Below are 57671 nucleotides of genomic sequence, written 5' to 3'. Positions count from 1 at the left end.
AGTGAAGCACAGCTACAATTTGCAGAGATTTTTCTTACTAATGTGAGTGTAGCCCTTGATAACGTTAGGCTGTTTGTAAAGCTTAGAGATGCAGCCTACAAAGATGTACTTACAGGTATTTCTAACCGTACTAATTTTATAGAGCGGGTGGAGCGTTATCAAAAACCATATGTGAATGACTACGTTTTTGTATTAATTGATATAATTGGTTTTGCAGATATCAATAATGGCTTAGGGCAAGAAATTGGCAACTATTTACTCATTGAAATCGTAAAAAGGCTTAAAGACGCTTACCCCGACGCAAAGCTACTATCACGTATTGGTGCGGATGTTTACGGCTTTATTATTCGCCAAACAGAGTTTAATCTCGAACAATTTAACGATGTACTGAATGTACCTTTCAAAGCTGGTGAGCATATTTTGCCCATCGATTTTAGAATTGGTTTATGTCAGCAGCAAGACTTTCAAAGCACAGGTTTAGACACACTCAAAGTTGCTTATATTGCGCTTAATCAAGCTAAAAAGCTGAAATGCAAAGAAGGGGTTTACTACGAAGTTGATATGCAAGATAAAATGGCCTGGCGCTTAGGTATTATTAGGCAGTTACGCCATGACTTTGCCAGAGAAAAGTTACAGGTTTGGTATCAGCCGCAACTTTCCCTCGATAATTTATCGTTAATTGGTTGCGAAGCCTTACTGCGTTGGCCATCAGAAGATGGCTCGTTTATATCGCCAGCTGTGTTTGTACCATTAGCTGAGGACGCCGGTTTAATTGTTGATATTGGCCAATGGGTGTTAGAGCAAGCATGTCAGCAGCAAAAACGTTTAGAAGCGCTGGGTGAAGAAATTTGCATTGCTGTAAACGTATCTGTGCCGCAATTTAAGGTAAAAGGCTACGCGACAACAGTAAAAAACACTTTACAAAAGTATGACGTTAAACCTTGTAATATAGAATTAGAAGTCACTGAAAGTGTGGTGATGGATGAACTAGAAACCGTAATCAATACCTTAAAAGAGTTAAAAGAGTTAGGCGTTGAGGTGGCGATTGATGACTTTGGAACGGGCTTTTCTTCGTTGAGTTACTTACAAAGCTTACCGCTTGATAGACTTAAGATTGACCGCGCTTTTGTAAAAGACTTGCCCGATAACGATACCGGCGCTATTGCTGCTTTGGTGGTGTCGCTTGGCGCTAAATTAGGTCTGAAAACAATTGCTGAAGGTGTAGAAACACAGCAACAGGCAGAGTTTTTAAAAAACTTAGGGTGCGATGAAGTACAAGGCTTTATGTATGCTAAGCCCATGCCCGAGCACGAACTGTTAGAGTTTATAAAAGAGCGAAATAAAAAAGACGAATATAAACAGGACACATACTAACAAGGCGCGATATACGCAGGTAATGTTGTATAAATAAGCAATGTATTAGGATATAATTCGCGCCTTTTGTTATTCAATGGCCAAAATTATGAGCTCTCTTAAAGCTGAACGCGCGCTATTCTCATACCCAAAGTATTGGGCAGAGTGTTATGGCACTGCACCATTTTTACCTACAACTCGCGAAGAAATGGACGCACTCGGCTGGGATAGCTGCGATATTATTATAATCAGCGGTGATGCTTATGTGGATCATCCTAGTTTTGGCATGGCAGTGATTGGCCGTGTACTTGAAGCACAAGGCTTTAGAGTCGGTATTATTGCTCAGCCAGACTGGCAATCAAAAGATGCCTTTATGGCACTTGGCAAGCCGAATCTATTTTTTGGTGTAACCGCCGGTAATATGGATTCAATGATCAACCGTTACACGGCTGAAAAACGCATGCGCCATGACGATGCCTACACGCCAAGTAATGTAGGTGGCAAGCGCCCTGACCGTGCGGTGATGATTTACTCTCAGCGTTTACGCGAAGCATACAAAGGCGTGCCCATTGTGATTGGAGGTATTGAAGCAAGCCTGCGTCGTATTGCTCATTACGACTATTGGCAAGAAAAAGTGCGTCGTAGTATTTTATTTGACTCTAAAGCCGATATCCTTATTTATGGTAATGCAGAGCGCCCGCTTGTAGAAGTGGCCCACCGTATAGCCGCTGGCGAAACTATGGATACAATTCAGGATATTCGTGGCACAGCCGTTATTCGTAAAGAGCCAATACCGGGTTGGCGTGGCAGTGATTCAACTGCGATTGATAAAATAGGCAAAATAGATCCTATCCCTAATCCTTATGGCGCTGATGATGTAGGGTGTAGTAAATCAGAGTTTAAACAAGCCGGTATTGATTTAAAAGCTGAGGCTGCTAAACCTATTACTATTCAGCCAGCGCGCCCTAAACCGTGGGAAAAAACCTACGTTAAACTGCCTGCATTTGAGCAAGTCAGTGTTAATAAACCTTTGTATGCCCACGCATCACGAATTTTGCACCAAGAGACAAACCCAGGCTGTGCCCGGGCATTATTTCAGCGCCATGGCGATCGCTATATTTGGGTAAACCCGCCTGCATTTCCGCTCGAAACCCATGAAATGGATGATGTATTTGGCTTACCTTATCAGCGTATACCGCACCCAAGTTATGGGGATGCAAAAATACCCGCTTACGACATGATTAAAACGTCAGTTAATATTATGCGTGGTTGTTTTGGCGGTTGTTCGTTCTGCTCTATTACCGAGCATGAAGGGCGTATTATTCAAAGTCGTTCGCAAGAGTCGATTATTGATGAAATAGAACAAATTCGAGATAAGGTACCTGGTTTTACCGGGGTTATTTCTGACTTAGGCGGCCCAACAGCAAATATGTATAAGCTGCGCTGTACGAGTAAAAAAGCAGAAAGCACCTGTAGGCGGCTTTCATGTGTTTATCCAGATATTTGTAAACACATGGATACAGACCATACACCTACTATCGATTTGTATAAAAAAGCCCGTGAAGTGAAAGGTATTAAAAAGATTTTAATAGCCTCAGGCGTTCGTTACGATTTAGCCGTACAAGATCCGCGCTACGTCAAAGAGTTGGTGACACATCATGTGGGGGGCTATTTAAAAATTGCGCCAGAACACACGGAAGATGGTCCTTTATCAAAAATGATGAAGCCGGGCATGGGGGCTTACGATCAATTTAAAGAACTATTTGATAAGTACTCAAAAGAGGCTGGTAAAAAGCAGTATTTAATCCCGTATTTTATTTCTGCTCACCCAGGTACAAAAGACGAAGACATGGTTAACATGGCACTGTGGCTTAAATCTAATGACTTTAAGTTAGACCAAGTGCAAAACTTTTATCCATCACCTATGGCTAATGCGACCACTATTTATCATACAGAAATGAACTCACTGCGTAATATTAAAAATAACAAAGAGCAAGTGCCTGTACCAAAGGGAGCTCGTCAGCGTCGCTTACATAAAGCAATACTGCGCTATCACGATCCATCGGGTTGGCCAATGATCCGCGAGGCATTGCGTAGTATGGGGAAAGCCAATTTAATTGGTAAAGGCCCAAATTGCTTGGTGCCAGAAGAAGGCCGCGATGAAAAAGCACACAAAGGCGCAGGTAAAGGTAGGGGAGGGCGCCCAGCCTTAACGCGCCATACTGGCTTTAGCCAATTTAAAAAGGCTAACACTAAACCTAAAGTGGGCGGGAACCGCCAACGTGCTGCTAGGTAAGCGTTAAAATAAACAAATAAAAAACCCGATACTGTTACTCAGTATCGGGTTTTTTATTACTTTGATTTTGGCGTAATACGATTGCTATTACACCTTAAAGTTTTCTACCGAGATTCTTAGTTCTTCAGCGAGTTTGGCCACTTCTGAGCTTGAAATGTTGGTTTGATTTGCGCCTTCAGCAGTTTGCTCTGCAATAGCAACAATTGATTCTAAACGTTCACTAATTTCTTGTGATACTTGTTGCTGCTCTTGTGCTGCAGTCGATATTTCCTCGCTAACGTCATGTGCTTGCGATACGGCAAGTGTAATAGAGTCTAATGCGCTGCTTGCTAAATCGCTCTGCTCAACACAGGATACTGCTTGTTGTTTGCCTTTATCCATTGCTGTTACAGCTGCTTCAGCACCGCTTTGAAGTGACTCAATCATCGATTGTATCTCTTGGGTCGACTCTTGCGTTTTACTAGCCAGTGAGCGTACCTCATCGGCTACTACCGCAAAACCTCGGCCATATTCACCGGCACGTGCCGCTTCAATTGCAGCGTTAAGTGCTAATAGGTTGGTTTGCTCAGCAATACCGCGTATAACATCTAAAATACTGCCTATCGAAGCGCTATCTTGATGTAGTTTGTTAATAACACTGGCGGCATCATCCACTTCGTGAGCAAGTTGCTCAATAGTCGCTTTGTTTTGATGAGAAATACCTTTTACGCGCTCAGCTTCTTTGTCAGCATTTTTAATTTCATCAAGGGCTTGTTGTGCGCTATTACTAACAGTTTGTGACGTGCTGCTCATTTCTGTTGTGGCAGTTGCCGCTTGTTCTACTTGGGCTTGTTGATTTCGGATAGCTTGGCTTGATTCACCGGTAATAGCCGATGTTTGCTCAGAGGCTGCTGCTAATTGAGTTGAGCGTGAAATAATACCCTTAATTAAGCTTCGTAGGCTATCTATTAAGGTGTTGCAGCTTCTTGATAGCTCGCCGAATTCATCTTTAGCAGAGTCATCTAAGCGTTGGGTCATATCGCCGCTGGCCACAATATCTAAAATTCGATTTACCTCAGCCAGTGGCTTGGTAATTCTATTAACGGTAAGAATCGCTATTGCAATTGCAATCAACGTCGCGATGATCATTCCTGCCCACGTCCACAAAGTAGCTGAATCAACATCCTCACGGACGCCTTCTTGTAATTTGTAAGCGACAGCACTTGTCTGCGTGACTAAATCGTCAATTTGCGACAGGGCCATTGTGGTTGCCTGCTCTGACTGCGCAAGTTCTTTTTCGGTTAGTGCAATGGCGTCAATAAGACGTTGCTTGTTAGCTGCTAGGCTATTATTTCCACTTATATTTTCTACTAACGTATCAACGTATTCTTGTAAATCACTATATAAATCGTTGTTGTCTTGCTCTATAGCAGGCTTTATTAAAGCTAAGGTACGAATGACCTCTTCCAGATAGTAAGTCTGTTCATTTTTAACAATATCTAAGGTGTTCGTTGTTTTTACAGTAAGCATATCGGTACTGTTGCTAACTACCGACATAAAGTTGTTTTCTAGGTTATTAGCAGCTTGATAAGCGCGGGGGTGATTTTGCTCAAAGTTATCAATGTCAGTAATATCGAGCACAACTGAATTAGCATCTTCCGCAGCAATCTCTATTGTTTCAAGTTGTGCTATAAGGGTTTTATTTAGTGTTAGTTGCTTGTCTTTATCAGCCAATAAGTTTTCTACTGTACTTAAAAAGCTTAGGTAGGTTTTTTCTACTGCTTGGCTTTTTTGGCTCAGTGATGCATCGTTTTTTACTACGCGTTGCAGTTCAGCATGAAGTGAATCAAATTTGTCTTTTTGCTCAAGTACTTTTTGTTTTATAGGGGTGAGCTGTGCGCTTGAGGTGGTATAAAAACTGGCTTGAGCTGCTTTACTCATTAAAATAAATTCAGCTTGTAGCTCTGAGCTTTTATTTAGTGCAGGAAGTGATAACTGGTTTACCTGCTGAGTAGAGCGGTCAATGCTCGCAATTTTTATTAAAGAGTTACCACCAATGATTATGAGTAATAAGGTGATAAATATAAAACCACACCAAATACGTTGGCTTACTGTCAGATTCATACGGATTTCCAATTAAAGTACTTCAATCACATCTTATCGGCTTTTTAACCAATAAGTTAAGCAATTAATTTCTATTAATTTAAATTTAACATATGTAGTGGGTTTTTACAGTTTATTTAGATGAATGCGCAGGTTTTTCTACTATTTTTTGCTTAGTTTGTAAGTCCATCATTGTTAAAGCCCCGCCCCATACGCATCCAGTATCAAGCGCGTGCACATGACTCAGCTGAGTAACCCCTTCAAGAGCGGCCCAATGGCCAAAAACCAAGTTTTTTTCTAATGCTTTTATATTAGGATGTTCAAACCAAGCTGTTAACGATTTATTGTCGTTAATTGCACCTTTCGCATTAAGCTCTAACGTGTTGTTACTGGTTAAAAAGCGCATACGGGTAAAATAGTTAACTATGTACCTAAACTTATCAAAGTCGTTTAAATCGTCATCCCACAGAGCAGGGTGTGGCTGATACATTTTTTTAAAAAAGTGGGCTGCATTAGCTGATTGATAACAACGCTTAGCAAACTGTGCATGTTTAAGTGCGGTTTTTATAGACCAGTTAGGGTTTAATCCTGCATGCGATATAAAGCTGCGGTGCTGCGCTAAATAAAGTGCAAGCGGTTGGGTTTGCAAATAGGCGATATAGTGAGGAAGCTTTTTACTATTAAAAATAGCATCGAGTTTGTCTTTTGGGTTTATCGGCTTATTAAGGTAATGGCAGGCAATCATGTGTAAATCATGATTGCCTAACGTTACACTTATACTGTCTTGATGGCGGTAAATGTAATCTAGGCAAGCCAGCGAGTCAGGGCCACGTGCGACTATGTCGCCAACTAAATAAAGGTGATCTTTACTTGGGTTAAAATCAACCCGTTTTAGTAAGCGACTAAACTCTTCAAAGCAGCCTTGTAAATCACCAATTGCGTAATCAGCCATGGCGCTTTTTACTAATGTAAAATATTAGGACACGCTAAACGGAATACGTTTATAGGTGCTTCAAACTCAGAGCCAAACTCATTGCGTAATGTGTAGTGCCCCTGCATTGTACCTACAGGGGTGTCTAATATTGCGCCACTGGTGTATTTATAAGTTTCGCCAGGACCTATCACAGGGGTTTCGCCCACAACGCCTTCGCCCTCCACTTCAACTTCTTTGCCGTTGGCATCGGTAATTAACCAATAGCGGCTTAAAAGCGTGGCACTGCAAAGGCTGTGGTTTTTAATTGTCACTGAGTAGGCAAAAACATATTTATCTAGCTCAGGCTGAGATTGCCCTTCAACATAAAAAGTCTCTACAGAGACCTTTACAGGAGAGCCTATATTACTGCTTGTTGTCATAAATCCAATTAGCTATATCAATAAATTGTTGTAATGTTAGGCTTTCAGCGCGCAAGGTAATATCTATACCAATGCTAGTAAGCTCATCAGCGGTGAGTAAATTGCCTAAGCTGTTACGCAGTGTTTTACGGCGCTGATTAAACGCTTCTAAACACACGGTGTTTAAAATTTTCACACTTTTAGCGGTTCGTTGTTCGGCTTTTTTGGGAATAAGACGAATAACTGCTGAGTCTACTTTAGGAGCTGGTTTAAAACATTCTGGCGGAACTTCAACCACAGGCATTGCGTGGCAGTAATATTGTGTCATCACACTTAAGCGGCCAAATGTTTTGCTGCCTGGACCTGCAACCATACGTTTTACAACTTCTTTTTGCAGCATAAAGTGCATGTGCTCAATATGATCAGCAAACTCAAAAAGATGAAACAGTAATGGCGTAGAAATATTGTAAGGCAGGTTACCAAACACTTTTAATTTTTTGTCATCGCGTACAAGGCTTGCAAAGTCAAACTTCATTGCATCGCCTTGGTTTACGTTTAATTTAGGCCCTAAAAATGGGTGCTCAATTAAACGCTGGGCTAAGTCTTTATCTAGCTCTACAACGGTAAGTTGGCCGCTTAAATCGGCAACAGGCTCTGTAATTGCGCCTAAACCTGGGCCAATCTCTACTAGGTTGTCTTGTGGCTTAGGATCGATTGCAGTGACTATTTTATCAATGATAGATTCATCAAATAAAAAGTTTTGCCCAAAACGTTTACGGGCGCGGTGTCCTAAATGTACTTTATCGGTCATTGATTTTGTGCTTTTTCATGGGCGAGCTTAATTGCTTCGCGGATCGCTAATTCAAAACTGCCAACCTCAGCGTCACCAGTGCCTGCTAAATCAAGCGCAGTACCGTGATCAACCGAAGTGCGGATAAATGGTAAACCTAGGGTTATATTTACCGAGTTACCAAATCCCTTGTATTTTAGCACAGGTAAACCCTGATCGTGATACATAGCAAGCACGGCATCGGCTTGAGTAAGGTATTTATCTTGAAATAGGGTATCGGCAGGAAGCGGTCCAATTAAGTTCATACCTTGGCTGTTTAAAAGCGCAAGCGTAGGTGAAATCGTTTCTATTTCTTCTGTACCTAAATGACCGTCTTCGCCAGCATGGGGGTTTAATCCACAGACCAAAATTTTTGGTTGTTCAATACCAAATTTCGTTTGTAAGTCATGATTTAAAATACTAATCACTTTGGTTAGGCGCTCTTGGGTAATCGCACGCGATACATAAGCCAGCGGTATATGTGTTGTTACAAGGGCAACACGTAAACCTTCAGTCGCTAGCATCATGACAACATCTGAGGTGCCAGATTGCTGAGCAAAGTACTCAGTGTGACCACTAAACGAAATACCGGCTTTATTAATAATCCCTTTGTGAACAGGGCCGGTGACAACGGCATCAAAGGTACCGTCCATGTTTTTTTCGCTAGCAATACGTAAGGTATCAAGTACGTATTGGCCGTTTAAGTCGTCTAGTTCACCTAGCTTAACCTCAGTGCCTAAATCAACTTGGTGAATATAAATGCTACCTGCAGGCGCAATGGCTGCAGGGGCATTTTCATCAAAATCAATTAGTTCAATATTAAGGCCTAAGTGTTGAGCGCGTTCTTTTAATAACTGTTTATCGGCGATAGCGACCAGTTGAGCTTGCCATGGTTGCTGCGCTAATCGCAGCAGTAAGTCAGGGCCAATCCCCGCAGGTTCCCCCGGGGTAATTGCAATTCGTAATGTCATAATTACTCGTCTATAGGGAAAATTTCAACATGGGCTTGTTCGCGCATTTCTTGCTGCCAGTTAAAACTTTCTTCTTTAAATTTACGATTAAACAACATGCCGTGCGCACGGTTACGTTTAGCTAGCTCAGTTTTATCTGCTACACGTTTATCTAAAAGTTGTACTATGTGCCAACCAAATTGTGTTCTAAATGGTTCACTAATTTGATTTTTATCAAGTGATAACAAAGTATCTTTAAACGCGGGTACATACGTTGTAGGGTCAGTCCAATCATACTCACCGCCTTTAAGGGCAGAGCCTGGATCTTCTGAGTATTCTTTGGCAAGTTCTGCAAAGTCAGCTTTTCCTGCGCGTAAATCTTTGGCAAACCCTGCAAGCATGCTGCGCGCTTTTTCTTCACTTAAAATAATTGAAGGTTTGATAAGAATATGACGAGAGCGAACTTCAGTGGTTTCTACCAGTTGGCGACCACGTACATCTTGCACTTTAATTATATGAAAGCCAGCACCAGAGCGAAGAGGGCCAACAATCGCGCCTTTCTTTTGGCCTTTTACAGCCTCAGCAAATAATGAAGGCATTTCGTTGATACCCATGTACCCTAGTTGTCCGCCTTCGAGTGCTTTTGAACCGCCAGATGAAGAAATTGCAATGCGTTTAAACTCTTGGCCATCGTTTAATAGCTCAATAACTTTGTCTGCACGGGTTTTTGCGCTGGTGATTTCATCGGGCGTTGCATCGTTTGGAATATCAATAAGGATATGACCAATATCGTACTCTTCAGCATTTTGACCTTGGCTTTCCATTATTTTTAACAGGTTATCTACTTCTTGTTGGCTAATATAGATACGACGGTCTACATTGGCGCGAGTCACTTGCTGTGTGGTGATCTCTTTACGAATTTCTTCTCGGTAAGCCTGAAAACTCTCGCCTGCGGCTTCAATTGTACGACGAAGATCGGCAATCGTGCCGCCTTGATCTTTTGCCATATTAGCTAAAGTTTGGTCTAACTGGCTGTCTGAAATTTCAAGGCCCATACGCTCAGCCATTTGCATCATAAGCGTTTGGTTAACTAAACGTTCTACTGCTTGTATGCGAAGCGTTTCGTCTTTAGGAAGTTGCTGGCCTTGTTCTGCGGCTTGCTTTTTAACACGGTTGATTATGGTGTCTACTTCACTTTTTAAAATAACGCCTTGGTTTACAACGCCAATTACTCTGTCAATTTCCTGTGGGGCGGCAAATGCGCCATGGCATAAGCTTAAGCTTAAAATAGCTGTTGATAATAGTTTTTTTAAATTCATATTCTTTTTACTACTCTTCTAATAGTACTGCTTTAAAACAGGGCGTACTGCATTTTAGGGCTTTAAAGTATCACCTTAATTGCTCGTTTGCCTTAATTATTAAGAAAATACGGTCTACGGTAGCCAAAAATACCTTGTTGCAATAATTTTTGTGCATCGTAACGGCTCTTACTGCCCAGCCCTTTTAATACAAAGTTTAGACTAATACCTGAATCAAAAGTGGCTTGTTGCTGCCCAATAGATTGATTTAAATCGGTTTCAATCTGACGGTGGCCAGTAATTTGGATTGCCCAACAGCACGACTCATACTGTAATCCGCTTAAAAATTCGATGCTTCGATTATTTTCAAGGTCCCGATGATAGCTTGCAATAAATTGCCACTGTTCACTAATTGGGATACTTGTAAATACACCCGTTTGCTCGATTGTATTTCCTGAGACATCATTTGCATAGCGATGGTTCAACTGAACTAGCTCATTATTGTCACCTTTGTAATCAAGAGTGACATTTGACTGAATCATTTGCTTGCCATCCGTGTCGTATTGCATACCCGCAGATAAATACCAACGGCGATGCCAATGTAACATTGTTTGTGCGGCAAACAGCGCGTTGTAGTTGGTTTGCGAGTCTAAACCTTGCTCAGTAGGTTTAGCCGAATCATTTAGGTAAAAGATTTGACCCGCGCTAAAGTTAAATACTTCTTCTTGTTTGCTATCAAATAATCGGGTTGTTGCACCTAGTGTAAATTGGTTAGCTGCAGCTATACGATCCACGCCTGAAAATCGTGTATCCCTAAATAGGCCAAAAAAGTCATCTTGTAAGCGAGTCGTATCAAACAGACCAATTTCTGATTGATCCTTATTCGGTGTGTATAAATATTGTATTTGTGGCTCAAGGGTTTGAATGCCATCTTCAAAAAAATATGAGGTGTCGCGTTCAAAGTTAAGCTGCGAATACAAGCGTACTTTTGGTAAAGTACGCGAAACGCTATCACTGTATTGCGTACCCGTTAAATCACCGCTTTGTTTGTAGTTTGTTTGTAATAAACTCACTTCTGAGAGAAACGACCACGCATGCGTTGCGTAATTAAATCGCGCTTTTGGCTCTACATGTACGCGGGTAGCACTGTCTATGGCAATTTCTGAAGAGTCGTTAGTAAAGTGGCTTACTTCACCAGACAAACTAAAGTCAAAGTGATCAAAGCGCCAAGGTGCGGTCTGCGTAAAGCTAATTTGTGGAACTGCGGCATACGACTCTAAGTGATCACCCAGTACTTCAAAGTTTTGAAACTTAATATCGGTACGCCATGTGTCACCCAGGTGAGTCACCGACCCGGTACGATAAAGTTGGGTATCGGTTTTATTGGCGTAGTTAGAGCTTAAATCGGTGATGTAGTTATCATCACTGACGTTGGTGACGTCCACATTGGCTCGCCAGTCTTCACTTAAGTAGCTTTGTTGTTGCCAATGAAACATGTAGCGCTCATCAAGGTTTGGCTCTGAATCATCACTATCTAAATATTCAATACCGACTAACCCTTCATGCTGCTCGCTCAGGTATCTAAACTCAGTTTGCAACTGTAAGCCTTTGCGCGACATATAACGTGGCGTAATGGTGGCGTCAAAATTAGGCGCAATGTTCCAATAATAGGGGGTAACAGTTTCAAGGCCATAACGGTCGGAGCTTGAAATACTCGGTGTTAATAAGCCCGACTTGCGCCGCTCATCCAGCGGAAATGTGAAATAAGGCAAATATAAAACAGGGGTATCAAGGATACGTAACACAGCGTTATAGGTTTCGCCCCAGCCTTCTTCGCGAGAGAGGTTAATTTCATCGGCTTCTATTTCCCAAACCGGTTTATCACTAGGGCAGGTAGTAAAGCTTGCATTCATTAACAATAAGCCAGACTCATCAACAGTGATTTTTTCAGCGCCACCTTTGCCTTGTTGCGCGGTTAAACTGTAATCGGCACCGAGTAGACTTATTTGAGAATTATTTAAATCGGCATTTAAACCTGAGCTGTTTACTTGGCTTACGCGGTCTTGGTATGTAATTGGGCCTGTTGCATTGAGTAAACCGCGCTGTTTGTCTATAAGCGCAGTTTGTGCGGACAAACTCATATCAAGGGTGTTAATATCAACATTGCCGGTAAATTCAGCGCTTTGTGTGCCTAGGAGCTCTACATCGTCAGCTTGTATATCAACCGATCCTACCGCTAAATTTGGTAGAGGTTGCCAAGCTCTGGTTTGCATTGAAATGCCACATAAGCTGTGTGCCAGTTCAGTTTCGGCAAGCGATGGTGCGCTAATTACGCCTAGCATCAATATGCCCCAGGTTTTGCTCATTTATCGACCTTAATGCTCTTTGGTTTATTATAAGCTAGACATAATAAAGGAAAACAATGGCAAATACAGTAATTGACCTATAAAAATAGACATCTTATATAATGACACGCTTTGATAATTTACAACTATTTATAAATACGCACTTTGATGCTAAACCACACTCCTTAGTAGCCATTACTGGGGATGCCAGCTTTCGCCGTTATTATCGTTTAAGCTGTGCTGGAAAAGCGTTTATTGTGATGGACTCCGACCCACAAAAAGTAAATAACGCGCCGTATATCTCTTTAAATAAAGTATTCACCGACAACGGCTTTTTACTACCCGAAATAATAGCAAGCGATGAAGAGCAAGGTTTTTTTGTGTTAAGTGACTTAGGAAATACCCACTTAGCCGATAAGCTCGATGACCCAAATAGAGATGAATATTACAAGCAATTAATTTGTTTAGCGGCAAGCTGGGCCCAAACGCCTGAATCAGCAGCTATGCAAAATTATAATAAAGAATTTATTCATCTTGAGCTGAATATTTTTAGCCAATGGTTGGTGACAGACTTTATTGGCTTAACACTCAGTACAGAGCAGCAAGCAATTTGGCAGCAAAGCTGTGAGCTATTAACGAACGCTATGCTAGCACAGCCTACGGTCACGGTTCATCGCGATTACCATAGCCGTAATATTATGTATAGCAATGAGCAGTGGGCAATTATAGATTACCAAGATGCCGTGCGCGGTCCGTTGTGTTATGACTTAGTGTCGCTGTTACGCGATTGCTATTTTAAGTTGCCACAAGCACAGCTTAATCAGCTGCTTGAGTACGGGTATGAAGAATTTACAGCGCAAAAATTAATAACAGATACTTCTTTTGAGCAGTTTAAACAGTGGTTTGATTTAACGGGTATTCAGCGTCATTTAAAGGCGGCGGGAATATTTTGCCGCCTCTATTTACGCGATGGAAAAACCGGTTACCTTGATAATATTTTACCGACGTTGGATTACATTGTTGACGTTGCCAAGTGCTACCTTGAGCTTGCAGCATTAAGTGAATGGGTAAGTAGCACTGTAATACCAAAGGTGACATTAAAACTTGCAAAGGAGCGCACATGAAAGCCATGATTTTAGCAGCCGGGCGCGGCCAGCGAATGATGCCGCTTACACAAACTATACCTAAACCTATGCTAAAAGTGGCGGGTAAACCGCTGATTGAGCACCATATTAATAACCTCAAAGCCGCTGGCATTACAGATATTGTTATAAACCTAGCTTGGCAAGGGGATAAAATAAAAAGCTACTTTAGAAATGGCGCTGAGTTTGGTGTAAGCATTGAATATAGCCAAGAGACTGAGGGCGGACTTGAAACCGCAGGAGGGATCATTCAGGCGCTGCCCCTACTTGGCGATCAATTTATTGTAATTAATGGTGATGTATACACAGATTACGATGTGAATGCGCTTACACAATTGCACCTGCAAGACGGCGAGGCCCACATCGTGTTAGTCGAAAACCCTCCTCATAACGAAAAAGGGGATTTTGCGTTAAGCCACTTATCGGCTGAAAGTCAAAAGTATACATTTTCGGGAATTAGCCGTTACCACGCTAATTTTTTTAAAGGTTTAGAGCCTGGCATACGCCCGCTTGGGCCAATACTGCGAGAAAAACTCGCGCAACATGTTATCTCAACTGAGCTTTATATAGGTCAATGGGACGATATCGGCACACCACAGCGACTCGCGCAGCTCAACGAGCGCATACAAAGCACACTTTAATAGAGGTAGTTAATTAGATGTGGGGAAAAATACTCGGTTTTTGTTTTGGCTTTATGTTTGGCAAAATTTTTGGCGCTATTTTAGGTTTATACCTCGGCCATTTATTTGATAAAAGCTTAAAAAACGATTTTGATAAAGCCGGGGGCTTTTCAGGTTTGTTTAAGGGTGATGATGTGAATGAGCGTCAGGCGTTGTTTTTTTCGAGCTGTTTTGCAGTTATGGGGCATATAGCAAAGTCGAACGGTCGCGTATGCGAAGTACATATAAAAGCGGCAAGTATGTTTATGGACGAAATGGGGCTAAAAGGCGACGAACGTCGCGAAGCTCAACATGCATTTCAATCTGGTAAAGACAGCGACTTTTCGATTAAAGAAACGGTACATGACTTTAAAGAACGTTTTGCAAAACGTTACGACTTACTGCAATTGTTCTTAGAAATTCAAATTCAAATGGCATTTTCAGATGGCGTGCTCGCAGAGCAAGAAAAACAGCTGTTACAAGAGGTAAGTAAACAATTGGGTATTTCTAAAACCCATTTTGCTTTTATTCTTAAGCGCTACCAAGCTGAATTTAGTTTTAGACAGCAACAACAACAGTATAGGCAACAGCAGCAAGGTCAAAGTAGCGGTTACCGTGAAGGCTCTGGCCATCATGTGCCCCCTAATAACAGCATGAACCGCTCCCAGGCCTTGGCTTTATTAGGGTTAAGTAGCGACGCGACGCAACGAGATATTAAAGTCGCGTATCGTAAATTAATGGCGCAGCATCATCCTGATAAATTAGTCTCTCAAGGGCTGCCTAAGCACATGATGGAGGTAGCCGTTAAAAAAAGCCAAGATATTCAAGCGGCTTACGAGTATTTAAAAAAGGCGGCGTAAAAAACCGTCTATTATTTTGCTTAAGCGAGCATGCTGCTCTGGCGCATCGCGTAGGCCAAACAGTTGGCGCTGGCGGTAATCAAATTTAGCATTTCGATTTACCCAGCGCTGACGATTTTTTAGGCTCATAAGTATATCGGTATTATCATTTGCATAGTAAATATCAAGCAAAGCGGGGGGCACTAGGGATGACGTTTGCGCTAAACCCTTATTGCGCTGTGTATTGGGTAAATAACTACTTAAACTTATAAACGCATCTATTCGCGAGTCAGGAAAGTTTGCATAGTATTCTAGCAATACTCCCGCACTGGTACCTTGTGCTATAACGACAATATTATTTGGCTCGCTCATCGCGTTTTGATAGAGCGCCTCATAACGCATTATTAAATTCGTTTTGTAGTTACTTAGTACCTCATCACTCACCAAATCAATGGCATTAACAAAATGTGGCTCTTGGGCTGCTGTGGCTGCATCGTCGCTGTTATTTTGCGCCGTTTCTGTAGGGGCTTCATTTTGCGCGGGCTTAGTTGATTGGGCCGCTGCTTGTGCAGGCACAGCCATGTTACTTGCTTGCCAATCTATATCAGGTACTGTCATGGCGTAGGTTGTGTAACCTAAATTAGTAAGCGCTTTTCGCAGGTAACTCATGCCAGCATTGCTGGTGGGGGTCGAGTTCCAATCAGGAATGAGTAATACAATGCCTCTAAACTCGCGGCTCATGTATTCGCTATACAAGCTTAAAAACTCTGTATCACCAGCAAGTATGGGTTTAATTTCATCATTGGGTAGTAGGCGTTTTATATCGCTATTTTCGATACTTGATAAAGCAGGCGGTGCTATATGCTCTGCAGCACTGGCATATGCGCTTAAGCATAACGCCGAGCAACAACATACACTTTGTAGTGTTTTTTTGATTAGCCGCGCAAATATCATAGTAAGCCCAAAACATAAGTAATAACTAAGTATCGGCGCGCTAAGGTAAAAGTTTAGTACTAACTTTGTGAGCTTTACCTATTAAAAATCGGGCTCTACCTCAAAGGTCATTACTTGCTCGGTCGCGGGGTGTTTTAGTTGCAACATTTGTGCATGCAGTTGTAAACGTGGCGCCGCGGCTAGGGCCTCTTTATGGGCATAAAGTCTATCGCCCAGTATTGGGTGGCCAAGGCTTAGCATGTGCACGCGTAATTGGTGTGAGCGCCCTGTAATTGGCGTGAGCTCTACACGTGTTGCGTGCGCTTCTTTTGCCAGTATTTTAAAGTGAGTGAGCGAGGGCTTACCGTTTTCATGATCAACCATTTGCTTAGGGCGATTAGGCCAATCACATATGAGGGGTAAATCAACCGACCCAGTATCTTGCTCAAGTTGGCCGTAAACACGTGCAATATAGCGTTTTGCCGTTTCACGCTCTTGAAACTGCATACTTAAATGCCGATGCGCAGCCTTGTTCATAGCAAGGCAAAGTATGCCTGAGGTTGCCATATCTAGGCGGTGCACTATTTTAGCTGTAGGAAAAACACGGTTAACGCGGCTAATTAAGCTATCGGCATGTTTTGGATCTTTACCTGGGACGGTTAAAAGTTCGCTGGGTTTATTAACGATGAGCAAGTCGTCATCTTGGTGCAGTATTGTTAAATACGGACTCATTGGGGGATTGTAATTAACTAACACGGCCGACCTCAGTAATTTTGCAGGGCACTATTTTAGGGGAGCGAGAGCAAAGCCTCAAGAAAAAGATAAAAGTTTAATTGCATGCTTTTTAATCTGGTGTAAAATTGCACCAGATTAACGTTTAGGAAATTCATTATGGCAAGACAAAGTATTTCACTTACTGAGCAAAATGATTTATGGCTACGTAATCACGTTGAGAAAATTGGTGATTATGCTAATAAAAGTGAATTGGTGAACGATTTAATTCGCCGTGCAAGAAGGGCTGAAGCTATAAATAGTAAGCTTGCTAACGCAGAAAAAAGCGGTTTTAGTGCTCAATCTGCGGATGAAATGTTAGCAGAATTTAAAGCATGTATTAAGTAGTGCGCACATTTAAGCTTTCAAACGATGCTAAAGAAGACTTACGTCGTATTTATCAATATGGTTGCAAAGCATTTTCACAACAGCAAGCAGATATTTACTTTTATAGTTTCTTTTCTATGTTTGAAAAGCTAGCTGCAAATCCTTATTCCTTCCAATCAGTTGACCATATACGCACAGGTTATCGGCGTGCCGTTTGTGGCTCAGACAGTATTTATTACAGAATTACAGAAACTGATGTTGAAATAATGGCTATATTAGGTGGCCAAGATACTGAGGAGTGGTTGTAGAGGTGAATGTAAAAAGCACGGCCTGTAAACCGTGCTTTTAAAATTGTAGTTTAGCTACACCTGATCTAACTAACGACTAACAGCTATAAACTGAAAGCTCAAAAACCCTTAGTGCGAAACTACAATTAAGCGTATCGCATCAAGTTTTAATTGGGCTTTTTCGATATGCGTTGTCAGTTCGCTGCGCTGCTTATCGAAGAAGGTAATTTCTTCTTGACGAATATTAGGGTTAATTTGTTTAAGCGCTTCAAGGCGAGCTTGCTCTTCACCTAAGGTGCTTTGCATTTTTTCAAGTGATGCACTGCGTATAACTTCTAGCTGTTGTTGAGCCATGTCTTTTGCGGTGTTGATCATTGGGTGAACGGCACCTTGTAAAGCACCCGCTAATTTACTGGCCGTTTGGCGCCCTACGGCTGAAAGCTGTTGGTTAAAGCTGTCGAATGCCACGTTTTCGCCAAGGTTATTACTGGCTTTATCAAGCAATATGCGAATAGGCGTTGGTGGTAAAAAGCGCCCTACTTGCAGGGCTTTTGGTGCCATTGCTTCGGCTACAAATATTAGCTCAACAAAAAAGGTGCCTGGCGGTAATTTTTTATTTTTAAGCAGTGCAACCGATGCGCTACCAAAGTCATCATCACAAATCATATCCATGGTGCCCTGCACCATAGGGTGATCCCAGCTAATAAAGTGCACATCTTCTTGCGAAAGGGCAGTATCGCGGTCAAATGTCACCGTCATGCCATCTTCTTTTAAGCTTGGGAACGAAGCACTTAGCATATGCTCTGTTGGCTTTAAAATAATGGTGTTTTCGCCTTTGTCTTCTTGGCTTACGCCAAATGTGTCGAATACGTTGATCATGTAACTTGGTAACTCAAATTGGTTATCAAGTGCTTCAATTTCTTCTACCAATGAATCAGCAGCACCTTGACCAGATGAATGTAGCTCTAATAGGCGGTCACGGCCACTTTCCATTTGCTTGCGCAACACGGCATTTTGCTTGGCTACTTGCTCAAGTAGTGGGTCGAGCTCTTCTTCATCACAATTATGTGCAGCAATGTACTCAAGTAAGTCTTCGCTAAATTCTTTATACAATAACTGGCCAGTGGTTGATGTGCTTTCAAATGCATCAAGGCCTTCGTTGTACCAACGCAGTAATACTTCTTGCGCTGTATTTTCAAAATACGGCACATGAATATTAACATCCTTTGTTTGCCCAATACGGTCTAATCGACCGATACGTTGTTCAAGTAAGTCAGGGTTAAGTGGTAAATCAAATAACACTAAATGATGCGAAAACTGAAAGTTACGACCTTCTGAACCAATCTCTGAACACAGCAGTATTTGTGCGTTGTCGTATTCATCAGCAAAAAAGGCTGCCGCGCGGTCGCGCTCTATAATCGACATACCCTCATGGAACACAGATGCTTTTATTGCTTCACGCTCACGCAAAATTTGCTCAAGGCTGATAGCGGTTTCGGCTTTGGCACAAATAAGCAGTACTTTTTCGTGCTTTAGAGTCTTAAGTGTGTCGATTAACCAATCTACACGTGGATCAAATGCACCCCAGCTTGCACTTTCACCTTCAAACTCTTGAAAGATTTTTTCAGGGAATAAAGCACGCTGTGCACTTAGCTCTGCACTTTGTATACCGCTCATGCTGCCAAGAACCGACATAGCTGTTCTGTACTGCTTTGGCAGTGCCATAGGGTAAGCATGTAATTTACGGCTAGGGTAGCCATCAATTCCGCTGCGGCTGTTTCTAAATAAAATACGACCTGTGCCGTGACGGTCAAGCAGCATGTTAAGTATTTCTTTACGCGCCGGTAAATCACCTTGCTGCGCTTTTTCAAGCACATCGGTAATATCGGTTTCTTTTAATAGCTCAATAAGTGTGGCTTTGGCTGTATCATCAAGGGCCTGCGCTTGCAGCAGCTGATTTGCCGCTTCGGCAACGTCTTTATAGTTTGCTTCTTCTTCTTTGAATACGTCGTAGTCGTAAAATCTATCTGGGTCGAGCAATTGTAAGCGGGCAAAGTGGCTACGGTGACCAAGTTGATCAGGCGTTGCTGTTAATAGAATAAGACCCGGAATATCTTGGCTAAGTTCAGCCATGCGCTGATATTCGGTGCTCGGCTTACCATTGTTAATGCTTAGGTGGTGCGCTTCATCAACAACGAGTAAATCCCAATCAGCAAGTGTTGCTTGTTCAAACCAGCGTTTTTTTTTGGTTAAAAACTCAAGGCTGGTAAGCACTAGCTGCTCGGTATCAAATACGTTTGGCGAGTCTGCAAAGGCTTCATCGCAACGCTCTTCATCAAAAATAGAAAAACGTAAATTAAAGCGGCGTAGCATTTCTACTAACCATTGGTGCTGCAGGTTTTCTGGCACCACAATGAGTACACGGCTAGCACGGCCACTAATGATTTGTTGGTGTAAAATCATGCCGGCTTCAATGGTTTTACCAAGGCCTACTTCATCTGAGAGCAGTACACGTGGGGCAAAACGTTTACCTACTTCTTGTGCAATATAAAGCTGATGCGGAATAAGGTTAGCACGCTGGCCAATTAAGCCCTTTATAGGCGATTGCTGGCGTTCAAATTGGTGTTGCCAAGTTTGGTAACGTAAGGTATAGCGATCAAAACGATCTACTTGGCCTGCGAATAAACGATCTTGTGGCTTATTAAACTTAATAAAATGATCTAAAAAGGTCTCTTTTAGCTTTGCTTGCTCGCCGGTATCAACGCGCGTACCCACGTAACAAAGTAGTTCACCTTGCACTTCAATAGACTCTACTTCTAATTCCCATTCTTCAACGCTTTTGATCACATCACCAGGATTAAATGCTACACGGGTAACCGGTGCTTCTGCTGTAGAATAAACACGGTTTTCACCACTGGCAGGAAATAAAATGCTGACCTGGCGGCCTTCAATGGCAACTACGGTGCCTAATCCTAAATCTGACTCTGTATCACTGATCCAACGCTGACCTAAGGAAAAATTCATGTATGTCTCGTCTATGAAGAAAAAGGCGGCTATGTTACCTGTTACATAACACCACTGCAAGGCGCTATTTGGCTCACTTTTAATTAATTTTATAAGTGCGAATTAATCCCATTAACAGTGCTAACAAATGGCTCTTTTTTAGGTAAATAAAAACTATATTGTGTTTGTAATAAAACGGACTTTTATGACAAATAGACTAAACTTAGATTGTGCCTTAGCAATTAAGTATTGCAGGTTTGAATTAAGGCCCGTTTTACTTAGTTATTTTGGTATAGCATAAAAATCATAAAACGTAAGGAAAGTGCTATGGAAAAAGCTTCGAACCTTGAAAGTAAAATGTATGTGCTAGACACCAATGTATTACTCCACGAACCCCTCGCTTATTTGTCTTTCCAAGAACATAACGTTGTTATTCCCATGACTGTCTTAGAAGAGCTTGACCACATTAAAGACAGAAAACACGACGTAAGCCGCGATGCACGAGTGGCTATTCGTGGTTTAGATGAGGTATTAAAAAATGCCACACCAGAGCAAATGTTGCAGGGTGTTGCGTTGCCTAGTAATAAAAAGGCCAAGGCTGATTCAACCGGCACGCTCATTATTGTAAATGACCACCTTTTTGCAGATTCTATTTCTGGTTTACCGGGGGATGAAAACGACCACCGCATTATTAACTGTGCCGTGTATTTACAAAAGCAGCACAGCGATTCAAAAATTGTATTGGTGACAAAAGATATAAACATGCGCCTTAAAGCCAAGGGGGCAGGCCTTAAATATGTTGAAGATTACCGTACCGACCAGCTCATTGATGATATTGCTTTATTAACCAGTGGCTATAAAAAAATAGAAGGAGACTTTTGGCAGCATGTAGGGCAATGCGAAACTCAGCAGCATGGCCGTGATACCTTTCATTATGTGGCTAAAAACTTAATCCCAGATGTGTTTTGCAATGAGTATATACTTGATGGCAGTGAGCACTTTGCTGCGCGGGTCAAATCGTACGATAACGAGCGTATTAAATTAAAAGATATTAGTATTGAGCGTTTAATGCACCAGCAAGCGTGGGGAGTTAAACCTAAAAATATTTATCAAGGTATGGCACTCGACGCCTTATTAGACCCCAGCATTGAGCTGGTTATTTTAACCGGCCCAGCTGGGTGCGGTAAAACATTACTGGCACTGGCCAGTGCGCTTGAAATGGTGATTGAACGTGGGATTTATGACAAGGTCATCGTTACGCGAAATACCCCAGAAATAGCGGAGTCTATCGGTTTTTTACCAGGAACCGAAGAAGAGAAAATGGCGCCATGGTTAGCGGCAATTACCGATACGCTTGAGGTGTTACACAAAGGCGATGAAAACCCAATTTCTAGCCGTAACTACATAATGGAAAAAGCTAATGTGCAGTTTAAGTCGGTTAACTTTATGCGTGGCCGTAGTATTCAAAATGCAGTGGTGATTTTGGATGAAAGCCAAAATTTAACAGCATCTCAGCTTAAAACCATTATTACCCGTTGTGGTGAAGGAACTAAACTAATCTGTAGCGGTAATTTAGCACAAATAGACAGCAATTATTTAACCCCTGTGACCTCCGGTCTTACTTATATTGTGGAACGCTTTAAAGACTTTGAAGGCAGTGCAACGGTGAATTTAAATGGCGTAGTGCGCAGCCGTTTGGCCTCCTTTGCAGAAGAAAATTTATAACTTGCGCAGAACAATTTGGCTCGATAGTCTAGTGGCTGACTATCGGGCCAAAACTTAGGCAAAACGTTGAAATTTTTACCTCTAAAAGACTATTACCGCTCTTTATCTGTAGCGTTGTTTGTTCCCTTATTTGTGACATTTTTATTGTGCTTGCATTTGTATAATATAAAAGTTGATCGCGCCATAGAAAAACGCCAAGCCGACTTTGAGCAAGTGTCAGCTCAAGTTAGTCATATCATGAGCTCGGTAAATGACTTTTTCGACAATGCCTTTATATCGTATCAACAACCGGGTGTTGAGCAATTTAATCGAAACTTACTTGAAGGTATAAATCAATACGACAATTACTACTACCGCCATTTTAGCGAACGCCGAGGAGAAATAGTGGGTAAAGGGCAGTTTGCTTTTTCTAACCGTGCGTTGATTCAGTGGGAGCAAGCTACAACCCTAAGCCCGACTTTTAATACTGCCTTATCACTTATGCAATCCTTATCAGCCGTTGCCTATGTTGATGAAGCGGGGTTTGCGTATGTTGTGAGACGTAATAAAAGCCAAAGCACCATGCTTAATAAAATTTTAAATGGTAGTTTTAAGCCCGCATTTTCACCTGATCAGCTTACCTCCAGCCCCATAGTAAAAATACGCGATAGCGCCTACTTTGCTATCGGCCGCAAAAAGCAGCCTAACTCGTCCAGCTACATCATTTTAATTTATGATTTAGAAGCCATGTCTGACTGGCTTAAAAAAGTAGCACCAAGCGAAGGCGAATATGTATTTATGAACCAGTCGCATCAAGTTATAGCCAGCTCCGTAAAGCAATTAAACGAAGCCACAGCATTAAAAGACTATTGGCCTGAACTTGCTCATGATAATGAAAAAATAAACTTAGCCAATAACACACGCGCACAGTTTTTTATGCAAGCAATGGGGAATTTGCCCATTCATGCCGCCTTTTATGAGCCGCAAATAAACGTCATCACCCCAATTAGGTATGAGGTACTTTTGGAGTTTGTATTTTTAACGTTATTTTTAAGCTTAATGTTTGCTGTGTTTTTTTGGCTAAGCCAGCGTATTTTTGTAAGGCCAATGACGCATTTAATGCAATATTTTGAGCAAAATGATGCCCCTAAAGCTGCCCTTTCTAATTATCCCATTCCTTTAAATTGGCAGCCTTGGTTTTCTCGGGTTAAATATGTATTTGATAAAAATGCACAGTTAGTCGAGTCGTTACAAGAGGCTAATAAAGAGCTCGATGAGCAATTACAGCTGCAATCACAAAAGTTAAAACGCAGTTATGAAGCAAAAGAGCGGCATTTGGCATTATTAAATACCATGCTAAATAGTGTGCCTGATCTGATTTATTTTAAAAATATTGATGGATCTTTTTTAGGCTGTAATAAAGCTTTTGAAGCCTATGTAGGAAAAGAGCAAGCAATTTTAGTCGGTAAACGTATTGAAGATTTAGAGAGTGACGATTTACAGTTAAGCCTACTTGAAAAGCAAGTTTTGCAAACAAAAAGTAGCATTGAACAACGCATAGATAGCACCGACAAATCTTATCAATTAACGATTGCGCCATTTTATAACGAGCACCAACATTTATTGGGTACTATGGGGATTGGGCGAGACATTACTGAACAGCAACAAACTTTGTCGGCTTTAAAAGCATCAGAATCTAAGTTTAGAAGCGCGATAGAATTTGCAGCAAACAGCGTGGTGCTACTCTCGCTTGAACACACCATATTGCAGGTTAATAAAGCGGCTCGTAAGTTGTTTTCACAGCAAGATATTTTAACTGGTGAGCCACTAAAAATGTTGTTCGATGAAGCGCAGTGGCAAGAAATAAAAAATGCGCTTTGCCATTTATTAGATGATAAAAAGCGGGTCTACCATTTAACGCTCTCGCAAGGAAAGCTAACAAATTGGCTGCAGCTAAGTGTGTCGTTGGTGTGGGATGAAAATCGGGACCCTTCTTATTACGTTATTCATATTCAAGATGTCAGTGCGCTGACTAAAGCAAAGCATGATGCAGAGCGTGCAACAATAGCCAAAAGCCGCTTTATCGCTAACTTAAGCCATGAGATACGCACGCCTCTAAACGCTGTGTTAGGGCTATTAGATATGATAGTGGAACAGGGATTAACAAATAAGCAATTGCAACAAACTAAGCAAGCTAAAAACGCGGCGCAAAGCTTATTGTTAATGCTAAACCGGATGCTTGATTTTGCCCGTGTTGAGAGTTCGCAAGCACAAATTAAACCGGTGCCTTTTTGTTTAGTTGAACTGATTGATATTTGTGAGAGCTTAACAGCGCCACTGTGTGAAAATAAAGGGTTAAGCTTTAATATTGAAGTAGACCCACTCATAACTCCCGCGCTCGTTGGTGACTCGATCCGTTTACAGCAAATATTAGGTAACTTACTCACTAATGCCGTTAAGTTTACTAATAAAGGCAGTATTACCTTAAAATTGGTGCTTGAAGAAAATGATGCTTTAGATAGGCAGCGTATATCTTTTCATGTCATAGACAGTGGGGTGGGGATTGCCAAAGCAGACCAACTGCGACTGTTTGATGCGTTTACTCAAGGGGATGAATCATCTACACGCATCCACCAAGGAGTAGGACTTGGTTTGGCTATAGTAAAGCATGGCGTTGCATTGATGGGCGGTGAAATTGCTATTAATAGTGATAAAGGCCATGGCTGTGAGTTTTACTTTACTTTATCGCTTGCAGTAGATACGGCTAAAAATAGTGTATTTATGCCTGATACATTAGCTGTTGTGGGCGATGAGACAGCACAACTAAACGAGGTTGTTAATGCTTACTCACAAGTAGCTGCTATTCACTTAGAAGAGGCAATACGCTACCCAATAAAGCTTGCTGATGCCCAGCAACTGATTATTGATGAAAGTACGTTGAACGATTTATTAAATGTTGAATCTATAAACGAAACGCTCAGCGCCAACGCATACCCTGTCGTTGTCGTTAATCATGAGCACACATTAGCATTGCCTTGTACTACCCAAATCAACGCACAGCATGTTAAAGCCTCAGCGTTAGCACAACGAATAATGAGCTTAAACGCGAAAGCGGGGGATGAACACGTTGCATCAGCCAGTAATCATGAAGCGGTAAAAAAAGATATATCGGGTTTACTTATCATGGCGGTTGATGATAACCCACTTAACTTAGACATTATTAGCAGTGTATTAAAGCAAGCCCAAGTTAATGTAGTTACAGTCACCAATGCCCCCGAGGCAATAGAGCTGCTACAAATATTAAAGCCGGATTTAATTTTGATGGATGTGCAAATGCCGCATATTGACGGTTGCCAAGCAACACAATTAATTCGCCAACAGTTTGACGCACGCCAACTGCCTATTTTTGCTTTAACAGCACATTGTGAGCCTGCAGATGTTGAGCGCTCTCTTAATAGTGGAATGAATAAGCATTTAACAAAACCTGTGGTAGCCAAGGTTTTGATAGATGCAATTAGAGACGTAGACTTTACAAAACCTAAGTTTTACGACCAAAACTTTGCGCTTACCCAGTTTAATTTTGATGAAAATTTATTGGCAACTATGGTCGGGAAGTTTGCAAAGTTATGTGACACCCAATTACAGCAAATTGAGGAAAATACCCAGCGGGATGAAGTGGTACGCTTAGTGCATAGCATAAAAGGGGTTGCGGGTAACTTAGGGTTTATTAGGCTTTCACTGTGTGCAAAACAATGTGAAACGCACCTAAAAACAACTAACGAGCCTGTTCAGCAAAGTTTAAAAGAGCTGATCACACAGCTAAAACAAGTGATTATATTTATTGAAACCTTAGGGGGACGGGATGCCGAAAAAAGCTAAAATACTGATTGTGGATGATGATCCTCTTAATCGGCTTGTGCTTGAAAAAACACTGGGCACGGAGCATGACGTATTTTTAGTCGAAAGCGGCGAAAAAGCGCTCACCTTTATTAAATTAAATCAGGTCGATTTAATTATTTTAGATGTGGTAATGCCAGGCATTGATGGTTACGAAGTGCTTGTGCAGCTTAAAGAAAACCCTATTACGCAATCTATCCCTATCGTGTTTATATCGGCTAATAATAGCCACACCGATGAAGCCAAAGGCCTTGAGTTAGGTGCAATGGATTACATCACTAAGCCCTTTAATGCATCTATAGTAAAAGTGAGAGTACGTAATCAATTACTTATTAAGCAAAAAAATGATTTGCTTGAGATGCTTGCCTCCATTGATGGCTTAACAGAAATACCTAACAGGCGTTATTTAGACGAAAACCTCTCGCGTGAATGGCGCAGAAGCAAACGTAATGGCTCATGCTTATCTGTTTTATTAATGGATATCGATCACTTTAAGCGCTATAACGACTGCTATGGACATCGTGCTGGTGATGAGTGTTTAAAGCAGGTTGCGCAAGCCTTAGCGGCGCAATGTGAGCGTAGTACTGACTTTATAGCGCGTTACGGGGGGGAAGAGTTTGCAGCGGTCTTACCCGATGTTAATAAACAACAGGCATTAGCCTTTGCACAAAAGCTAAGAAAAGCGGTAAACAATTTAAATATAGAGCACAAAGCATCTTTAAATGCAGATCATATTACAATCAGTATAGGTATTGCGAGTATGGAAAACGGCAACGCCAGTGCCGAGCAGGCTTTACTTGAACAAGCTGACCTAGGGCTATATGCCGCAAAAGATGCAGGTCGTGATCAGGTGGTTGCGCTTAACTTGTAATATGGCTGTGTTTTCACAAAGCCTTGTTTAAATCGGCCCCACACATTATGTTATTACCGAGCGGGGCAACTATATTTTACTAGCACGTTGTTATTTGGTGATCATACCCAGCGCGCTTTCACCAATACCCACCAATTTATCATTTTTAAACACCAACGGTGTGCACTCATCTTTTGTTGTTTTTCCATCAGAGTGAATACTATGCGTCATGTAATAAAGTACCTGATACACATCACCGTCTTTTTTTAACAGCTCGGTGAAGCTTGGCGTTTTTAATTGCGCTAAAACAGATTGGTAGCTGCTATCCATTTTTAGATCGGCAATTGCTTCGCGGTTTTTTTTATGATGCTGTTGCCAACTTGATGAGTCATTCCCTGCCCAGTGCGTTTCTGCTTCGCCATCTGATACGGCAATAACACAACCGGTTAGAAACGGGGCAATAAGTGCTGCAGCTAAAAGTGATTTTTTCATTGTTATAGTCCTTGATGAATTTTAATTTAATTATTTACTCTTCATGGAGCAAGTAATGGGCCAATATAACAAAGATTTAAATTCAATAGCTTATGATTTTGTGACTATTTTTAAATGATGAATTATAAAAATCATTAGTAAAAACAGCCACTTTTTAGTTTTTTTAACGATTAGGCTAATTTAGGTCAATTAAATATAGTATAGCCAAAATACGTTACACTAAACGATTACGAGATTCACCGTTAGTAAAGGCTGCTATGTTTAAGCTCACCTCATTAATTAAGCGTACGATTGACTCTGTGCTTGCCCAGGCTATGTGAGGGGTAAGCAGCAAGTTTTCGCCTGTGTAATTTGCTAGTGGGTTGGTGAGCTCTGCCGGCTCTTTTGTTAGTACATCAACGCCTGCTCCAGCAATTAAATTTTGCTCAAGCGCTGTTACTAGGTCGGCTTCGTTTATAATGCCTCCGCGGGCGGTATTAATAATAATACTGCTAGGTTTCATCATTTTTAACTCATCTAACGAAATTAAATCGCGTGTCTCATCAGTCAGCGGGCAGTGCACGCTAATTATATCAGCGGTTTTTAATACTTCTTCGAAAGGTGTGCGGTCTTTCCTACAAGGCGCACCTTTACGCTCTGCCACCACTACATTTGCGCCAAATGCTTGTGCTACTGTGGCTACCCCTTTACCCAGCGTGCCGCCACCTATAATGGCAAATGTTTTACCTTGTAAATCATTAAAGCTGTAGTCTAATCTGCAAAACATCTCGCTTTTTTGCCATGCACCTTGCTGACAATCGCGTTGATAGCGATGTGTATTACCTAATAAATTAGTTACCAACGAAAACGTGTGCTGTACAACCGAAGGGGTCGAGTAGCCTGCTACATTGGTAACGGCAATACCAAATTCTTCAGCGGCGTTTAATTCAACATTATTAGTGCCTGTTGCACTTACGCATATAAGCTTAAGTGTTTTAAGTTGGCTTATCGTATCGCGATTTAGCACAACCTTGTTGGTAATAAGGACGTCCGCGCCTTGGCTGTGAGCAACAACTTGCTCAGGTGAGGTAAGTTCGTAAGTCGTTAGCTCACCTAGTTCTTCAATGCAAGTTAACGAGGTTTTAGCTAAAGTAGCGTTATCGAGAATGGTGATTTTCATTGTGTGTCCTATCTAAATGCGTACCGTAAAATGGCAAGAGTGTTTAAGGTACTACGAATACACACTTATGTTAATGCTATTACTACCAAATGCTTAGTACAAAAAGTCAGGCTATTGATAAAAGTCTAAATTGGCTGGTCTGCCCACTCAAATATAAATAACATGATATTTTAGCGGGCTATATCGCTGGGGCCTGTTTTTCTTTTGAGGTTGAACTTACTTACCCATGAAAGGTCAGCAAGCCTTATTAAAGTTGATAAGATTAAAAAACAATGCACCAACCTCTTTTTGCGTGGTCATAAACTGAAATGGCTCGCAAATAAGCATAACCAATTGGCTATTTCTTATTTAAGAGTGGCTGAGTTATAATCAAAATTATATATAAACGGTACGTTTTGCGTGCCGTTTTTTAACATTGTAGATGCAGTAATGAGTGAATTAGAAGATAAGTACGCAGACATAAGACCTTACAACGACGACGAAGTTGCGGCCTCGCTAGCGCGTTTAATTAACGATAATGCGTTTATTGATGTAATAGCAAAGTACAACTTGCCGCGCTTTATATCGGCTATACCTTTTATTGCTCGCGCACTGGTGAGAAGCCAGTTACGAAAAAAATGGGGTAAATTTACGAGCGTTGAAGATGTGCAAAACGAAGTTGCAGAGTATTTAGATAAACTTATAAAACGCACTACCTCAAAAGTCACCTTTTCGGGTTTAGATAAATTAGACCCACAGCAGGCGTATTTATTTATATCAAACCATCGCGACATAGTGCTGGACCCTGCACTAGTGAACTGGGGGTTGTATCAGCACAATATGAAGACGGTGCGCATAGCAATTGGCGATAATTTATTGCAAATACCCTATATCACCGAGCTGATGCGTTTAAATAAAAGCTTTATCGTTAAGCGCTCAGCCAAAGCACCTAAAGAGATGCTTAAGGCGCTTACGCAGTTATCATCATATATTTATGACTCGTTAACGGCAGGAAACTCTATTTGGATTGCCCAAAAAGAAGGCCGTGCAAAAGATGGATTTGATCAAACAGATCCTGCGCTTTTAAAAATGCTGCAACTTAATGGCCGTAAACAAAAGAAAGAGTTTGGCGAGTACATTAAAGAGTTAAAAATTGTTCCGGTGTCTATTTCTTACCAGTATGAGCCTTGTGCAATTTCTAAAGCAAAAGAGCTTTACCATAAACAGCAACATGGTGAATACGTAAAATCAGCTGGCGAAGACATTGCAAGTATTGTTGAAGGGTTTAGCTCTGCCAAAGGGCATGTACACTTAGCTTTTGGAGAGCCAGTGCAAAGCGGCTGCGATGATGCAGATGAGCTAGCGCAAACAATTGATAAGCACATTGTTGAGTCTTTTTACTTACACCCAGGCAATTACATTGCCGGTGGCTGCAAGCAAGCAGTAATTAATGAGCCGGATACCGTTACCTTTGAGCAGCGTTTAGCCTTGGTGCCAGAAGAGCTAAAGCCACTTGTTTTAGCCATGTATGCAAAGCCATTTCAACGTAAAGCTGAAATCACAAACAAAGCATGTGAGGAAAGCCATTAGGCAGCTTCGTTGGCGTAAAAAAAGCAGCGTAAACGCTGCTTTTTTTTTGTACATAAATAACGCTATACTCGTACAAAGTAATTAATCTACTTAGGGGGCACAATGCAACAAATTGAAATATTTGATATTCCAAGCCCCTGTAAAAGTATTTGCCAAGTAAATAACCGAGGCTATTGTAAAGGTTGCTACCGAAGCCGGGATGAGCGCTTTAATTGGAACACATTAACCAACGCGCAAAAAAAGAAAGTACTTAGCTTATGCCAGCAGCGCTACAAACGGTATTTGCAAAAGCGCCAAGCAGCCCAATCTCAAACTACTTTGGACAAACAACAAGGCTTTGAATTTTAAACCTAGTGTGACTTATTAATATTTTAAATTATACTTTGCACGCAACGCGCGAGTAGTCCCGTTATTGTGCAATTTATATAAAGTATTCAATAATTTACTTACCAAAGCCGCGTGCTTTTTATGTACATAATGATAGAGCGAAAACGTACTTAGCAGCTGGGTTTGCATGCACGTCTCAGGCAGGGCAAAGTTATCGGCTTTAAGTACAAAATCGAGCATAATTACCCCCTCAACTTTATGTTGGGCTAGTAGGTTAAGTTGGGTTGTAATATTTTTTACTTCAATAATATTGCCGTTAAATTTTTGCTCTTTCAAATAATGGTGTTGAACCGGATAACCCGACAAAACCGCAATACTATTGAGTTTATCGAGAGTATTGGGTTGGCAGTTTTTAAATAGCAAAAGCTTATAGTCAAACAGCGGGTAGTTAATTCTAATTAGGTTCTGATTATCTGCTTCTATGCTTATGTCACGCCCAAGTTGGCCGTCTAACACCCCATTATTGGCTGCTAATAATGCATTTTGGCGATTAAAATCAATTATGTGTACTTCGTAGTTAAGTTCTTTATAGGCTAATGTGAGTAAAGCGAGCGCATAGCTTGCTTGAGCTGAGTCGGCGGGGCGGTTAAATATAACGCTATTGTGATTGGCGAGTGTGATTTTACTAAAAAATAAAACGACTAATAAAAACAAAGTATTGGGTTGTATCTGCAAGATTACTTCCGTTTAAAATGGGGATAGGGACAAATGATCGCCGCAAATAATAACAAAATAGTCTGCTTTTTGCCCATGTTTGTTGCTTTTTAAACAGTAAATAGTATCAAATATACGTATAATAAATGCGGATAATTAACCGTACTTAGGAGTGGTTGTGAGTTTTAATTTATGTGCTTTACCTCGAGAGCAAAAATACCAGATTCAATTAGATTACGAGGCATCATTTTGGGCTTATCAAATTAAACGTAATAAAAAAACACGTGAACAAGTTTACAACACCATTCATAGCCGCCCGGTGGCTGAGCAAGCATTTTTAAAGCAACAGTTTGAGCAGTATTTGGCGTTAATGCTAAGCTAGTATGTACACAGTACAAATATTAGACGCACTTAAAACTCCATTAGTTAATAAGTTTTATGCACAGTATAGCGTAAGAGGGCGTGCCAATAAGCAAGATCAGGTTTGGGTTGTTTACAAAGGAATGTACATAGTTGCGGCGTGTCGGATTCAAAATAAACACGACTTCTTATTTTTATCGACCGTATTTGTTGCCCCTCAGCATCGTAGTAAAGGGCTGGCGACACGACTTTTAAGTGCTGCAGTAAAACACCAGCCCCTACCACTTTACACCTTTGCTTATAAAAGTATTACAGCTTTATATATGGGCCTTGGTTTTAACCAGGTATTAACATATACTCCTGGTTTAAAAGCACTTTTTGATATTTATGCTCATCGAAATATAGTTGCTCTCGAATACCTATAACAAAAACAACGGACCAAGCCATGAGTAAAGGCGTTAACGGGATCATTAGTTGCTTCATAGCTTTAATTGCTATATTTAGTTGCCAAGTGGGCGCACAAGTAAAGCGTTTATCTCCCAGCGAGGGCCTTTCGCAAAGCTATGTGAATACTATGCTGCTTGATAATAACGGTTATTTATGGCTCTCTACGGAAGGGGGGTTAAATCGTTACGATGGCTACCAAGTTGTTTCAATTAACGGCCCTAATGGCGAACTTGAAGAAGCTATTATTGATTGTGTTTATCAAGACCCCGCGGGCAATATTTGGATAGCTTCTTTACTCGCTGGTTTATTCAAATATGACCCCACTACTGATACCTACCAGCAGTTTATTTCCCAGCCTACCAGCGAAAAACAAATTTTAAGCCAATCGGTATTTAGTATGGTCGCTGTTGATGACAAGACTTTGTGGATTGGGCGTGGTCGCGATTTTGCTAAATTAGACATCGAAACAGGTAAAATAACGAGCTTATTTGAGTTGCCTAAAGAATACGAAAACACCTTAGTAAGAGAGCTTTTTCATCATAATGGGTATATTTTTATAGGTACTAGCCATGGTGCGTTTGTATTTGATATTGCTTCTGAGCAAATTAGAGCGTTGCAGCATTTAAAGAGCAAGGCTGAACATATTTACCAAAACAACGTAAAGTCGTTCTCTGTAATAGAAAACAACCAGTTGCTAGTAGGTACCGTCAAGGGGTTATATCAAGTTGATATTAGCGATTTGCCGGGCATGTTTGAACGCCCCGACTTAGCATTTAAAAACAAAGCCATTATTGCCGATTTAAATGTATGGCGCATTATTAACGAAGGTGAAGAGCTAGATCTGGCGACCAATAAAGGGCTCTTTAGATTTAATTTAAATACGAAAGAGTTAGTAAAAAACACCCGTATAACGCAAAGTAAATACAGCCTATCTGATACCAGTATGATAGACATGGTTAAAGATAAATCGGGTGGCTATTGGCTAGCTACAAAAACCGATGGTGCATTTTATCTGTCTAATAATACCTACCACTTTAGCAATATAGATGGTAGCCAACTGGGGGGGGATGGCCTTTCTCATCCTTCGGTTTGGGGCATTACGGAGTACGATAATAGCCTGTGGCTTGCAACACACAATGGCTTAACTGAAATTGACTTAAGTACTAACACCAGCAAGGTTTACTTAAAAGACTTTAAAGTCGACTTATTGACTACTGAATTTAGCATTTATGAAGCTATTCCCTACAAAGATAAGTTATGGTTACATACAAACAGAGGGTTATTTGAGTTTGACCCTGTAACCCATCAAATTAACGAGCCAACCTTAAGTAACCCTAGCAATAGAGATTTTATACAGGGTTGGGTACATGGTGTCACTTTAATGCCAAACGGTGATTTATACTATGTGCACTCAGATCATGGCATGTTTAGATACAATATCGACACCCAGAAAGTCACCCGATTAGAAGGGGCTTTTAGCAAAATAGAACCGTTTTTGGCGCATGGTTTTTCGCCAGCGCTGGCAACAAAGCCCGATATGCCACTGTTTTTTAATGCGGGTATTTTATACCAAGTAAATCCAACTACATTAACGTTAAACACCATTTATAAAGTGCCAAAACAACACGACAATGTGGCTATTAATGTGCTTTCTTACGTGGTAGATAACAATGGTATTTTATGGATTTCGCTTTCTAACTTTGGCTTGATAGGACTTGATGCTAAAAGCTATGAGTTAGTGCACACCGTTGATTTAGAAAAAAACAAGCTAGGTACCTTACTTTACGACATGGTGCTGGATGATGATGGTATGATTTGGATGAGTAGTCATAAAGGTATATGGCGACTAAACCCAGAAACACTTCATTTTCAGCAGTTTTCTACATCAGAAGGACTGCTTTCAGCTGAGTTTAACAGCAGTGCTATGGCGCACTTAAAAGATGGCCGAATTGCCTATGGTAGCTTAAAGGGCATTACTTATTTTCATCCAATGGAAAATCAAAATTACCATTCATTAATTGACCACGTAAATATCACTCGGGTTGATTTAATGTCGCGTGATTTATCTATCGATTTAAAACAGCCACTCAATGAAATAGTACTCAATCATGATGATATCGGTTTAGAAGTGGCGTTTTCAGCAATGGCGTTTAGCTATCAAGAGCGCATAATTTATGAGTATCAGCTTGATGATGGGCAAAAAACGTACACGCGGAATAATAATCGGGTGTTATTTCCAAAATTAAACCCAGGTAATTACCAACTAAAGGTATGGGCTAAAGACCCGCTTACAGGCGAGTATACTCCGCCTGCAGTATTAAAAATTCGTGTTAAGTATCCACTGTGGCGAGCACCGTATTTTATAGTGCTTTATGCTATTTTGTTTATAGCATTTATTGCTTTTTGGGTAATGCGCCGCAACAAAATTCAGCGCATATTACTGGCCGCTAATAAAGAAAGTAAAGAAAGTGAAGCGCGATTAAAACTAGCCTTAGAGGGCAGTGAGTCGGGCATGTGGGATTGGCAGTCAACATCCAGTAGTATTTACCAGCCGCGCTTATGTAATGAACTGGGATATGATCAAGAAAGTGTAAGCCTAGATGATTACCTAGCTAAAATTCACCCGCAAGATAAAGCGCTTTTCAGATTAGAATGGTTAGAATTTTTATCAACCGATAAAGGCTACTTTAATTGCACTTATCGTTTACGCCACGCTAAAGGCTATTGGCGTTGGTATAAAGACTTTGGCAAAGTGGTGGAATGGAGCGGTCAGACTCCTAAAAAAGTAGCGGGTACTTACACCAATATGACCCGCGAAATGGTGTTTGAAGAGCATGCCCGCTTATTTACCGCTGCGTTTGAGCAAACCCGTGATTGGGTGTTTATTCTTGATAAAAACTTTACGGTTCGCGCCTCTAACAAATCGTTGCAAACGGCCTTTAACTTTCCGAGTGAGCCACGCTCTAGCCGCGCCTTAAATTTAGGTATTTCACGTAGTAGTCAGTTTGATTATTTACGTATTATGCAAAAGCTCAGCGTTGGCGAGCATTTTTCGTGTGAAGATTTAGTTACACTTGCCGATGGCGAGCAGCGCCACGTATTGGTTAAAATTAGCGCGGTTGCCGACACAGAGCAGCGCTTAAGCAGTTACGTTATTATTTTAACCGATATTCATGCACAAAAATTAGCCGAAAATGAGCTACATATTTTAGCTAATTACGATTCCTTAACCGGTTTACCTAATCGCATGCTGTTTAACGACAGGGTTGAGCATGCTATTGAGCAAGCACAAAATCATCAATGCAAAGTCGCTATGCTGCATGTAAATATTAAGCGGTTTAAATACTTTAATGATTCATTTGGACGTGAAGCGGCGGATGAGCTAATAAAGCAAGTGGCTAAGCGCATTAAACGCGCATTACGCCCATCAGCCAGTGTGGCCCGCTTTGGCGGCGATGAATTTGTTGTTCTGGTGGAAGATGTGCAACAAATTGAAGAAGTGCTACTTATTTGCTCTAAATTGATAGACTCTGTCAGCCAAAATATGGAATTTAATGGCCAGGTGGTAAACGTTAATTTAAGCATAGGTGTTGCAATAGCACCTGATGACGCTCTCGATCACGCTGCGCTTTTAAAAGCTGCGAGTATCGCGCTGTATCATGCAAAAGAGTCCCTTGAAAGCAGTTATAAGTTTTACAAGCAGGAGATGAACCAGCATGTACAAAAAGCGCTGCATTTAGAGTCGTTGCTCACTAAAGCATACCAAGAAGAACAGTTTTGTAATTATTATCAGCCCATAGTGAATGCGCGCACTCAGCAAACCGAAGGCTTTGAAGTGTTATTACGCTGGCCTGAAAACACGTTAGTGCCAACGCAAGAATTTTCTTTAGCGGCTGAGAGCATTGGCTTAATAACAAAAATAATGCTGCAGACCTTTACCCGTGCGTTACAAGCGCTTAAACAATGGCGAGAAATATCGCCACAATTGTACTTGTCGATTAACCTCTCTGCGCTTGATTTTGAATACGAAGAGCTGGTAACTGAAATCCATAAGGCACTTACAAAGGCTGATGTACCTTCAGACGCGATAGTGTTTGAAATCACTGAGTCTATTTTAATGCGCGACTCAAAACGAGCACTACATAGTATGGAAATGCTGAAAAAACTTGGCTGTAAACTCTACATGGATGACTTTGGTACAGGCTATGCCTCACTCACGTATTTAAAACGTTTTCCTATTGATGTATTGAAAATAGATAGAAGCTTTGTGCAAGATATTGGTGTGGACTCTGATGATGAAGCGATTATTCAATCAACGCTCACCTTAGCGCATAGCCTAGGTAAAGAGTGTGTGGCTGAAGGCATTGAAAATACACAACAGCTACAGTTTTTAAATCAGTTAGGCTGTAGGCATTTTCAGGGCTATTTATTTAGTAAGCCAGTACCTAAAGAAGCTGTTCCCGCACTGATAAAACAAGATTGGAGTAACATATTTAATTAGTAAAAATAAGCTTATTGGCGTTTACCACAGTGACGGCAAAATAAATGGCTGTTACGCTGATTAAGCTGAGTTTTAATTGCTTTATTGGCCTCAAGTTTACTCAAACCCAGTTTATAGCGAAGTTCTTCTAAGTGCATGCGCTGTGAGTCATCTAGGCTGCCGTCATGGATTTGTTCATGTACGGCGTCTTCAAAAAACTGACGACGTTTACGTATTTGCTCTGAAAAACTTGAAGCAAGCAAACCTGTAGGGATTGCCACCATTCCCATGCTCACTAAGGTGATCACCCCACCAAATAGCTTACCTACAGGAGTAATGGGCACAACATCACCGTAACCTACCGTGGTAAGCGTGGCCATAGCCCACCACATAGCCGCAGGGATAGAGCCAAATTTATCGGGTTGTATATCGTGCTCTAATAAATAAATGCCACACGAGGCGAGTATAAGCACCACCGACATTATAAAAAATGCGGCCAGTAATGAACTTGCTTCGTCTTTAAATGCTTGTAATAACAACTGCATTGCACGAGAGTAGCGAGTAAGTTTAAATACTCTTAGCAGCCTTAATACCCGTAAAAAACGTAAATCGAGAGGAAACATGAACATTAATAGACTCGGTAAAATGGCTATTAAATCAATAAGAGCTAAGGGTGATAAAAAATAATGCAGCCGACGTTTTACGTTTGAACCTTTTATAGCTGCGTATTTGCTTTTATCGACACAGGCCCAAAGTCTTGCGAGGTATTCAAGGCTAAAAATAGCCACTGAAATTACTTCTAATAGTAAAAATTGCGGGTAATAAAGCTTATTTATACTTGGTACTGATTCCAGCACTATGGCAACAACGTTAAGCATAATTAAAGCAATTAGCGCAGTATCGAGTATATGCCCTGCTGTTCGGTAATCACCGGTTCCTTCAAATACCTGCGCTAAAGTTTTCCGTGCTGTGTTTTTCATTTTTTTAGCTTTAACAGCATATTAATACTGCCTTCTTCAAAATCACGACTGATAGTAAAGCCTAACTTACGGGCTAGTTCTATCATGCCGGTGTTCTCTGGTAGTGTTATGCCTTCAATGACTTCTACGCCTTGGCGCTTACAGTGATTTATTGCAGCACTCATCAGTAACCTGCCAAGACCTAAACCTTGGTAGTCAGAGCGAACCACTGTGGCAAACTCCGCATGTAAATTATCAGGGTCCATAATAACCCGCGCTACACCGAGTGTGCGGCTTTTACCTTCAAAGCGTTGGCAAACAATAAAGGCCATTTCTCGGTCGTAATCTATTTGTGTCATTTTTGCGAGTTGATCGTGATTAAACTGGGGGAGTTCGCCAAAAAAGCGTTTGTAGCGATCTTCTTTATTAAGGGATTGATCAAACTCTTGGTGGGCTTTTTCATCTTCTGGACGAATAGGCCTTAATGTAGCACGTGTATTATTTTTAAGGGTTACTTCTTCTACAAGGTCAATAGGGTAAGGGCGTATACATAAACGTTCACGATCGCCACGTGTCTGATAACGGTTAACAGTAATGGTGGCATCAAGCACTAAAAATTGGCCGTTACTGGCTAAAATAGGGTTTAGCTCCATGGCACTTATATCGGGTTGATCGACAACAAGTTGAGATATACGTGTGAGTAGGGCGCACAGGCGGTATTTATCGACTTTTTCTGGCAGGATACGATCTTTTAATACGCCTTTATCGTTTGCTGCTGCAATGAGGTATTTAGCTAAGTTCATATTAAGCGGCGGCAAAGCAACGGCTGCTTGGGCATACTCTAACCCATTACCTGCTTCACCAAGTAATATAACGGGGCCAAAATTAGGCTCGGTTTTAATGGCGATTCGCAGCTCATTAGCACCAGCACGGGGCGCCATTTTTTGTAGTGAAAACCCTTCAATAACCGCATCTGGATAGGTGTTTTTAATGCGTATCAGCATGGCAAAGGCAGTTTGTTCAACTTCGTTTGCATCGTTGAGATTGAGTACCACCCCACCGACTTCTGATTTAGAGGCAATACTTGGACTAATCAACTTTAACGCTACGGGAAAGCCTAATTCAATTGCTTGCTCACGCGCTTCTGTGGGCGTGTAGGCTACTTTTGTTTTAATACACTCAACACCATAATGACTAAGGATTTGGCTTGCTTGATGCGTGGGTAAGTAGCTTTGATCTTCTTCTAAAAATTCGTTAATGAGTGAAGTGGCCGCAGTTTTATTTATTTTGGCATCGTCAGTGTTTGATTCCGGAGTTTGCGTTAAATGCTTTTGGTTACGACGATAGCTGACCAAATGCATAAATGCGCCAACGGCACCCTCGGGCGTGCGATAGGTTGGAATAGTATGGTTAGAGCAAACACGCCTAGCGGCATAAGCTGCATCTTCCCCCATAAAGTTGGTCATGACATAAGGGCGCGCCATCTTTGGTATTTTTTTTAAGGTTTGAACTATCATATCGGCGTAGTCTTCACTCGGTGCAAGAGCTGAGGGAGTATGAATAATAAGTAAGTTTCTAACTTCTTCGGCGCGTAGTAAAATCTCCAATGCTTGCCTGTAACGGGCTGGTGCAGAGTCGCCAAAAATATCAACAGGGTTAGATGTAGTATCCGACTGGGGGATCACTTTATTTAGTGCCGCTCGGGTTTGCTCGCTTAGCTGGGCAAGCTTACCGGAATTTAAAATCAGCTCATCAACCGCCATGACACCCGGTCCGCCGCCGTTAGTTAAAATGGTTAACTGCTCAACTTTTAACAGTTTTGGGTGAATGGCGAGTGTTTGAGTGGCTGCAAAAAGTTCGCGCAAATCACTCACCCGAAGCATACCAGCACGTTGAAAAAGCGCATCGTACACTGCATCTGAACTTTGTTTGCCACCGGTATGGATTTCGGCGGCCAGTGCGCCTGCGCCAGTTTTACCCGTTTTAATGGCTATGACGGGTTTGCTAAATGCAGCTGCGCGTGCTGCTGAGATAAACCCGCGGATATCCTCTATATTATCTATGTAGAGCAGAATCGCTTTGGTTTTTGCATCACGGCCTAAAAAGTCGAGTAGCTCGTCAAAATCAATATCTAGGCAATCACCCACAGATACAAAATACGAAAAGCCAATTTCTTTATTTTTAGCCCAATCTAAAATAGTGGAGCACACCGCTGCAGATTGCGATATAAATGCCAGTTTTCCCGGTGCTGCTACGGTGTGTGAAAAGCTGGCATTGAGACCAATATGCGGGATAAGTAGCCCTAAACAGTTAGGTCCAAGCAAGGTAACGTTATTGTGATTAGCTGCATGTTTCAAGGCCGTTTTTTGGCTCAATGAAAGTCCATCGGCAATCACAATCGCACTTTTACAGCCTAGCTGACCTAACTGCTCAATAATGCTTAGTAAGGTATTTTTATTAGTACAAATAACGGCTAAGTCGGGCACCTTGGGCAGCGCTGCAATATCAGGATAAGCAAGCACTCCGTGTACCGCACTATGGGTTGGGGTGACGGGCATAATTGGCCCTTTAAATCCGCCTTGTAATAAATTGCGCATAACCACAAACCCCGCGCGAGTAGAGGTATTCGAGGCGCCAATAACAGCTACCGAGGCCGGATTAAAAAATTGGCTAATACGCTTTAGGCTCATGCTATATCCTTGGCTGATAATGTTTTGCGTTATTTATACTCACAATGTACCCTGTTTGCTGTGTTATTTCGAGCGCGTAAATGCTTATTATTGATATCAATCAAGGAGATTTTTGTGAATAAAACACCCCATGTTTACACTGTTTTTGCTGCTATTTGTTTAAGTATAGGCTTAGTTTTATTTGGCTTTATTATTAAAAGTGCTGCCGTTGATGTAAAAAGTATGGACCGAAGTGTACAGGTAAAAGGGTTAGCTGAGCGTGAGGTTAATGCCGATACGGTTATTTGGCCTTTGCAATACACTGATGCAGACAACAACTTAGAAAAATTGGTTAGTCGAGTTGAGCAAAAAAATAGTGCAGTGATTGCTTTTTTAAAGTTACATGGCTTTGATGATGACGAAATAAGTACCGGCAGCCAGTCAATTATTGATAAACAGGCCCGTGAATATGGTAACGATAATCAAAAATTTCGTTATTTAGCCCGCGCTAACATTATTGTTTATTCTAACGCGCCCGACAAAGTCCAAAATGCATTAGGCAAAGTAAGCCAACTGGCGAAGCAAGGTATCGCAATAGTACAGGATAGTTACGAAACCAGGGTCGAATATTTATTTACCGGCCTTAACGATATCAAGCCTGCAATGGTGCAAGAGGCTACAGAAAAAGCCCGAGAAGTCGCTAACAAATTTGCTAAGGATTCGAACTCAACACTTGGCAAAATAAAATCCGCGCGCCAAGGGCAATTTAGTATTAGCAATCGCGACTCTAATACCCCTCACATTAAAAAGGTGAGGGTGGTCACCAGTGTAGAGTATTATTTAAGTGACTAAATCGCTCTCACTAGGTGGGCAATGTGTGCTGTTGAACGTTGTAGGTAAGCTGCACTAAGTAAAATACCGGTTTCGTTAATGTTTACGCCTTTTAAAACATTTACTAATTGTTGTTTAGCGGTTGGGGTTTGTTTCTGTTCTATTTCCATAAGCGCTAATAATGCTGAAAACTCATGCTTTACTGGCGTGCTAGGTTTATCAGCATAAGCAATATAACAGGCAACAGGAGTAAGGCCGCTCGCATTGGTTTGTGCTAAGGCTTTTGCTAGCCCATCGTTAGATTCGAATAACATTAATGAGCGTACGTAGTTAAAAGGCAGCTTTTGAGCATGGGCGTGTTTAAATACACTGTGCAGCACATTATTTCCTCGGCTGTCTTGTGCTAAAAAGCCGTTATTTTCTTTTAATGCCGGTGTAAAAAACGTTAATGCATCAGTCGTTGTTAATTGGTTTATAAAAGGTGCTGGTAAGGTGTTGGTTGTTAAAATACGTATTGCCACATTTTGCATAAAATCGTATTTAATACTCATTCGCAAAGCACTTTCGTAAAGGTGGTTTAGCTGCAATGTTTGTTGCGCAGGGGTTAACTGTTTAAAGTCGTTATCAAGCTCGTCTAGCTGATGCTTGGCAATGCGCGCATTAAGTAACTGTATGCTTAAGTCCATTCTTAACTCTACCTTTGAGCGTTTTTATTACTATAAAACAAAAAAGGCCGCATCAGCGACCTTTTTCTATTTATAACCAAGTATTAAGCTTTTTTACTTGCTACCCACTCGTTTACAAAGTTCTCTAGTACGTTAAGTGGTACAGGGCCATTTTTAAGTATAACGTCGTGGAACTGACGAATATCGAACTTATCGCCTAGTTGCTTTTTAGCATCTTCACGCAGCTCTAAAATCTTAAGCATACCCACTTTGTAAGCCGTTGCTTGCGATGGCATTACAATGTGACGCTCAACCATTTTAACACCGTCAGATGTGGCGTTAGGCGTATTATTTACGTAGTAATCAATACCTTCTTGGCGAGTCCACTTCATTGCATGGATACCGGTATCAACAACTAAACGACACGCACGCCATAATTCCATCGAAAGGCGACCAAAGTCTGAGTAAGGGTCTGAGTATAGGCCCATTTCTTTAGGAATGTACTCTGAGTATAAACCCCAACCTTCAATATATGCTGTGTAGCCACCAAACTTACGGAACTTAGGTACACCTTCAAGCTCTTGTGAAATAGCAATTTGCATATGGTGACCCGGAATCCCCTCATGGTACGCTAATGCTTCCATTTGGTACGTTGGCATTGCTTCCATGTCGTAAAGGTTTGCGTAGTAAATACCAGGGCGTGAGCCATCTGGCGCAGGTTGTTGGTAAAATGCTTTACCCGCTGCTTTTTCGCGGAATGCTTCAACGGCTTTAACTTTAAGGTCAGCCTTTGGCTTAACAATAAATAACTCATCTAGGCGAGTTTTCATGGTGTTGATTAGGCCCGTGGCTTCATCTAAATAACGTTGTTTACCTTGCTCGTCATTGGCGTAATAAAATTGTTTATCCGTTTTCATAAACTGCATAAACGCTTTTAAATCACCTTTAAAGCCTACTTTGTCTTTAATTTCACGCATTTCATCATGAATACGTTTTACTTCAGCAAGGCCAATGGCATGAATTTCTTTAGCGGTTAAGTCAGTGGTGGTGGTGCGCTTAAGTGCGTTATTGTAAAACGTTTCACCGTCAGGCAGTTTCCATGCGCCATCGCGGTTATCAGCGCGTTTTTCTAGCTGTGCTAAGTAATTAATTAACTTAGAGTAAGAAGGCTTAACGGCTGATTTTAATGCATCAGTTGCATCATTGATTAAGGCATCTTTTTCATTTTGGCTAATTTCAAGCGCGCTTACTTTACGTTTAAAGTCGGCTAAAAGTGTAGAGTCTTCGCCTTTTTCAAACGGCGCGCCATGAATGATGTTTTTGCTCGAATCTATCACATGTGGGAACACAAATTTAGGCGCGATAATACCTTTATCAGCACGGGTTTCTAAATCAGTAATAAGCTGATCAAATACTGCAGGTACGCCGTTTAAACGTGCAATGTAATCTTTAGCTTCTTTAACGTTACTAATTGAGTGCTGGTTAATTAAAAACGCAGGCACCATAGAGTGCGTACCAAACATTTGGTTAACTGGGTAGTTATGGTAACGCCATTTAAAGTCTGCAATTGAGCTCTCTAGGTCTTGTTTTTTTAAGTCGTAACTTACTTTAGTGGCATCATCAAGCAGGTCGCGATTAATGGCTTTTAGTTCAACTAAATCGGCTTTTGCTTGTGCTAAGTCTTTTAGTTTGCGCTCTTCGCTGCCGTCATCCCATTTATCGTAGTCTTTTTTGATACCCATGTAAGTTTGGTAAACCGGGCTGCTCATTACATCGCGGTTAAAGGTATCTTCAAAAAACGCATTCGCTTTGTCTATTTCGCTTTGCACAGGTTGCGCTTGCACTGCAGGTGCTGGCGTTGTTTGTTGTGGTGCATGTTGGCAGCCGGCTAAAATAGCAACGCTCACGGCAGCTGCAATAAAGGTAAGTTTACGCATTGTTTTCCCTTTGTTGTTAGAAACCCATTAGGGTGTATTATATTTATTTGCTTGTCTTTTATGTTTATCGCGCGTGGTCAAAAACCACTACACAAACAATTCTAGCAGGTCATTTAAAAAACGATGGCCTTTAAGGCTTACTTGCCAGTGGCCGTTTTCTTGTATTAACAAGCCTGCATTTATTGCTTTAGTTAAAGCCGCTTGCTGGCTTTGTAGCGGCTGACTAGTCAGCGCACTGAAATCTTCAACTGGGCAAGGCTCTACTAAGCGAAAACGATTCATAAAAAATTCAAAGGCTAAATCGTCTTGTTCTACTTGCCAATTTTTGTACATATATGGTTTTAACATATTCATATAGCCACGTGGGTGTTTAACCTTTTCGGTGCGAGTGATTACACCGGTTTTTGCATCAGTCACCTTACCATGAGCGCCACAGCCAATACCGAGATAATCGCCAAAACGCCAATAATTCAAGTTATGTTGGCATTGAAAGCCAGGCTTTGCATAACCGGATATTTCGTATTGAATATAACCTGCTTGGGCAAGGAGTGCTTGGCCTTGCTCTTGAATATCCCATAAGGTTTCATCTTGCGGTAGAGTAGGCGGTTTTGAAGCAAATTGAGTATTTGGCTCAATAGTAAGCTGATACCAAGATATATGTGGCGGATTTAAAGCAATAATCTTTTTTAAATCGCTTAGTGCATCGTCAAGGCTTTGCCCCGGTAAGCCATGCATTAAATCAAGGTTGAAGCTATTTAATCCAGCTTGTTTGGCTTGCTCTGCTGCGTAGTGCGCTTCATCGGCGCCATGAATACGCCCCAGTGCTTTTAACTTGTCGTTTTGCATGCTTTGCACGCCAATAGAAATCCGGTTGATGCCTGCTTTTACATATTCTTTGAAGCGATTCGTCTCTACTGTACCTGGGTTTGCCTCAAGGGTTATTTCACAGTTGTCACTTAAGCCAATTAGGCTATCAACTTCTTTAAGTAGACGAGTGTAAGCATCACCCGTTAATAGGCTAGGGGTGCCACCGCCAATAAAAATACTGTGTATTTTACGTCCTTGCACCAAGTGCAAGTCGGCTTTTAAGTCGTCAATTAAATGTTGAACATATTCAGCTTCAGGAATGTCGCCTTTTTGCCCATGGCTATTAAAATCGCAATAGGGGCATTTTTGCACGCACCAAGGTACGTGCACGTATAAGCTCAGTGGTGGAAGGTTCACAGGCCGCCTTTGCTTTGTAGCTCTAGTAATAACTTTTTAAGTGCTTGGCCGCGATGACTCACTGCATTTTTTTGCGCTTTAGTAAGCTCGGCACTGGTACAGTTTTGCTCAGCAACAAAAAATACCGGATCGTAACCAAAGCCGCCTTTACCTTGTTGGGTTTGTGTAATTTCGCCTTCCCAGCTTGCACTGCAAATAAGCGGGGTAGGGTCATCTGCGTGGCGCATTAATACCAGTACACACCAAAAACGGGCTTTACGGTTTGGGTTGCTACCTAAATCATTAAGCAGTTTATCTATGTTGTCTTGATCGCTTGCGCTTTCGCCCGCAAAGCGGGCAGAGTAAACACCCGGCGCACCGTTGAGTCCGTCAACTTCTAAACCTGAGTCATCAGCTATAGCTGGCATACCGGTTATTTTAGCTGCATGGCGAGCTTTAATTATCGCATTTTCCACAAAGGTGGTGCCGGTTTCGGCCACTTCGCCTACGTTAAAGTCGCTTTGTGGAACCACGTTTATACTCAGTGGACTGAGCATATTTGCCAGCTCACTTACTTTGCCAGGGTTACCTGTAGCAAGTACTAAAGTTTTAGTCATGATATTAATCTACATAAAATTTTTGCTGAAACTTAAGTTTTTGAGATTGGTTACTTTGCTGTATTTCAATTTCAAAACGTAAAATTTCTTCGTTGGTGTAATTTACTTGTGCAAGATAATAAATTGAGTCACCTTCTTTAACTTCTTTAAAAGTAAGGGCTTGCTTATTACCCAGTAGGTTTTTTGCAAAGCCGCTAAGTTTGGCGGTTTGCGCGGTTTTATCGCTGTTGTTTTTCAGCACTGAAATATTAACAATGCCCTTATAACCACTACGTTCTAGGCCATATGCTTTAGCTATTTGTGGCTGAATAAAGGTCGATGGAAAAGCAATGTAATGGACTTGCCAAGGGCCCAGCTCTTTGTATTGCGCACCTTGCAATTGTTCACTTTGCGCATTAAAGGCAAAGGCTAAAAAACTAATAAAGCAAAACTTAATCAAACGGTTCATAAGGGTGTCCTATATAAAAAGAGGCCAAAGGGCCTCTATTGCTGATAACAAACGTTTAGGCTAAAAAGTCCATTAACAGCATTTGCAAAAATTGAATACCAATAATTAAGACTAGCACCGATAAATCTAAGCCACCCATGGGTGGAATAACTTTACGAAGCGGCTTGAGCATTGGCTCAGTAAGCTGGTGGAAAACGGCCTCTATTGGGTTATAACCTTGGCTTACCCAGCTTAAAATTGCGCGAATAATTAATACCCAAAATATTAAGTTTAGGCCTTCTTTAAGTACGGTAATAAGTGCTTGTATAAGCACAGGTTGCGCAGCCCATGCGCCGTATATCACCAGCATTAAAGTACTAATTTTGGCTACAGCCACTATAAATGCCAGCAATAGAGAGGCTAAATCGAGCCCGCCAAATCCAGGTATTATTTTACGCAAAGGGTTGACCGCAAACGAGGTTGCTTTAACCACAAATTGGCTCATTGGGTTGTAAAAGTCGGCTTTTGCCCACTGTAGCCAAAAACGCAGTAGCACCACCATTAAAAACAAATCAAATAGGGTACTGATCAAAAATTGCATGGCATTCATAGTGTAACCTTCAATAAAAAGTAGTTTTAAAGTTCTTTTTCCATTTGCATCGCACGCGCTATACACGCATCCATTGCATCGCTCACTGTTTGCACTAGGCCTTCGCCTTTTAAATGCTCAACAGCTGCATGAGTCGTGCCGCCTTTAGAGGTTACATTAGCGCGTAATTGCGAAATGCTTATCTCTGGTTGGCTCAATGCCATTTCGGCTGCGCCCAGCGCCGTTTGCTGCACCAAGCGGCGTGCATCTTCATCGTTAAAACCAAGTGCTTTCGCTTTTTCTTCAATTGCTTCCATAAATAAGAAAAAGTAAGCGGGCGATGAGCCTGTTACGGCTATTATATCGTTGATTTGTGACTCTTGCTCAACCCACACAACAATACCTGTGCACTCAAATACTTGTTGTACAAAGTCGTGCTCTTCGGCTGTTTCATCTGCGCCAAATAAACCCGATACACCACGCCCAAGTAACGATGGGGTGTTTGGCATACAACGTACCATTTTAACGTTTTGGCCTAGCATTTCGCGCAGGCGCTTAACGGTTAAACCCGCCGCTACCGAAATAAACAGTTTATCACTAAAGTCGATACCCGAATCTTGGAACGATTTACATAAATCGCCCATCATTTGTGGTTTAACAGACAATACAATGACATCAGCATCGCGTAAGGCTTCGTTATTATCGCTGGTGGTTTTCACCTTGAAATCGTCTGCTACCTTGGCAAGCTTTTCTTGGTTGCGGTTTGTCGCAATGATGTTGTTTGCATTAAAACCGTTTTTTACCATGCCACCAATAATGGCGTAGCTCATGTTACCTGTGCCTATAAATGCGATTGTTTTATCTGACATATGTCTGTTATCACCTTTTAAGTTCGCGTTCCAAAAATATCTGTGCCGATCCTCACCATGGTTGAGCCTGCGCTTATGGCGGCTTCAACATCATTACTCATCCCCATCGACAACGTATCTATATGAGGATATTGGGCCTTTAGTTTATCAAAGCAAGCGTGTAATTGCTCAAAAGATTGACTTTGTTCACTCGGATCGTCGCTTTTAGCTGGAATAGCCATTAAACCGCGTAAATTAAGCTGTTCACATTGGTCAATAAACTCAGCCAGCTCGGGTATTTGCTCAATGCTACAGCCCGACTTTGCCTCCTCTGCGCTTATATTTACCTGAATAAGCACGTTTAAAGGGGCTTTATCAGTGGGGCGTTGAGTGTTTAATCGCTTAGCTATTTTTATTCTATCTACGCTTTGTACCCAGTCAAAATTAGCGGCAACAAGGGCGCTTTTATTTGATTGGATTGGGCCAATGAAATGCCAAATGATGTCGCTAAATGTGTGTAGTTGAGCTATTTTATCTACAGCCTCTTGAACATAAGACTCGCCAAATTGGCGTTGGCCGTGCTCGTAAGCAGCAATAATATCGTCGCATGGTTTTGTTTTTGATACTGCTAGTAGGGTAATTTCATTACTACTACGTTTAGCATTTTTGGCCGCGCTGGCAATTCTAGCGTAGGCGGATGTGAGTCGTTCTGCTATTGTAACCATATATTTATCAGTTAGTTGTGGAGTCATAAATGGATATTACCGAATTATTAGCGTTTAGTGTGCAACACAAAGCATCTGATTTACACTTATCGTCAGGTGTTTCACCTATGATACGCGTAGATGGTGATGTTCGCCGCATTAATATACCTGCACTTGCAGACAAAGACGTAAACAGTCTTGTTTACGACATTATGAACGATAATCAGCGCAAGGACTACGAACAAAACCTAGAAGTGGATTTTTCGTTTGAAGTGCCTAACCTTGCGCGTTTTCGTGTTAACGCATTTAACTCAAACCGCGGCCCTGCAGCGGTGTTTCGTACCATCCCTAGCGATGTACTGACGCTTGAGGATTTAGGTGCGCCAGATATTTTTAAAACAATATCAGATAACCCTCGTGGTTTAGTATTGGTTACCGGCCCAACGGGTTCAGGTAAATCAACAACCCTTGCGGCTATGGTCGATTATATAAATCAAACAAAACATCACCATATCCTCACCATTGAAGATCCTATCGAATTTGTACACGATAATAAACTTAGCCTTATAAACCAACGTGAAGTGCACCGTGATACGCACAGCTTTTCTAATGCACTGCGCAGCGCGCTGCGTGAAGACCCGGATGTAATCCTCGTCGGTGAGCTACGTGATTTAGAGACTATTCGCCTTGCGATGACCGCCGCAGAAACCGGTCACTTAGTATTTGGTACGCTACATACCACCTCGGCACCAAAAACCATTGACCGTATTATTGATGTATTCCCAGGTGAAGAAAAAGACATGGTGCGTTCAATGCTTTCTGAGTCGCTGCGCGCCGTTATTTCGCAAACACTACTTAAAAAAATTGGCGGTGGGCGAGTGGCTGCTCACGAAATTATGATTGGTGTGCCGGCGATTCGTAACCTAATTCGTGAAGATAAAATTGCACAAATGTATTCGTCTATCCAAACGGGTGCATCGCATGGCATGCAAACCATGGATCAATGTTTAAATAATTTAGTTAATCACGGTATTGTGACTACTGCAGCCGCGAAAGAAAAAGCCCAAGACAAAACACAGTTTGGTGGCTAAGGACTTACTATGAATTTATCTTTAAATCACTTTTTACAAATTATGATCGAGAAAAAAGGCTCTGATCTTTTTGTATCTAGTCAGTTACCTGTTAGCGCAAAAATTAATGGTGAGCTTATCGCTCTTAGCGACGATAAGTTGAGTGATGAGCAATCGCTTGCGCTAGTAGAGTCAGCAATGAGTGATAAACAAAAAAATGAGTTTCACTCAACTAAAGAGTGTAATTTTGCAATAGCCACAGACGAAGGGCGTTTTCGTATATCGGCTTTTTGGCAACGCGATAGAGCAGGCATGGTTATTCGCCGCATTGTAACGCAAATACCAGATGTAAGTGATTTAGGGTTGCCCTCTACACTTACCGATGTAATTATGTCAAAGCGTGGGTTAGTGCTGTTTGTGGGTGGTACTGGTACGGGGAAATCAACCTCACTGGCTGCCTTAATCGGTTACAGAAACCGCAACCAGCGTGGTCATATACTCACCATTGAAGATCCGATTGAGTTTGTACACGAGCACCGTAAAAGTATTATTACTCAGCGCGAAGTAGGGCTTGATACCGACAGCTTTGAATCGGCACTTAAAAGCTCACTACGCCAAGCTCCAGATGTAATATTAATTGGTGAAATACGTTCGCAAGAAACCATGGAATACGCACTGAGCTTTGCTGAAACCGGCCACTTATGTGTGGCTACACTGCATGCTAATAACGCAAACCAAGCCATTGACCGTATTATGCACTTAGTCCCCAAAGAAAAGCACGACAAGCTTAAGTACGATTTAGCGCTTAACTTACGCGCTATTGTGGCGCAGCAGCTTATTCCAACGTCTGATGGGGAAGGGCGTGTTGCCGCGATAGAAATTTTACTAAATTCCCCTATGGTGGCAGAGCTAATAAAAAGTGGCGATATTGGCGGCATTAAAGAGGCCATGTCTAAATCTAAAGAAATGGGCATGCAAACCTTTGACCAAGCTTTATTTGAGCTATACAAGCAGCAACGTATTAACTACGCCGATGCGCTGCATCATGCTGACTCGCCAAATGATTTACGCTTAATGATTAAACTGCGCAACAACGAGCAACAAGGTGCAGGGTTTTTACAAGGTGTCACCATTGATGGACTCGATGATAAAAACAGCAATTAATAGTGCATTCTATCCATAAAAAAAGCGCCGGTAGGCGCTTTTTTTAGGGATAGAATTACTTATTCACCATAACTGGCTTCAAAAAAACTCTCTAAAATAATCACGGCCGACATATTATCGACATTTCCTTTTCCTAAATTTTTATAGCCACCGTGCTCAAATAAACGCGCTTTTGCATCGGCAGTTGTGAGTCGCTCGTCTTGTGTTTGCACCGGTATGCCGTAATGGTTGTGCAAGCGGTTAGCAAACTTTTTAGCTTTAAAGGTTACCTCTTGCGAAGTGCCATCCATATTAAGCGGTAACCCAACCACCATTAAGTCGGGTTGCCATTCTTTAACTTGAACTGCAATATGCTCCCAGTTAGGAATACCATCTTGGGCTTTTACAGCCTTGAGGCTAGAGGCGCTGCCAGTGAGTTCTTGCCCTATAGCAATACCAATACTTTTTGTGCCAAAGTCGAAACCCATTACGGTACGTTGGCCTTGAGGTTTAAGGTTCTTTTTAGTCATTATGGTTCTTTAAGCGTGTCCAGCTTCACTGCAAAGCTGGCTAACATCAAAGCCCAGCATTGAAACTGCTTTTTCCCAGCGTTTTTCAACCGGCGTATCAAAAATGATCTTCGGATCGGCTTTAATGATCAACCAACTGTTATCTAAAAGCTCTTGCTCAAGTTGTCCTTGCTCCCAGCCAGAATAACCAAGCGTGATAATAAATTGCTCAGGTGCGTGGGCGGTGGTCAGGTTGGCAAGTACATCTTTTGATGTGGTGATCATTATATCACTGCTGAGCTTTTGGCTTGCAGAGTAACCAGGCTGAGGTGAATGAAGTACAAAACCCCGGTCGGTTTTAACCGGACCACCTGCAAACACAGAGACTTGCGCGGCTTGTTGAGTTTTGTCGTTGTCTATTTCTATTTTATCTAAAAGCTCACCAACGGTTACATCAATAGGCTGGTTGATCACCAATCCCATAGCCCCATCTTCATTGTGCTCACAAATATAGGTAACGGCACGTTTAAAAAAAGGGTCTTGCATCGACGGCATAGCGATTAAAAAATGATTTTCTAATGATTGCATAGATTTCACCCTTTTAGTTTATGAATACTTATTGAACTTTGAGTATGGCATAGATATATACGTAGCGTATAAAAAGTCCATTAATTGTATGAAATACTTAAATTAATGGACTCTTAAATGGTATTTATTTAGCTAGCTTACGCTCAATGGCATCAAACAAAATACCGGTAATAGATATATCGTAAGCGGCTTCAATTTCACGTACACAGGTTGGTGCAGTTACGTTAATTTCGGTGAGCTTGTCGCCAATAATATCTAAGCCTACAAACACTAGCCCTTTTTCTTTAAGTGTAGGGGCAACTGCTTGCGCTATTTTAAGATCTGACTCGCTAAGTGGGCGGGCTTCACCACGACCACCTGCCGCCAAATTACCGCGGGTTTCACCATTTTGTGGAATACGCGCTAAACAATACGGAATTACTTCACCATCAACAACCAATACGCGTTTGTCGCCTTGTTTGATCTCTGGAATGTAATTTTGCACCATAGCAAAGCGGCTACCGTGCTCAGTGAGCGTTTCACAAATAACACCAATGTTTGCATCATCTTCTTTGATACGAAAAATAGACGCGCCGCCCATGCCATCAAGTGGTTTTAAAATAATGTCTTTATGGTCAGATAAAAATGCGCGTATTTGCGCTTGGCTGCGTGTTACTAATGTATCGGGCGTATGCTCGCTAAACCACGCTGTAAATAGCTTTTCGTTAGCATCGCGCAGGCTTTGTGGTTTATTAATAATTAACGTACCTTCTTGCTCTGCACGTTCTAAGATATACGTTGCGTAAATGTACTCTGTATCGAACGGGGGATCTTTACGCATTAAAATAACGTCAAGGTCGGCAAGTGCTATTGTGGTTTTCTCTTCAAGTTCGTACCACTTTTGCGTGTTATTAAATACCTGCGCTTTTGCTGCGGTTGCATACGACTTACCTTGGCGAAGTGATAAATCATCCATCTCCATGTAATAAATTTCATAGCCACGTTCTTGCGCTTGCATCATCATTGCAAAACCGGTGTCTTTTTTGATGTTAAATCCACTAATAGGATCAGAAATAATACCTAACTTTATCGCCATGCGCTGTGCCTTAATCTAATTATAATTACTACTAGAGTGTTAATAGTTTTAATATGAGGGTGCCATTGAGCTATTTCAATTAGCTAAATCGCCAAATTGTAACTGTAATGCACTTAAGACCGTTAAAGCGGCTGTTTCTGTTCGTAAAACACGTGGCCCTAAACGAATATCAACAAATTCTTGCTGTTTAGTTTGCGCCATTTCTTCGTCAGTGAAGCCCCCTTCAGGGCCTACTAAAAAGCGTACACCGGCGCTTGGAACGGTTATTGTTTTAATACTGTGCTCGGCTCGCGGATGCAAGGTGAGCTTAATTTCGTCTGTATGTTGCTCAAGCCATTGCTTTAAATCAACCGGTGGATGAACAACTGGCACATAGTTACGTCCCGATTGTTCAGCGGCTGAAATTGCAATTTTTTGCCATTGTTGGTGTTTTTTTTCTAACCGGTCGCCACTGAGTTTAACGCCACAGCGCTGGCTAAAAATAGGGGTGATTTCGTTAATACCTAACTCAACAGATTTCTGAATGGTAAAGTCCATTTTGTCGCCGCGTGATACGCATTGGCCTAAATGAATGTTAAGCTCAGATTCGACATTATGCTCATCAAAACGCAGTGGCATAACAACAACTGACTTTTTAGTGACCTCTATAATTTCACTGAAGTATTCACCGCCTTCGCCATTAAAAATAGACACATGTTCGCCGACTTTCATGCGCAATACGCGGCCAATATGGCCCGCTGCATCGTCGTTTAAAGAAACCGGGGTGTTTAAGGCAATACTCGATGCCTGATAAATATGAGGTACTCGCATGGGAATCACTTATTGTATAGCGTAAAGGTGTATATCGCTATGGTAAGTAAGCAGGGCGTTGTACGCAATTATTTATTTGAGTGTCTTGGCGAGTGCGACTAAATCTTTGGGTGTTTCAGCAATATCTGTGTCGCACGATAAGTGATTTTTAAAGCCTTCGTCAGTAATACGATCAAATGTATAGCCGCTATCATCAGCACTGACTACATAGCGTTTTTCATGTAGAGAATTATAAATAAAACGTTGCTTTTCGTCGGCTAGGAGGTAGTCGGTGTTATTAAATAACACCCCCTGTATATCGTGATGCTCATGCAGGTAAGTGGCCAACTCAGATACGCTAATTTCGTTTTCTAAATCGCAATAACAGTAATCTTTAATAAGCTCGTCAAACATCATTTTAACCAGCTTACGGGTGTTACTGCCTGCAACTATTAAGGTGCTGGGTGTATTGGGTGTGGCGTGCTTAAAATAATACTCAGCAAATGTGCGACTAAATTCGTTGTCTATATCAATTAACAAATAGTTAGTTACTTCAAATGACATAGGGCCCCGTTGCTTTATGCAAATGTGTTGTGCCAGTTAACTAAATACGGGGCGCTTGGCGACTTATTTAATAGCGTGGCGTTAAAGTGAAAACATGCTAATAAGTAAATAGCCTATAGCACAAAAAACAGCAAACTCAATGCAAGCTATGCCTATATTGTCTTGATGGTCTACCTCTAAAGCAGTATCAATATTGGGCAATGAAATTGCTTTTATTACAAAACTTAAACAATATAATAACGCCCACATTACACCGCAATGCATTACCAGTGTAAATATATTTTCGACCATTTTTCCATTTTGAAAGGCAGCACTTGATAACCCTGCATAAACAGCGAGTGCTAAACCTATTGATTTTCCTGCATATCTAATGCCTATAGAGGTATTTTCTAAATTAAAGTTGCTTTGCAGCGAGGCACCTTGGTTTACTTTAGCAAAGCGGTATTCACGTATCTTACTATCTAGTGCAAACATTCCTTGTAACGTAAAAAAGCTTACAAAAGCAATGAGTAAGTTGCTAAACCCTTGTGCATGGGTCCATGTATAAAGTCCCAGTGCAATAATGCAGTTGGCTAGTAACATGCCAGAATCCACCATTGCAGCGCATACATTTTGCTTTAGTATGGCTTCTTCTTCATTAAATCTGTGCAAAATCCACTTTCTGTGAATTAAATGGCCGGCTTTAATAAATGTAAATAACAGAACAATTAAAACAATCACTTTTAAGGGATTATGTTGTGCTGCGCTCATACTAATTTCATCAAATAAAAATGCCATGGTGGCAATAACCACGGTAATCTCTGAAGCGAAGCTTATACCCATGGCAAAGTTATCATGCTGCGCTAGCTCATCTTTAAGTGCTTGTTTTGCTTTTACTTGAGCAACAATTCTCAGGCTAAAAATCGTAATGCATATAACCGCAAAACTAATAGCAATCGCAATTAAACTGGTGTTAGATAATGATAAATATGACATGCTGATCCTAAGTAGAGATAACCTTTCTTGGTTTTAGTTATTCTAGTATGGTTAGTAAATATATAAAAGAGAGGATTGATGAGTAATAAAATGCAACTTCCTATTCAATTACAGAAACTTGGCTCAGCCCGCTTTGCAGAGCTCTATCCGCAGCAACCTATACAAGAAGAAGTTGTAAAATTATGTGCTCTGAGCGACTTTGCTTTTCGTAGTTTAGAGTCGCAACCTCAATTAAAAGACTGGTTAATAAACCCAGACGAGCAATTTAGCCGAGACGTTCCCGCGCCATTCGACGGCCTTGATCTGCTACAGGTAGATGAAAACCAGTGCAATAAAATTTTGCGCCAGTACCGAGAAAAATACTGGCTAAAAGTAGCCTACCTCGATTTATGCTGCGATAACCCAATTAGTGACAGTATTAAATACATAAGCCTATTGGCTGATATGTTGATTAGTAGCGCCAATAGGTGGGCGCATGCACATACTGCAAAAACAGCAGGCGAGCCTCTCGATGAGCAAGGTAACCCTTTGCCTTTAATGGTTTTAGGCATGGGGAAATTGGGCGGTCACGAACTTAATTACTCATCGGATATAGATTTAATTTTTGCCTATCCGCGTAATGTACCTACTCAAGGTGGGCGTAAACCTGTTGAAGCGCAAGTGTTTTACACAAAGGTAGCGCAAAAACTGATTAATGCACTTAACCAAGTCACTGGTGATGGCCAAGTATTTAGGGTCGATATGCGCTTGCGTCCATTTGGCGAAAGCGGGCCTTTAGTGATGAGCTTTCATGCCATAGAAGATTACTACCAAGAGCAAGGCCGCGATTGGGAACGCTACGCCATGTTAAAAGGGCGCTTAATAGGCACACCTAATCAGTATTGGGATGAATTTATACAGCTTTTAAAGCCCTTTGTTTACCGCCGTTATATAGATTTTTCGGTGATCGAATCGCTGAGAAAAATGAAGCTAATGATAGCTCAAGAGGTGCGACGTAAACGCCTGACCAATAATATAAAGTTAGGAGCAGGTGGTATTCGTGAGGTTGAATTTATTGTCCAGGCTTTGCAAATGGTGCGCGGTGGGCGAGAGGCAAACTTACAAACTCAATCGCTACTGTATGCCCTAGAGCAGTTAATTCTAAACCAAGCGATCGATGAACAAGAAGCCAATGAGTTAAAGCATAACTACTTGCACTTACGTAAGGTTGAGCAATATTTACAAATGTTTGACGATCAACAAACGCAAACCCTGCCAGATGATGAGCTCAATCAAGCGCGGCTAAACTATTTGCTCGAATCTGAAAGCTTTAATCATACTATGGCGCACATTGAGCAGGTTATGGCTAAAATTCACGATGAATTTTTATTGGTGATAGGGGAGGAAACGGTCCCTCTTGATACCTGCGAAGGTGCGTTTATAAGTGCGTGGGATCATGGTGATGTGAGCTTTTTAAACGATATAAAAGAGCAATGGCAAGTGCCTCTTCATGACTTTAAACAACGTTTAAGTAAGGTAAATATAGGTAATCGTGGGCGTGATATTCTCGATAAGCTCATGCCTTTATTACTTAAACAGCTGAGCGATTTTAATGCCAGCGGTGAAACATTTACCATGGTGTGCCGAATTTTAAATAAAATTGTATCGCGTACAGCTTACCTTGAATTACTGTACGAAAACCAAGGCGCGCTTAAGCAGTTGGTATTGTTGTGCTGCCACAGTAAGTGGATAGGGGAGCATATTTCTCGTTATCCTATTTTGCTTGATGAGCTAATAGACCCTGCTGCGCTTTACAAACCTACGCCGTTGAGCGCCTATAAAGATGAAATACGCCAATACTTTTTACGTATAGAACACGACGACCTAGAGCTGCAAATGGAAGCGCTTAGACAGTTTAAACAAACTCATCAATTACGTATTGCGGCTGCAGATGCAACCGGTGTGATTGATGTTATGAAAGTAAGCGATCACTTAACTGCTCTTGCAGAAGCAGTGGTAGACCAAGCAGTTAATATAGCGTGGTATAACACGGTTAAGCGTTTTGGTATGCCGCCAAATACAGATGACGAGCATAAAGGGTTTGCGGTTATTGCGTACGGCAAAACAGGCGGTTTTGAGGTCGGCTACGACTCTGATTTAGATCTTGTATTTGTTCATAATCACGACGGTAATAGCAGTACCAATGGCGATAAATCGATTACTTCACGCCAGTTTTATTTAAAACTTGCGCAGCGCTTAATGCACTTATTTAATACCCGCACTGCCTCGGGGATATTGTATGAACTTGATACGCGCTTGCGCCCTGAAGGTGCTTCTGGTTTATTGGCTATTAACTTAGAAAGCTTTAATCATTATCAGCAAACCCAAGCGTGGACGTGGGAGCATCAAGCGCTTGTGCGCGCCCGCATAATATTAGGTCAAGATGAGCTAAGAGCGCGTTTTGCTCAAATTCGTAAAGAGATATTATGTGCTCCGCGCGATGTAGATATACTTAAGCAAGATGTGCTTAAAATGCGCGAAAAAATGCGGAACCACTTAGCGAAGGGAAACGCAGAGCAATTTGATTTAAAACAAGATGTAGGCGCCATGACCGACATTGAATTTATAACTCAATATTTAGTGCTTAAAAACGCCCCTCAGTTTAGCCAGTTAACGGAATTTTCTGATAACGTGAGAATACTCACAGACGCTGCTGCGATTGGGTGTATCACTAAAGCGCAAAAGCAGCAATTGATTCAAGCGTATATTGATTATCGCTCGCGCTACCACGTATTAAGCCTAAATCAGCAAGGGCGCTTGGTGTCACGTAAAGATTACCAAAGTGATATTGAAAGCGTATCGGCATGCTGGAATACAATATTTGAACTAGGGCGTGTTGATCTTTGCGGATTGAAATTTGTTCAATCTAGGGACGATTAAATCGCGGCGCGAGGTTTGTAACCTAGTGGGCTCGATAACTGCTCCTGCGTTATTCTAATGACTTACATCCATGTAAGAATAAGTAAAAACCGAGCAAAGCTTCCGCGTCCTGCTCACGCCCCTTACCTACATCCATGTAGGCAAC

Annotated in this window: 48 protein-coding genes (1 of these 48 running past the window's edge); 19 read left to right on the top strand and 29 right to left on the bottom strand. The window is 41.4% G+C overall.

What is annotated here, in order from left to right; genetic code table 11:
• Positions 1–1374, top strand: the 3' portion of a protein-coding gene (locus CWC16_RS15305) for a bifunctional diguanylate cyclase/phosphodiesterase (RefSeq protein ID WP_138542143.1). It extends 849 nt beyond the left edge of the window; only the last 1374 of its 2223 coding nucleotides appear in the window; its start codon lies off the left edge, out of view; its stop codon occupies positions 1372–1374.
• 88 nt (positions 1375–1462) lie between these two features.
• Entirely contained in the window at positions 1463–3649 is a 2187-nt protein-coding gene (locus tag CWC16_RS15300; protein ID WP_138542142.1) for a YgiQ family radical SAM protein, read from the top strand.
• Between the two features lie 87 nt (positions 3650–3736).
• Here CWC16_RS15300 and CWC16_RS15295 read toward each other — a convergent pair whose 3' ends face one another.
• From CWC16_RS15295 to lptD, 7 genes are all read right to left on the bottom strand, one after another.
• Complete coding sequence (locus CWC16_RS15295; protein WP_138542141.1) at positions 3737–5752, bottom strand: methyl-accepting chemotaxis protein; 2016 nt, start codon at positions 5750–5752, stop codon at positions 3737–3739.
• A gap of 112 nt (positions 5753–5864) precedes the next feature.
• Complete coding sequence (locus CWC16_RS15290) at positions 5865–6683, bottom strand: symmetrical bis(5'-nucleosyl)-tetraphosphatase (protein WP_138542140.1); 819 nt, start codon at positions 6681–6683, stop codon at positions 5865–5867.
• An 11-nt stretch (positions 6684–6694) separates the two neighbouring features.
• Positions 6695–7084 (bottom strand): Co2+/Mg2+ efflux facilitator ApaG/CorD, encoded by a 390-nt coding sequence (gene apaG, locus CWC16_RS15285; RefSeq protein WP_055016404.1) that lies wholly within the window; start codon positions 7082–7084, stop codon positions 6695–6697.
• Positions 7068–7874: a 16S rRNA (adenine(1518)-N(6)/adenine(1519)-N(6))-dimethyltransferase RsmA gene (gene rsmA / locus CWC16_RS15280; protein ID WP_004585856.1), complete on the bottom strand. Its 807-nt coding sequence runs from the start codon at positions 7872–7874 to the stop codon at positions 7068–7070. The genes apaG and rsmA overlap by 17 nt, the downstream gene beginning before the upstream one ends.
• Positions 7871–8863 carry a 4-hydroxythreonine-4-phosphate dehydrogenase PdxA gene (pdxA, locus tag CWC16_RS15275; protein ID WP_138542139.1) on the bottom strand — a complete coding sequence of 331 codons (993 nt, stop codon included), beginning with the start codon at positions 8861–8863 and terminating at the stop codon, positions 7871–7873. Before pdxA ends, rsmA begins: the two co-directional genes overlap by 4 nt.
• 2 nt (positions 8864–8865) lie before the next feature.
• Complete coding sequence (gene surA / locus CWC16_RS15270) at positions 8866–10161, bottom strand: peptidylprolyl isomerase SurA (protein WP_055016406.1); 1296 nt, start codon at positions 10159–10161, stop codon at positions 8866–8868.
• 92 nt (positions 10162–10253) lie between these two features.
• The gene (lptD, locus tag CWC16_RS15265) at positions 10254–12506 is read right to left on the bottom strand and encodes an LPS assembly protein LptD (RefSeq protein ID WP_138542138.1); all 2253 of its coding nucleotides are present in this window, start codon (positions 12504–12506) and stop codon (positions 10254–10256) included.
• 101 nt (positions 12507–12607) lie between these two features.
• On the opposite strand from lptD, the gene CWC16_RS15260 reads away from it, so the two are divergent.
• The 3 genes from CWC16_RS15260 to djlA are packed head-to-tail and all read left to right on the top strand — an operon-like array spanning position 12608 to position 15146.
• Positions 12608–13609 carry an aminoglycoside phosphotransferase family protein gene (locus CWC16_RS15260; protein WP_138542137.1) on the top strand — a complete coding sequence of 334 codons (1002 nt, stop codon included), beginning with the start codon at positions 12608–12610 and terminating at the stop codon, positions 13607–13609.
• A complete protein-coding gene (gene murU / locus CWC16_RS15255; RefSeq protein WP_138542136.1) occupies positions 13606–14268 on the top strand; it encodes an N-acetylmuramate alpha-1-phosphate uridylyltransferase MurU in 663 nt (220 codons plus the stop codon). Before CWC16_RS15260 ends, murU begins: the two co-directional genes overlap by 4 nt.
• A gap of 17 nt (positions 14269–14285) precedes the next feature.
• Positions 14286–15146: a co-chaperone DjlA gene (djlA, locus tag CWC16_RS15250; protein WP_138542135.1), complete on the top strand. Its 861-nt coding sequence runs from the start codon at positions 14286–14288 to the stop codon at positions 15144–15146.
• Here djlA and CWC16_RS15245 read toward each other — a convergent pair.
• Together CWC16_RS15245 and rluA are read right to left on the bottom strand one after the other, a co-directional pair.
• On the bottom strand, positions 15129–16079 hold the full coding sequence (locus CWC16_RS15245; RefSeq protein WP_249929288.1) for a DUF3530 family protein: 951 nt from the start codon (positions 16077–16079) through the stop codon (positions 15129–15131). The genes djlA and CWC16_RS15245 overlap by 18 nt on opposite strands.
• Positions 16080–16160: 81 nt before the next feature.
• The gene (gene rluA, locus CWC16_RS15240; protein WP_138542134.1) at positions 16161–16814 is read right to left on the bottom strand and encodes a bifunctional tRNA pseudouridine(32) synthase/23S rRNA pseudouridine(746) synthase RluA; all 654 of its coding nucleotides are present in this window, start codon (positions 16812–16814) and stop codon (positions 16161–16163) included.
• 135 nt (positions 16815–16949) lie between these two features.
• Here rluA and CWC16_RS15235 point away from each other — a divergent pair, with 135 nt between their 5' ends.
• Positions 16950–17177, top strand: coding sequence for a ribbon-helix-helix domain-containing protein (locus tag CWC16_RS15235; RefSeq protein WP_138542133.1), 228 nt, complete (start codon positions 16950–16952; stop codon positions 17175–17177).
• Positions 17177–17464, top strand: a complete 288-nt coding sequence (locus CWC16_RS15230; protein WP_138542132.1) for a type II toxin-antitoxin system RelE/ParE family toxin — start codon at positions 17177–17179, stop codon at positions 17462–17464. Before CWC16_RS15235 ends, CWC16_RS15230 begins: the two co-directional genes overlap by 1 nt.
• 108 nt (positions 17465–17572) lie before the next feature.
• Here the strand turns inward: CWC16_RS15230 and rapA are convergent, their stop codons facing one another.
• Positions 17573–20467 carry an RNA polymerase-associated protein RapA gene (gene rapA, locus CWC16_RS15225; RefSeq protein ID WP_138542131.1) on the bottom strand — a complete coding sequence of 965 codons (2895 nt, stop codon included), beginning with the start codon at positions 20465–20467 and terminating at the stop codon, positions 17573–17575.
• Between the two features lie 306 nt (positions 20468–20773).
• Between rapA and CWC16_RS15220 the strand changes: the two genes are divergently transcribed.
• From CWC16_RS15220 to CWC16_RS15210, 3 genes are all read left to right on the top strand, one after another.
• Positions 20774–22171: a PhoH family protein gene (locus CWC16_RS15220; protein ID WP_138542130.1), complete on the top strand. Its 1398-nt coding sequence runs from the start codon at positions 20774–20776 to the stop codon at positions 22169–22171.
• Positions 22172–22237: 66 nt separating this feature from the next.
• The gene (locus CWC16_RS15215) at positions 22238–26029 is read left to right on the top strand and encodes a PAS domain-containing hybrid sensor histidine kinase/response regulator (protein ID WP_138542129.1); all 3792 of its coding nucleotides are present in this window, start codon (positions 22238–22240) and stop codon (positions 26027–26029) included.
• Positions 26013–26918 (top strand): diguanylate cyclase, encoded by a 906-nt coding sequence (locus CWC16_RS15210; RefSeq protein WP_055016417.1) that lies wholly within the window; start codon positions 26013–26015, stop codon positions 26916–26918. Before CWC16_RS15215 ends, CWC16_RS15210 begins: the two co-directional genes overlap by 17 nt.
• A gap of 90 nt (positions 26919–27008) precedes the next feature.
• Here CWC16_RS15210 and CWC16_RS15205 read toward each other — a convergent pair whose 3' ends face one another.
• On the bottom strand, positions 27009–27389 hold the full coding sequence (locus tag CWC16_RS15205; protein WP_055016418.1) for a DUF3192 domain-containing protein: 381 nt from the start codon (positions 27387–27389) through the stop codon (positions 27009–27011).
• 214 nt (positions 27390–27603) lie between these two features.
• The gene (locus tag CWC16_RS15200; RefSeq protein WP_138542128.1) at positions 27604–28548 is read right to left on the bottom strand and encodes a D-2-hydroxyacid dehydrogenase; all 945 of its coding nucleotides are present in this window, start codon (positions 28546–28548) and stop codon (positions 27604–27606) included.
• Between the two features lie 429 nt (positions 28549–28977).
• Between CWC16_RS15200 and CWC16_RS15195 the strand changes: the two genes are divergently transcribed.
• A complete protein-coding gene (locus CWC16_RS15195; protein WP_138542127.1) occupies positions 28978–30117 on the top strand; it encodes a 1-acyl-sn-glycerol-3-phosphate acyltransferase in 1140 nt (379 codons plus the stop codon).
• 102 nt (positions 30118–30219) lie between these two features.
• A complete protein-coding gene (locus tag CWC16_RS15190; protein WP_055016420.1) occupies positions 30220–30465 on the top strand; it encodes a DUF1289 domain-containing protein in 246 nt (81 codons plus the stop codon).
• Between the two features lie 15 nt (positions 30466–30480).
• Here the strand turns inward: CWC16_RS15190 and CWC16_RS15185 are convergent, their stop codons facing one another.
• The gene (locus CWC16_RS15185) at positions 30481–31179 is read right to left on the bottom strand and encodes a substrate-binding periplasmic protein (protein WP_138542126.1); all 699 of its coding nucleotides are present in this window, start codon (positions 31177–31179) and stop codon (positions 30481–30483) included.
• Between the two features lie 157 nt (positions 31180–31336).
• Between CWC16_RS15185 and CWC16_RS15180 the strand changes: the two genes are divergently transcribed.
• Genes CWC16_RS15180 through CWC16_RS15170 form a run of 3 tightly spaced genes read left to right on the top strand, consistent with a single transcriptional unit; the run spans position 31337 to position 36466 of the window.
• On the top strand, positions 31337–31540 hold the full coding sequence (locus CWC16_RS15180) for a DUF3283 family protein (RefSeq protein ID WP_055016422.1): 204 nt from the start codon (positions 31337–31339) through the stop codon (positions 31538–31540).
• 1 nt (position 31541) lies between these two features.
• The gene (locus tag CWC16_RS15175) at positions 31542–31943 is read left to right on the top strand and encodes a GNAT family N-acetyltransferase (protein WP_138542125.1); all 402 of its coding nucleotides are present in this window, start codon (positions 31542–31544) and stop codon (positions 31941–31943) included.
• A 20-nt stretch (positions 31944–31963) separates the two neighbouring features.
• Positions 31964–36466 carry an EAL domain-containing protein gene (locus tag CWC16_RS15170; RefSeq protein ID WP_138542124.1) on the top strand — a complete coding sequence of 1501 codons (4503 nt, stop codon included), beginning with the start codon at positions 31964–31966 and terminating at the stop codon, positions 36464–36466.
• Positions 36467–36477: 11 nt separating this feature from the next.
• Here the strand turns inward: CWC16_RS15170 and CWC16_RS15165 are convergent, their stop codons facing one another.
• Together CWC16_RS15165 and CWC16_RS15160 are read right to left on the bottom strand one after the other, a co-directional pair.
• Positions 36478–37425, bottom strand: a complete 948-nt coding sequence (locus CWC16_RS15165; protein WP_055016809.1) for an ion transporter — start codon at positions 37423–37425, stop codon at positions 36478–36480.
• The gene (locus CWC16_RS15160; RefSeq protein ID WP_138542123.1) at positions 37422–40094 is read right to left on the bottom strand and encodes a bifunctional acetate--CoA ligase family protein/GNAT family N-acetyltransferase; all 2673 of its coding nucleotides are present in this window, start codon (positions 40092–40094) and stop codon (positions 37422–37424) included. Before CWC16_RS15160 ends, CWC16_RS15165 begins: the two co-directional genes overlap by 4 nt.
• A gap of 114 nt (positions 40095–40208) precedes the next feature.
• Here CWC16_RS15160 and CWC16_RS15155 point away from each other — a divergent pair, with 114 nt between their 5' ends.
• Entirely contained in the window at positions 40209–40925 is a 717-nt protein-coding gene (locus CWC16_RS15155) for an SIMPL domain-containing protein (RefSeq protein WP_138542122.1), read from the top strand.
• Here the strand turns inward: CWC16_RS15155 and CWC16_RS15150 are convergent.
• The 8 genes from CWC16_RS15150 to CWC16_RS15115 form a co-directional block, all read right to left on the bottom strand.
• A complete protein-coding gene (locus tag CWC16_RS15150; protein ID WP_138542121.1) occupies positions 40922–41590 on the bottom strand; it encodes a hypothetical protein in 669 nt (222 codons plus the stop codon). The two genes, CWC16_RS15155 and CWC16_RS15150, sit on opposite strands and share 4 nt — an antisense overlap.
• An 83-nt stretch (positions 41591–41673) precedes the next feature.
• Positions 41674–43506, bottom strand: a complete 1833-nt coding sequence (locus CWC16_RS15145; protein ID WP_138542120.1) for a DUF885 domain-containing protein — start codon at positions 43504–43506, stop codon at positions 41674–41676.
• 87 nt (positions 43507–43593) lie between these two features.
• A complete protein-coding gene (hemW, locus tag CWC16_RS15140) occupies positions 43594–44730 on the bottom strand; it encodes a radical SAM family heme chaperone HemW (protein WP_138542119.1) in 1137 nt (378 codons plus the stop codon).
• Positions 44727–45326 carry an XTP/dITP diphosphatase gene (locus tag CWC16_RS15135; RefSeq protein ID WP_138542118.1) on the bottom strand — a complete coding sequence of 200 codons (600 nt, stop codon included), beginning with the start codon at positions 45324–45326 and terminating at the stop codon, positions 44727–44729. Before CWC16_RS15135 ends, hemW begins: the two co-directional genes overlap by 4 nt.
• A gap of 4 nt (positions 45327–45330) precedes the next feature.
• Complete coding sequence (locus CWC16_RS15130; RefSeq protein ID WP_138542117.1) at positions 45331–45774, bottom strand: DUF4426 domain-containing protein; 444 nt, start codon at positions 45772–45774, stop codon at positions 45331–45333.
• Between the two features lie 55 nt (positions 45775–45829).
• Entirely contained in the window at positions 45830–46363 is a 534-nt protein-coding gene (locus CWC16_RS15125) for a YggT family protein (protein WP_138542116.1), read from the bottom strand.
• A gap of 26 nt (positions 46364–46389) precedes the next feature.
• On the bottom strand, positions 46390–47211 hold the full coding sequence (gene proC / locus CWC16_RS15120; protein ID WP_138542115.1) for a pyrroline-5-carboxylate reductase: 822 nt from the start codon (positions 47209–47211) through the stop codon (positions 46390–46392).
• A gap of 17 nt (positions 47212–47228) precedes the next feature.
• Positions 47229–47942 carry a YggS family pyridoxal phosphate-dependent enzyme gene (locus tag CWC16_RS15115; protein ID WP_138542114.1) on the bottom strand — a complete coding sequence of 238 codons (714 nt, stop codon included), beginning with the start codon at positions 47940–47942 and terminating at the stop codon, positions 47229–47231.
• 2 nt (positions 47943–47944) lie between these two features.
• On the opposite strand from CWC16_RS15115, the gene CWC16_RS15110 reads away from it, so the two are divergent.
• Together CWC16_RS15110 and CWC16_RS15105 are read left to right on the top strand one after the other, a co-directional pair.
• Positions 47945–48985, top strand: coding sequence for a type IV pilus twitching motility protein PilT (locus CWC16_RS15110; protein WP_004586840.1), 1041 nt, complete (start codon positions 47945–47947; stop codon positions 48983–48985).
• Positions 48986–48994: 9 nt separating this feature from the next.
• Positions 48995–50128 (top strand): PilT/PilU family type 4a pilus ATPase, encoded by a 1134-nt coding sequence (locus tag CWC16_RS15105; RefSeq protein ID WP_055016820.1) that lies wholly within the window; start codon positions 48995–48997, stop codon positions 50126–50128.
• Positions 50129–50187: 59 nt separating this feature from the next.
• Here CWC16_RS15105 and ruvX read toward each other — a convergent pair whose 3' ends face one another.
• The 6 genes from ruvX to CWC16_RS15075 form a co-directional block, all read right to left on the bottom strand.
• On the bottom strand, positions 50188–50637 hold the full coding sequence (gene ruvX / locus CWC16_RS15100) for a Holliday junction resolvase RuvX (protein WP_055016821.1): 450 nt from the start codon (positions 50635–50637) through the stop codon (positions 50188–50190).
• Positions 50638–50646: 9 nt separating this feature from the next.
• Positions 50647–51204 (bottom strand): YqgE/AlgH family protein, encoded by a 558-nt coding sequence (locus tag CWC16_RS15095; protein WP_055016822.1) that lies wholly within the window; start codon positions 51202–51204, stop codon positions 50647–50649.
• A 124-nt stretch (positions 51205–51328) separates the two neighbouring features.
• The gene (gene gshB, locus CWC16_RS15090) at positions 51329–52279 is read right to left on the bottom strand and encodes a glutathione synthase (RefSeq protein ID WP_138542113.1); all 951 of its coding nucleotides are present in this window, start codon (positions 52277–52279) and stop codon (positions 51329–51331) included.
• A 75-nt stretch (positions 52280–52354) separates the two neighbouring features.
• Complete coding sequence (gene rsmE / locus CWC16_RS15085) at positions 52355–53089, bottom strand: 16S rRNA (uracil(1498)-N(3))-methyltransferase (protein ID WP_055016824.1); 735 nt, start codon at positions 53087–53089, stop codon at positions 52355–52357.
• Positions 53090–53161: 72 nt separating this feature from the next.
• Positions 53162–53632 carry a hypothetical protein gene (locus tag CWC16_RS15080; RefSeq protein WP_055016825.1) on the bottom strand — a complete coding sequence of 157 codons (471 nt, stop codon included), beginning with the start codon at positions 53630–53632 and terminating at the stop codon, positions 53162–53164.
• An 81-nt stretch (positions 53633–53713) separates the two neighbouring features.
• Positions 53714–54607: a DUF350 domain-containing protein gene (locus CWC16_RS15075; protein ID WP_138542112.1), complete on the bottom strand. Its 894-nt coding sequence runs from the start codon at positions 54605–54607 to the stop codon at positions 53714–53716.
• Between the two features lie 78 nt (positions 54608–54685).
• On the opposite strand from CWC16_RS15075, the gene glnE reads away from it, so the two are divergent.
• Positions 54686–57526 (top strand): bifunctional [glutamate--ammonia ligase]-adenylyl-L-tyrosine phosphorylase/[glutamate--ammonia-ligase] adenylyltransferase, encoded by a 2841-nt coding sequence (gene glnE, locus CWC16_RS15070; RefSeq protein ID WP_138542111.1) that lies wholly within the window; start codon positions 54686–54688, stop codon positions 57524–57526.
• The last annotated feature ends 145 nt before the right edge of the window (positions 57527–57671 follow it).

This window comes from Pseudoalteromonas sp. S3776 (assembly GCF_005886915.1).
Lineage (GTDB): Bacteria > Pseudomonadota > Gammaproteobacteria > Enterobacterales > Alteromonadaceae > Pseudoalteromonas.
Note: the sequence above shows the minus strand (reverse complement) of the source record. Positions and strands in the feature narration are given on the sequence as shown.

What these genes read in the sequence shown, in the direction of transcription:
- CWC16_RS15300 (WP_138542142.1), top strand. Translation starts at nt 1,463, where the DNA reads ATGAGCTCTCTTAAAGCTGAACGCGCGCTATTCTCATACCCAAAGTAT.
- CWC16_RS15295 (WP_138542141.1), bottom strand. Translation starts at nt 5,752, where the DNA reads ATGAATCTGACAGTAAGCCAACGTATTTGGTGTGGTTTTATATTTATC.
- CWC16_RS15290 (WP_138542140.1), bottom strand. Translation starts at nt 6,683, where the DNA reads ATGGCTGATTACGCAATTGGTGATTTACAAGGCTGCTTTGAAGAGTTT.
- apaG (WP_055016404.1), bottom strand. Translation starts at nt 7,084, where the DNA reads ATGACAACAAGCAGTAATATAGGCTCTCCTGTAAAGGTCTCTGTAGAG.
- rsmA (WP_004585856.1), bottom strand. Translation starts at nt 7,874, where the DNA reads ATGACCGATAAAGTACATTTAGGACACCGCGCCCGTAAACGTTTTGGG.
- pdxA (WP_138542139.1), bottom strand. Translation starts at nt 8,863, where the DNA reads ATGACATTACGAATTGCAATTACCCCGGGGGAACCTGCGGGGATTGGC.
- surA (WP_055016406.1), bottom strand. Translation starts at nt 10,161, where the DNA reads ATGAATTTAAAAAAACTATTATCAACAGCTATTTTAAGCTTAAGCTTA.
- lptD (WP_138542138.1), bottom strand. Translation starts at nt 12,506, where the DNA reads ATGAGCAAAACCTGGGGCATATTGATGCTAGGCGTAATTAGCGCACCA.
- CWC16_RS15260 (WP_138542137.1), top strand. Translation starts at nt 12,608, where the DNA reads ATGACACGCTTTGATAATTTACAACTATTTATAAATACGCACTTTGAT.
- murU (WP_138542136.1), top strand. Translation starts at nt 13,606, where the DNA reads ATGAAAGCCATGATTTTAGCAGCCGGGCGCGGCCAGCGAATGATGCCG.
- djlA (WP_138542135.1), top strand. Translation starts at nt 14,286, where the DNA reads ATGTGGGGAAAAATACTCGGTTTTTGTTTTGGCTTTATGTTTGGCAAA.
- CWC16_RS15245 (WP_249929288.1), bottom strand. Translation starts at nt 16,079, where the DNA reads ATGATATTTGCGCGGCTAATCAAAAAAACACTACAAAGTGTATGTTGT.
- CWC16_RS15235 (WP_138542133.1), top strand. Translation starts at nt 16,950, where the DNA reads ATGGCAAGACAAAGTATTTCACTTACTGAGCAAAATGATTTATGGCTA.
- rapA (WP_138542131.1), bottom strand. Translation starts at nt 20,467, where the DNA reads ATGAATTTTTCCTTAGGTCAGCGTTGGATCAGTGATACAGAGTCAGAT.
- CWC16_RS15220 (WP_138542130.1), top strand. Translation starts at nt 20,774, where the DNA reads ATGGAAAAAGCTTCGAACCTTGAAAGTAAAATGTATGTGCTAGACACC.
- CWC16_RS15210 (WP_055016417.1), top strand. Translation starts at nt 26,013, where the DNA reads ATGCCGAAAAAAGCTAAAATACTGATTGTGGATGATGATCCTCTTAAT.
- CWC16_RS15205 (WP_055016418.1), bottom strand. Translation starts at nt 27,389, where the DNA reads ATGAAAAAATCACTTTTAGCTGCAGCACTTATTGCCCCGTTTCTAACC.
- CWC16_RS15200 (WP_138542128.1), bottom strand. Translation starts at nt 28,548, where the DNA reads ATGAAAATCACCATTCTCGATAACGCTACTTTAGCTAAAACCTCGTTA.
- CWC16_RS15195 (WP_138542127.1), top strand. Translation starts at nt 28,978, where the DNA reads ATGAGTGAATTAGAAGATAAGTACGCAGACATAAGACCTTACAACGAC.
- CWC16_RS15190 (WP_055016420.1), top strand. Translation starts at nt 30,220, where the DNA reads ATGCAACAAATTGAAATATTTGATATTCCAAGCCCCTGTAAAAGTATT.
- CWC16_RS15175 (WP_138542125.1), top strand. Translation starts at nt 31,542, where the DNA reads ATGTACACAGTACAAATATTAGACGCACTTAAAACTCCATTAGTTAAT.
- CWC16_RS15170 (WP_138542124.1), top strand. Translation starts at nt 31,964, where the DNA reads ATGAGTAAAGGCGTTAACGGGATCATTAGTTGCTTCATAGCTTTAATT.
- CWC16_RS15165 (WP_055016809.1), bottom strand. Translation starts at nt 37,425, where the DNA reads ATGAAAAACACAGCACGGAAAACTTTAGCGCAGGTATTTGAAGGAACC.
- CWC16_RS15160 (WP_138542123.1), bottom strand. Translation starts at nt 40,094, where the DNA reads ATGAGCCTAAAGCGTATTAGCCAATTTTTTAATCCGGCCTCGGTAGCT.
- CWC16_RS15150 (WP_138542121.1), bottom strand. Translation starts at nt 41,590, where the DNA reads ATGGACTTAAGCATACAGTTACTTAATGCGCGCATTGCCAAGCATCAG.
- CWC16_RS15145 (WP_138542120.1), bottom strand. Translation starts at nt 43,506, where the DNA reads ATGCGTAAACTTACCTTTATTGCAGCTGCCGTGAGCGTTGCTATTTTA.
- CWC16_RS15135 (WP_138542118.1), bottom strand. Translation starts at nt 45,326, where the DNA reads ATGACTAAAACTTTAGTACTTGCTACAGGTAACCCTGGCAAAGTAAGT.
- CWC16_RS15130 (WP_138542117.1), bottom strand. Translation starts at nt 45,774, where the DNA reads ATGAACCGTTTGATTAAGTTTTGCTTTATTAGTTTTTTAGCCTTTGCC.
- CWC16_RS15125 (WP_138542116.1), bottom strand. Translation starts at nt 46,363, where the DNA reads ATGAATGCCATGCAATTTTTGATCAGTACCCTATTTGATTTGTTTTTA.
- proC (WP_138542115.1), bottom strand. Translation starts at nt 47,211, where the DNA reads ATGTCAGATAAAACAATCGCATTTATAGGCACAGGTAACATGAGCTAC.
- CWC16_RS15115 (WP_138542114.1), bottom strand. Translation starts at nt 47,942, where the DNA reads ATGACTCCACAACTAACTGATAAATATATGGTTACAATAGCAGAACGA.
- CWC16_RS15110 (WP_004586840.1), top strand. Translation starts at nt 47,945, where the DNA reads ATGGATATTACCGAATTATTAGCGTTTAGTGTGCAACACAAAGCATCT.
- CWC16_RS15105 (WP_055016820.1), top strand. Translation starts at nt 48,995, where the DNA reads ATGAATTTATCTTTAAATCACTTTTTACAAATTATGATCGAGAAAAAA.
- ruvX (WP_055016821.1), bottom strand. Translation starts at nt 50,637, where the DNA reads ATGACTAAAAAGAACCTTAAACCTCAAGGCCAACGTACCGTAATGGGT.
- CWC16_RS15095 (WP_055016822.1), bottom strand. Translation starts at nt 51,204, where the DNA reads ATGCAATCATTAGAAAATCATTTTTTAATCGCTATGCCGTCGATGCAA.
- gshB (WP_138542113.1), bottom strand. Translation starts at nt 52,279, where the DNA reads ATGGCGATAAAGTTAGGTATTATTTCTGATCCTATTAGTGGATTTAAC.
- rsmE (WP_055016824.1), bottom strand. Translation starts at nt 53,089, where the DNA reads ATGCGAGTACCTCATATTTATCAGGCATCGAGTATTGCCTTAAACACC.
- CWC16_RS15080 (WP_055016825.1), bottom strand. Translation starts at nt 53,632, where the DNA reads ATGTCATTTGAAGTAACTAACTATTTGTTAATTGATATAGACAACGAA.
- CWC16_RS15075 (WP_138542112.1), bottom strand. Translation starts at nt 54,607, where the DNA reads ATGTCATATTTATCATTATCTAACACCAGTTTAATTGCGATTGCTATT.
- glnE (WP_138542111.1), top strand. Translation starts at nt 54,686, where the DNA reads ATGAGTAATAAAATGCAACTTCCTATTCAATTACAGAAACTTGGCTCA.